The organism is Campylobacter concisus, assembly GCF_003048535.1.
GTDB lineage: Bacteria > Campylobacterota > Campylobacteria > Campylobacterales > Campylobacteraceae > Campylobacter_A > Campylobacter_A concisus_S.
In genome coordinates this window covers 1-50,934 of sequence record NZ_PIRQ01000010.1, presented here as the reverse complement: position 1 = coordinate 50,934, position 50,934 = coordinate 1, and the positions used below count along the sequence as shown (strand labels likewise).

Here is a 50,934-nt window from a genome sequence, read left to right as displayed (position 1 = left end):
GCCCAAAATTTACTAGAACTAAAAATATCAGTAAATTTCTTATTCAAAGTAAGATATTGTAAGATAAGGAAAAGTTTAAGAGTTTTTATATTTTATTTTTGACTATCTTAAATTCTCAAAATAATATTTGTAGTAGCACATCCAAAATACATAATAGGTAGTAATCCAGTGTATAAATATACATAAAATTAATAATATTGAGTGAAAAAGTTAAGACAAACTCAAAATAAGAAATTAAATTAAAAATTCATGGAAATAGCTTAAAGACAAAGTGGTGGCTATATTTTATATAGTTAGGTTCTATTTATATTTAATAGGTAAAAACACAACAGATAAAAAATTAAATTAGCCACTAAATAAATATTTTTCTAAAATATTATTTTGAGAAAATATCTAGCCACATAAAAGTAGCTAGATAAGGAAAAATTTCTAAAAATTTAGATTTTTAAAAGCTCGGCTTCTTTTTCTTTTACAAGAGTATCGATTTTTGCAGTGTAGGTGTCAGTTATTTTTTGAACTTCATCCTGCCCCTTTTTGCTCTCGTCCTCAGTTATAGCTTTATCTTTTTCAAGCTTTTTGACTTCATCATTTGCGTCTTTTCTTACGTTTCTTATACTAACTTTGGCTTTTTCTCCCATTGATTTTGCATGTTTTGCATTTTCTTGGCGTTGCTCGACGGTCATAGGTGGAAAAAATAGCTTGACACTCTCACCATCACTATTTGGATTGACGCCGATATTTGCTGCCTGGATAGCTGAAGAGATCGCTTTTATCATGCTCTTTTCCCAAGGTGTGATGGCGATAGTTGAAGCGTCGCTTGTAAGCACAGTAGCTACTTGGTTGAGCGGAGTTGGCGAGCCGTAATAATCAACCATTACATGATCTACAATATTAATGTTTACCTTGCCCGTTCTAAGCGTTGTAAAATCGCGTTTTAATGAAGCGATTGCCTTCTCGCAGCCCTCTTTTTGTGTTTCATAAATTTTATTTAGCATTGATGTCCTTTATTAGAAGTTTTGTACTTCGTTGATGATCTACTTTTAGTGATATTAAAACTTTGCGTTTGTCGAGCGGTGGATCAAATTTACACTCAAAAACGCCATTTGTCATAGGTACTTTTTTAAAGCCGTCAAAGCCGGTCATGAAAAAGTTACCTTCGCTAGCATTTGTATCGGTTTTGATGATTAGCTTATCGATCGCATTATTTTGTGGATAGCTATCTGGAAATATCCACTGGGCATTTAGGAATTTACTATTAAAAGTTAGTGCTATTTTTGTACCGTTCATTACGGGCGTTCTATAAAGATCGTAAACATCACTCTTGTCTGAAACTGCACCTGAGTTTTGATTTAAAAGTGCTAAAAAACCAAATTCTTTTGCAAGTTTTACGACTCGACTATCGATCTCACCATAAGGTACTGCAAAGAATTTTGGCTTATAACCCATATGTTTTTCAAAGGTCTCTACACCCTTTTGAAAATCCTCTCTTAAGGCCTCATCGCTAAGCTTTGTCATCCTTGGATGAGCGTACGAGTGGTACCCAATCTCGCCATAAGCCTCAAGTTCTTTAATCTGATCAAAGTCCAAATAATCGCCATATTTATTTGCGCTGGCTTCCACATAAAGCATTAGCGCAAATGGATAGTTGTACTCTTTAAATACACTAAGGGCCTTGTCATAGAAACTTTTATAACCATCATCTACAGTGATGACGATCCAGTTATCAGGTATTTTTTCGCCAGCGTTTACAGCATCGACTAACTTTGAAAGTTTAACGACTTCATAGCCATTATTTTTGAAATATTCAAACTGCTCTCTTAAATTTTTAATAGAAATATCAGTGCTTGTATGTCTTGGATCGTCAAAGCGATGATAGACTAAAATATGAGCGTCTGCTAAAGCAAATGTTAGCGTCAAGAATGACGCTAAAAGTGTTTTTATCATTGTTATTTTGCTGGAGTCTGTGGTGCACTAGGAGCTGATGGTACGTCGTTTGACTTTGGTATGACTAGAGATTTACTATCGACGCTATCAACGATAGAGCGTTTTAGATCTTTATTGTAGAAGTATCCAAGTGCAAGTGTATTTAAGATAAATAAAATACCTACGATAAAAGTAAATTTAGCTAAAAATCCAGCTGGTCCTTTTGCTCCAAAAAGACTCTCGTTACTTCCGCTATATGCCCCAAGTCCGATAGATGAGCTTTTTTGAAGTAAAACAGCGATAGTTATGATGACAGCTAGAGCAAACTGTAAGATCAAAAATATTAAACTCACGAAATTTCCTTTAAATTTTTAAAAATAATTGATTGCGATTATACAAGAAAAGATTTAAATTTTTAGTTAAAGTTCTTTTTCAAGCTCATAAAGCTCGTATCTTATGCCTTTAAAAAGCTCGGCTTGTTCTAAATTTATGAGCTTAAAGCACTCTTCAAGCACGCGGGCACTCTCCTGGGCGCGCTTGAAATTTGCAGTGATTATCTCATCTAAATTTTTTCTAGCTTGCTCGCTTTTTGTGCTAGTTTTTAAAACGTCGTTTTGAGAATTTCTAAATTTTAAAAATTCTGTTTGTGGTATCTTTGCTTTGTGGCGGAGGGATTTTATCTTATAGGCGAGCTTGGCGTTATCAAAGACATATCTTTTTATATCTTCAACAACGCGAAGCCCTTCTTTTAGTCTATTTAGATTCGCATCTATTACTCGGTAGATGCGCTCATCTTTAGTCATTTCTATTAAAAATTCCTAAAATTTGTAGTAATGATGTAAATAGATTTACAAAATCAAGATACAAAGCAACTGCGCCTTCAACTGGAGTTTCGTAGTTTCCACGGATAATATTTTGCGTATCAAAAAGTATATATGCGCTAAATAGGATCGATGAAATACTTGCGATTACAAGTTGAAACATTGTGCTTTTAACAAAGATATTGATAATAGCTGCTGCAACGATAACAATTAACGTTATGAACAACATTTTACCCATTGTTGTAAAGTCGCGTTTTGTATTCATTGCAAAGACACTTAACGCACCAAAAGCAACTGTTGTTAGTCCAAATGCTTGAGCTACGATACCAGCTCCACTTGGCATAGCCAAGATCGCTGAAAGTAGCGGAGTTAGCGTAAGACCACTTATGAAAGTAAACGCAAATAGAAGTATTAAATTTAATCCCTCTTTACGTTTAGCTGCCATTAAGCCAAAAAGTAGTACAAACTCGACTATAACAAGTCCCCAAAACAAAAATCTATTTGCTGCAAAAACGCCAGCAATGCTAATACCTACATAAGTGCCAGCTGTTGCTGAAAGTAGTGATGCTGCAAAAAGTTGATAAGTTTGTTTTATAAAAGTGCTTAGTGAGCTTTGAGAATACGCAAGTTCTTCTTGATTTTGTTTTGCGTAATTCCTATCATACAGACTCATTTTATCTCCTTATGAATTTTTGAATGAGTTTAGCCTAAAATAATTAAACAATGAATAAAAAGAATTTTAACAAATTATATTAGTTAAAAATTTATATATTAAAGTATTTTTTAGATTAAATAAAAGTTGCTATAATCGCGTAAAAATATAAAAAATGGAGATAAATTTTTATGGATGACTCGCTACTTGAAGGTGCGGTAAAATTTATGGAAGATGGCTTTTTGGAGCATGAAGAGCTCTTTAAAAGTCTACAAAATAGACAAGACCCACATACCCTTTTTATATCCTGTGTTGATTCAAGAGTAGTACCGAATTTGATAACAAACTGCCTTCCAGGTGAGCTTTTTATGGTACGAAATATTGCAAATATTGTGCCACCTTATAGAGTGAGTGAGGAATTTTTGGCAACGACTTCGGCTATCGAATATGCATTAGAGCTTTTAAATATCAAAAATATCATTATTTGCGGACACTCTGACTGCGGCGGATGTGCAGCGCTTTATATGGATGAAAAAAAGCTCAAAACTACGCCAAATGTTAGAAATTGGATAAAGCTAATAGAGCCGATCAAACGAGAAGTACTTAAATTTACAAGCGACGATCCAGCAAAAATGGCGTGGCTAACTGAGAGATTAAATGTTATAAATTCGATCGAAAATATAATGACTTATCCAAATGTAAAAGAGGAGTATGAAAGAGGAAATCTTCAAATTTATGGCTGGCACTACATTATAGAAGCCGGCGAAATTTTTAGCTACGATTTAAAAGAGGGCACATTCAAACTTTTAGCAGATAAAAGGGGTGAAAATGCGTAAAATTTTAACCATCGTCTTGCTCTCATTTATAATGCTTTTTGGTGCTGAAAATAATAAAACACAAGAAGAAAATATACTAAGTCTAACAAATCAAATTTTAACTTTAAACAACCAAATCCAAATCATAAAAGCACAGCAAAAAGATACAAACTCAACAAAAGCTGATAATTCAAATTTAGCTGGACTTCAAAAGAAAAAAAATGACCTTTTGGAAAAAATTCCACTATATGTTATGCAGATTGAAGTAACTCAAAACGATATTGATAAATTTATTTTGCAAAAAAATAATTTAGAAAAAAAAGTAGCTAGATTAGAGAAGCAATTAAATAAAGATGCTTATGTTCAAAGTGCTATTGAGCTTGAGAAAATGAAGATAGATTATGCTTATTTATCGGCTTTAATTAATCTTGAAGAGATATTTAAAAAAGGTGCTAAAGCAAACTCTATAAAAGAGGTGATAGATAACGGACTTTTAAATTTACAAACAAATTCTTACGTCAGTATAAAAGAGCTAAAAGATTCTCTAAATGAGACTTCAAGCTCTTACGATAACGCATTTGCCGAGCTTGATTTAAAAAAAGAGACTGATGAGGAAATTTTAATCTATCTTAAAAACAATGCCGATCTTCTGAGCTCAAGCATGATCTTATCAGAGCTAAATTTAGTCGATACGGTCGAATATATAAATAAGCTAACTTCTATAAATTCGGCAAAATTTAACGTTGGTAAGATCGTAGTTATAATCGTAGTATTTTTATTTTTTGTCTCACTTACAAGAATTCTTGCCAAACTCACGTACTGGCTTATGTCACTTATTGCCTCTGGTGAAGGTGTAAAGGAGGCAAAGGATCAGATAGTAGATATCGTTAAAAAACCTATCTCTGCACTTCTTATCATTTATGCGCTAAATATTTGTATCGGTGTTGGCTTTTATCCAGTACCAGTGCCACTAACTCTAGCAAATATCTTCTCGATCGTCTATATAGTCGCATTTTCATGGCTTGTTTTAACCATTCTAAATGGTTATGGCATAGTAATAATCGATAAAATCGCTCAAAAGAGCAGACGAAAAGAGGTCGTAAATTTAGTTTTAAAAGTGGTCTATGTAATTGTATTAATAATCGCACTTTTACTAATTCTTCAAAAGCTTGGCTTTGATATATCAGCACTCATAGCCTCCCTTGGTATCGGCGGTCTTGCTGTTGCATTTGCTGCAAAGGACATCATCGCAAACTTCTTTGCTTCTGTTATGATGCTCTTTGATAACTCATTTTCGCAAGGAGATTGGATAGTTTGTGGTGATATAGAGGGCACTGTCGTTGAGGTTGGCTTTAGAAAGACGACTATTAGAAGTTTTGATAATGCTTTAATCTTTGTGCCAAACTCAAAGCTAGCAAGTGATCCTGTTAGAAACTGGAGTAGAAGAAAAGTCGGTAGACGTATTAGAATGCTAATAGGTATTGAATATGGAGCGACAACTGATGAGATTAAAAAATGTGTAGATGACATAAAAACTATGTTGATAAATCATCCAGATATTGCCAAAAGTGAGGATATAACAGCAAAGAAAAAAGGGCTAAAATATAGACAAAGTATAGTTTCGGTTGATGATTATGCTGGATATAAATCAAATTTATTTGTCGTAGTTGATGATTTTGCAGATAGCTCGATAAATATCTTAGTTTATTGTTTTGCAAAGACTATCGTTTGGGGAGAATTTTTAGATGTCAAGCAAGATGTAATGCTAAAGATTATGGATATTTTAAAGCAAAATGGTCTAAATTTCGCATTCCCAAGCCAAAGCTTGTATATTGAAAGTGTCAAAGATAAAATTTAAGGAGAAAACAATGAGTGATGATTTTGACTATGAAGAAGTAGAAGAAGACTACTCTGAATTTAATGACGATGAGGACGATAGTAGCGATAGTTATGACTATAATTACGATGAAAATGACTACAACTACGAAGATAGTGACGAGGACGAGGATAGTTACGACTCTTATTAGAAATACTTAATGAAATTTAATGGAATAAATTTACAGGGAGTTTTGTTTGACACACGATTTTGTAGATCAAAGTAGTTATAAAGCGATCGATGATATCTATAAAACGATATTAGACGTTATGATAGCTGCAAATGCACTATCTTTGTTGCTTTTTATGATCATAGCTACACCACTACTTTTTATGTGCTTATTATTTATAGCAGCTGGAATATTGCTTAGAATAAAATTTGACATAAAATATAGAGTATTAATATCCCTTGCATTTCACCTAAATATCATATTACTTGTTACTATTGTTACTACTATAGGTTGGAATACTGGAATTTGGATAATACTTGTTGGTGTAATTTTTATAAACTACTTCCTAGCGTTTGATTCAAAGAGTCTTACTTATATAATGGCATTTTTAGAATTAATCTTGCTTATACTTCTTTATTTTATTCACAAAGATGAGGCACCGCTGATCCCATCTGCTATACGAGGGGCGATAGTCGTGTGCAGTATTGTTTTTGCTTTTTTTATTGTTTTAAGACTTTCAATGTTTGCAGATATCATCACTTCTAGTGGATATCAGCAAATAAGAAAAGAGACGGAAGAGCTTGAAAAGGACTCAAAGCATGATTTTTTAACGCAGCTTTTAAATAGAAGAACAATAGAAAAAACTTTAAGATTTGAACTAATTGCCAACAAGGAAAGAAGTGGTAATACAAATTTAGTCATAATGCTAGGCGATATTGATAATTTTAAAAAAATAAATGATACATATGGGCATGACTGCGGTGATGAGGTCTTAAAAGATGTAGCCAGTGCTTTAAAGAAATCATTTAGAGGTAAAGACTATGTTTGCCGCTGGGGCGGAGAAGAATTTTTGATAATCTTGCCCGATACAAAGATAGAATTTATCCACGAAGTGAGCAAAAGGCTTAAAAAACAGATAAACAACGCAAAACTTCCAGATAAAACTTCAGTTACTATGACCTTTGGCATGCTAATATGTGCAAATGGTGTTGAGGTGGATTTTGAGGAAGCCATAACTTTAGTAGATAAGCTGCTTTACGAAGGCAAGCAAAATGGCAAAGACCGTATCGAATTAGAAATTTTAAAAAAGGGCTCGGATGCGTAGAATTTCACTCTATACGACCCAAAAACTTATCATATTTTCAATATTATTAACTCACGTCTGTTATTTTTTCATTTTTTTATTTATGAAAGAAGAAATTCTAGCAGTTACGAATATATTTTCAGTAGCAACCTATCTTTTTCTTTTAAGGCTTATTTACGATAGTCCTGAAAATAACAAGATAACAATGGTAATAGTCCAGCTTGAAATTTTATTTCATGCATTGGTTTGTATGCTGACACTTGGATGGGGATATGGATTTGGGTTATTGTTTTTAGCATCGTCATTAATACTGTTTTTTACTTCATTTACCTATAAATTTTTTAACTACATAATAGTTGCAGTGCAAATAATTTTATCCATAGCCTGCTATGTATATTTAGATGGCCAGCCTGTAAAAGATTTTGAAGGCTTTAAAGATCTACTTTTTGTTTTTAACTTAAGTATAGTTTGTGTATTTTCGGTTATTGTTTCGTATCTTTTGGAGAGCTCAAATTTATTTATATTTTTAAGCATCTTAGAGGAAAAAGAGATGGCTGAAAATATCTTAAATCACGATCCATTAACAGGGCTTTTAAACCGCACTTCGATACAGAAAATTTTAAGCCAAAATGATCTTTATAAAAATAGGGACTTTGCTATCGTTATGTGCGATATTGATAACTTTAAAAAAATAAATGACACTTATGGACACGGCGCAGGAGATGCTGTTTTAAGAAGCTTATCAGGCATATTTAAAAACACATTTAGAGATAAAGATAGAGTAGCTAGATTTGGCGGAGAAGAATTTTTAGCAGTCGTCTTGGGCGTAAAAAAAGACGCAGCTGTAAGTATCGTAGAACGTGTTAGAGAGACTTTGAGTAAAAATATAGTTGAGTTTGAAAACATAAAGATCAACGCAACTATGACTTTTGGATTAGTTGCTCATGATGGTACGGGAGAATTTAACTTAGAAAAGATGATAAAACAAGCTGATAATCTACTTTATGTTGGTAAGCGAAGTGGTAAAAATATTGTTATGAGTGCAGATTACGACCCAAAAGTATAAATTTAGAGGCAAGAGCCTCTAAATTTTAATGTCCATACATTATGTTTGGCAACCAAAGAGAAATTTGTGGTATATAAGTAACCAAGATAAGGCCAAAGAACAAAGTAAGTGTCCAAGGCAAGCATGCCATGATGACCTCTTTTAAGTTCATATTTGTAAGACCGCTTGCGACAAATAAATTTAGTCCAACAGGCGGAGTCACCATACCTATCTCCATATTTACAACTAAGATAATGCCAAAATGTATCGGATCTATGCCAAGTTGCGTTGAAATCGGAAGCAATAGTGGCACCATGATCATGATAACGCTTGAAGGCTCCATAAATTGACCCATGATAAAGAGCAGGATATTTACAAATATCAAAAATCCTATCATACCAATATTTGCGTCAAGTATCATCGAAGCGATCGCTTGAGGGATCTGCTCGCTAGTTAGCAAATATGCAAAAACAACGGCGTTTGCGATAATGAAAAATATCATAGCTGTTGTAAGAGCCGAGTCTAGGCAGATGTCCCAAAGATCTTTTATCTTTATATCTCTATAGATAAAAAGTGAGATAAATAGCGCATAGACCGCACTTGCCGCAGCAGCTTCAGTTGGAGTAAAGATTCCTCCATAAATTCCGCCAATGACCACGACAACGATTAAAAGCGCCCAAAATGCTTTGGCAAATTTCTGCACTCTTACTTTAAATGGCTCAGCCTTAGTTGCTTTAAAACCAAGCTTTTTTGCTCCGACATAGGTTTGAACGAGCATAAAGGCTCCAAGCATAAGACCAGGCACAACACCAGCCATAAAGAGCTTGCCGATACTAACCTCAGCAGTTACGCCATAAACTATCATAACAACTGAAGGCGGGATCAAAATTCCAAGCGAGCCGGCCGTTGTTATGCCGCCAACTGCGTACTCTTTTGGATAGCCAGCCTCTTTTATCGCTGCAAACATAATTGAGCCAATAGCTACAACCGTCGCAGGCGAGCTTCCAGAGACCGCTGCAAAGATGATGCAGGCAAATATCGCGCTCATAGGTAAACCACCTGGCAAGTGTCCGACCATAGACTTTGCAAAGTCGATGATACGCCTTGCTGAGCCACCTTTGCTTAGTAAATTTCCAGCCAAGATAAACATCGGGATCGCCATTAACGAAAATTTATTGATACCATCAAAAATTAGCTGTGGGATCGTAGCGATGTCTATGTCTGTAAAAAATATCATCGTCAAAACGGTGCTAGTTCCCAGTGAAACAGCCACAGGCACGCCTATTAGCATTAGCGCAAAAAGTAGGATAAATAAAAATGCTATTGTCATCTTTTTTCTCCTTAATCTTTAACTACGCTACCATGAGCTAGCTCGTGCGCTTCGTTGCTTACGACATTTTCAGCAGGCGTTAGAGCTACTTTTATGGCTTTTTCGGTCGAGCGGTAGCTAGCTGTGACAAAGGCTATTGGAAGCACTATCATAGGTACCCATTGTGGTATGCCAAGGTCTATTATCATCTGCTCGATCTCGTGCAAAATTTTGAGATAATCAATCGAATAAACTGCGATAAATATCAAAAAGACAGTTGTTAAGATATGTGAAAAGAGCAGGCATACTTTCGCGAGCGCTGGTGGAAATTTTTCCACCAAGATAGTTACGCTCACGTGAATGCCCTTGTTAAAGCCGTATGCCGCGGCAAAAAACGCCGACCAGATAAAAAGATAGTTTGATAGCTCACTCGCCCATGACCAGCTTTTATCGAAAAAATATCTAGCCATAACGTTTGCAAAGGCTAGCAATGTTCCACTTGCGAGCCCAACTACTGCGATAGTTTTATTTAGTGAGGCTATCGCTATATCAAGGACATTAAAAAAACTCTTCATTATTTTGTTCCAAGAGTCTTTTCTATGAGGTCTTTACCGATAACATCATAAAATTTAGGATAGATTGACTGCATAACCTTTTGCCATTCTGCCTTTTGTGCGTCATCGATCTTATAAATTTCTAGTTTTTTACTAGCAGCGATATATTTTTCAAGTTCAGCTATGACGTGAGCGTCCTCTTTTGCTGTCTCTTCTCTCTCAAAAGCTGTCGCTTCGCTTAGAGCTTGTTTTACATTTGCTTTTAGATCATCTGGTAGCTTGCTCCAAAATTTATCGCTCATAATGACTAAATAGCCCAAATATCCGTGACTTGAAAGTGTGAGCGAGCTTTGAACTTCGTGAAATTTTGAGTTATAGAAATTTGAAAGCGGGTTTTCAGTCGCATCAACTACGCCTTGTTGAAGTGCAGAGTAAACCTCTGAAAATGGTAAAACTTGTGGGTTGCCACCAACTACTTTAATTTGTTCTTCAAGTACCTTTGAGCTTTGGATTCTAAATTTTTGTCCTTTTGCATCTTCTGGCACAAGAACTGGCTTTTTGCTTGAGCTAAAATGCTTAAATCCAGCATCCCAATAATCAAGCGCCACAAAGCCTTTTTTAGTTACAAGGCCTTTTAGCTCCTCACCGACCTCGCCATCTTGGACCTTATGAAGGTGCTCTGCATCTTTAAAGATGAAAGGCAGGTCAAATAGCTGAAACTGCGGCACAATAGGCGTAAATTTTGAAAAACTTGGAGCTGCCATTTGAACGTTGCCAAGCTTTAACGCACCAAAAACCCTATCATCATCAAGTAGTTGAGCTGATGGGAAAACTTGAACTTTTAGTTTACCGCCACTTAGCTCCTCAGCACGTTTAGCAAAAAAGTCAGCTGCCTTGCCTTTTGGTGTAGAAGCTGCAACAACGTGAGCAAATTTGATCGTATAGACTTTGTCTGCACCAAATGCTAAGCCACTGATGGCACAAGTGAAAAGTAAAGCTTGTAAGAATTTCATCTTTTATCCTTTGTAATGGTTTTGTTAAACGTATTATAAATTTCAAAAATAAAAATTTAGAAATTTTGTTTCGTAAATTCACAGCTATTTATTTTTGTATGTGTATTTTAGTAACAATTATGCTCTTAAAGGCTAATTTATATTTTTGAAAAATTTTTATAGTTTTTTAATAACTAAACTTTTAAAGTATACTTGTTACTTTTTTACACATAAAATTTATTTTATTTTTACATTTAATAAATTTTTGAATCCATTTAAACAAATGCATAGGATATTTTGCTCTAAATTTTTCTTTTCTATAAGTTTAAAAGCCAGCCAAAAAAATGTAAGTTTAGTATTGCTTAAATTTAGCCTATATTTTGCGGCTAAATTTAAAAGGTTTTTGTTTATTAATTTTTTATGGCTATAATACGAAACAACAAATTTTATTATTAAGGAATTATTATGTTTGAACTTAGAAAACTTCCATTTGATGCAAATAGCAATGCAGTAGTTAGCGCAAAAACCTGTGAATACCACTATGGCAAGCATCATGCAACTTACGTAGCAAATTTAAACAATCTTATAAAAGATACAAAACTTGCTAACGCATCTTTTTATGAAATTCTAACAAATAGCGAAGGTGGGCTTTACAATAACGTTGCTCAAGTTTACAACCACGACTTTTACTGGGACTGCATCGCTAAAAAAAGTGAGATGTCAAGCGAGCTAAAAGCTGCAATCGAAGCAAATTTTGCAAATTTTAAAGAGGAGTTTTTAAAAGCAGCCACAACGCTTTTTGGCTCAGGCTGGGCGTGGCTTGTCTTTGATCCAAGCAGCAAAAAGCTAGAGATCGTGCAAACTAGCAATGCAAAAACTCCAGTGAGCGATGGCAAAGTGCCACTTCTAGTCGTTGATGTTTGGGAGCACGCTTACTACATCGACAACTTCAACGCCCGCCCAAAATACCTAGAGACATTTTATGAGAATATAAACTGGGAATTTGTTAGCAAAGCTTACGAGTGGGCACTAAAAGAGGGTCTTGGCTCAGTTGAGTTTTACACAAAAGAGCTTCATAAATAATATCTGGCGGGGCTTTCCCGCCTTTAAATTTCTACTTTTATCTAAATTTTTAAAGTTATCAAATTTATCAGCAAAAATTGCCTTGTTTTAAAAGAAAGTGCAACTTCGAAATGGCTTAAAATTTTGTTTTAGCAAATAATTTCTCTTAAATTTAAAGCCAGCACAGTTCAATTTTGGTTTTCTAAATTTCAAAATCACCGCTAAATTTATAAGCTACAGACACTATCTTGACAGCTTTAAAGTAGTATAAAATATTCGCTTTATTGGTCTGCTCTATTGTAGTTTGGCGGTTTTATGCTTAAATTTAAAGCAACCAAATAAAAACTAGTGTAGGCCATCTTGCCTTTAAATTTATCAGCAAAACTTGATTTGATGTTAAAAAAATGGTGGTGGGGGGCAATTTTTACTGCTTCAAAAATGCTCCGAGCTGTATTAATTAGGCAAGGGTAGCTTAAATTTCAAAGCCATCTTGCCAAATTTACTCAATTTATCTTTTTGAAGTGTATAAATTTATACCATTTTGTAAGCGTTTTAGCCCCTCAAGCACTCTGGCTCTTTGGGTTGCTATATTCATACGTAGGAAAAATCTATCTCCCCTGTAAGCATTGCCATCATTTAGCCAAAGCCCAGCTTTATCACGCAAGAAATTCATAAAGTCGCTCGAATCCTCGCAAAACGCGCTACAATCAAGCCATAAAAGATAAGTCGCATTTGAAGGCAGAAGTTTTACTGGCAAATTTTGCTCTTTTATGAAATTTATAACGATTTTTTTGTTTTCAAAGAGATAATCCCTAAGTTCATCAAGCCATGTTTGACTATCGTTAAATGCCGCTATTGTCGCAGTTATCGCAAAGGCGTTTGCTTCACCTATCTCATCATAATTTACAGCTGCATTTATTCTGGCGCGTATCTGCTCATTTGGCGTGACGATGGCTGAGCTTTGAAGTCCAGCTATATTAAAGGCTTTTGTAGGTGAGACGCATGTGATTGAGTTATTTTTGCACTCTTCGCTAACGCTGATAAATGGCACGTAGCTTAGCCCAGGATCAGTTATATCGCAGTGAATTTCATCGCTGATAACCAAAACATCATGCTTATAGCAAAGCTCGCCTATTTTTTTAAGCGTCTCTTTGTCCCAAATTTTTCCTATTGGGTTGTGAGGATTGCAAAGGAGCATCATAGTTGTTAGTGGTTGAGCTAGCTTTGCCTCAAGGTCTTCAAAATCAATCTCATAAGAGCCATCTTTATAGACAAGGTCATTTGATAAAATTTCACGACCATTATTTTTGATGCAGTTAAAAAATACGTGATATACGGGAGCTTGAACTAAAATTTGATCACCTGGATTGCTAAATCTTCTAATCGCAGTAGAAATCGCTGGTATAACACCAGTACAAAAGCACATCCACTCATTTTCAAAGCTAACATCATGACGCCTCTTCCACCAGCCTTTAATCGCTTCGTTCCACTCTTTTGGAATAAATGAGTAGCCAAAGACGCCATTATCAAGACGCTTTTGTAGGGCATTTAAAATTTCAGGTGCAGCCTTAAAATCCATATCAGCAACCCACATTGGCAAAACATCATTTTTCATTCGCCATTTTGATGAGTTAGTGCCATCTCTGCTAATAAGCGTATCAAAATCGTACTTCATAGCTTTTCCTTAAAATAAAATTTTAAATCAATTATAACCCAAAAGATACTAATATAATTTGAAATTTTCTCTCAATTTAATATTTCAAAAGGAAAAATGATGAAATTAGCTCAGGCTCTCATTTTAAGAGCCGATACACAAAAACGTTTAGAGCAGCTAAAAGGTAGGTTACTCGATAATGCAAAAATGCAAGAAAATGAAAGACCTAGTGAAGATCCAAAACTTCTTTTAAAAGAGCTTGATAGGCTAAGCGATGAGCTATTTAGACTGATCTTGACTATAAATTTAACAAACTCAAGTGCAAAATTTGAAGGCGCGAGTCTAACTGAAATGATCGCTAAAAAAGATACGCTAAGCCAAAAAGCAAGCGTGCTTAGGGATTTTGCCAAAAGCGCAAGCCAAAAGGTCGATCTTTACTCAAATAGCGAGATAAAAATTTTAAGTAGTGTTGATGTGGCCACGCTCCAAAAGCAAATAGACGAGCTATCCAAAGAGATCAGAGAGCTAGATATGAAGCTACAAGAGGCAAACTGGCAAGTTGATCTTGTAGAGTAAAATTTATGGTGAAAATGTAGCTAAAGGCGAGTAAAAAAGAAAAATTTATTAGGCTTGCGGGGAGAGAGCAAAAGCTTAAATTTATCCCAGCAATTTAAAAAATGCATTCTTAAAAATAAATGTTACTACCACTTACTGATTTAGCTACGTTTTGGGTGGGTTTGGGGAAGATTAATCTTTATTATGTAAGATTTCACAAATTTTTAAAAGGAAATTTATGAAACTTGACACCTTGATCGTAAAGGGAATTGAAGCTAAAAATAATCCAAATAAAGCTGTCATTCCGCCTGTTTTTTTAGCAAGTACATTTGTGCAAGATGATCTTGAAAATTTTCAAGAATTTGCATATTCTCGTGGTAGCAACCCAACCAAAAAGGCATTTGATGAAATTTTTGCAAAGGTTGAAGGCAGCAAATATGCATTTAGCTTTGGTTCAGGCATGGCAGCAACAGCGGCGGCACTTAGCCTTATAAAAACAGGGCAAAAGGTCCTACTAAATAGCAATGTCTATGGTGGCACTTATAGATATGTCACGACTGTTTTTGAAAGCCACGGCATAAAGAGCGAATTTATAGACGATCTAAATTTTTTAAGTGAAGATGATATAAGTGACGACGTGGCGGCGATATTCATCGAAACTCCGTCAAATCCTCTCTTAAGAGCGACAGACATCGCTAGAATTTCAAAGATCGCTCACAAAAAGGGCGCTCTAGTCATCGTGGATAACACATTTTTAACGCCTTATTATCAAAGAGTACTTGATCATGGAGCTGATATCGTGGTTTATAGCGCTACAAAATATATCGGCGGACACGCTGACGTGATCGCTGGTATCGTCACGCTAAACGATGATGCTTTGGCTGAGAAGATAAAATTTGCTAAAAACACGCTTGGTGGAATCATCAGCCCGATGGACGCATACTATCTAATACGTGGGCTTAAAACGCTTAGCGTTAGGTTTGATAGACAAACGCAAAATACCCATAAAATAATCAAATTTTTGCAGAATAATGACGCAGTTAGCGTGGTGCATTTTGCCGGCTCATATAGCGAGCAAGAGGCAAAGATACAAGCGGCTCAAGCAAGCGACATCGGCGCGCTCATCTCATTTGAGCTTGATGAAAAATATGATGTAAATAAATTTGTAAAATCGCTAGAAATTTTTGATCTAGCGGTAAGTCTTGGTGGCGTAGAAAGCCTTATTTGCAGGCCTGCAACGATGACGCATGAGGCATATCCAAAAGAGGTGCTAGATAAGATCGGCATAAAGCAAAACTTGCTTCGCCTAGCAATCGGTATCGAAAACGCTGATGATCTAATGGCAGATCTTGATCAAGCATTTAAAAAAGTAAAAAAATAATAAAGGAGACAGATATGGCAACTACAAAATTTAAAGGTAGTGAGGTAAATTTAAGTGGAAATGAGGTCTTTGTTGGCTCTTATGCGCCTGAAGCAAAAGTTGTAGCGCAAGATCTTAGCGAGTTTAGTGTAGGTGGAAATAATGGCGTAGAAGTACTTGTTTGCTTGCCATCACTTGATACTGGCGTTTGCGCAGCAGAGGCTCGTAAATTTAACGAAAAAGTAGCTGGCAAACACGGCGTAAAACTTAGCATCATCTCAAATGATTTGCCATTTGCGATGGGTAGATTTTGCACGACTGAAGGCATAGCAAATTTACATGTTGGAAGTGACTTTAGATACGGAGAATTTGCTAAAAACTATGGCGTTTTAATGAGCGATGGCCCACTAAAAGGACTACTTGCAAGAGCGGTATTTGTCATCAATGATGGCGTAATAATTCACAAACAAATCGTCCCTGAAGTGACAGAAGAGCCAAACTACGATGCTGTATTTGATGCTATTAAAAGTAGCGGTAGTTGTGGTTGTGGCTGCCATTAAAAAAAGGCGTTATCTAAGCATCTATTTGATGCTTAGATAATTAATCTTAGTCAAATAGAGATTTTTCAAAAGATTTTACTACAAAGCTTTTTCTATGAAGGCTTGAATAGCCAAACTTAGTAATGGCATCTAAATGTGCCTTTGTGCCGTATCCTTTGTGCCCAGCAAAGCCGTACTTTGAGTAAATTTTATCCCAGCCTTTCATCAAACTATCACGACTAACCTTTGCTAATATGCTAGCAGCGCTTACCCCAGCGACTTTGCTATCAGCTTTTATCATCGTTGTGATACCAACGCCATAGTCTAAATTTCCATCATAAATGATCTCAAAACCCTCAAAGTGCGCCTTAAAAATTTTGAGCGCTCGTCTTAAGCACTCACTTAGCCCAAGTTCGTCTATTTGTGTATTTGAGAAGTAGATGATGAGAAAATTTGAGCTTTTTATGATCTCTTTAAAAAGCTCCTCACGCTTTTTTGCAGTTAGTTTTTTGGAGTCGTTTAGACCTGAAATTTCTTTATTTAGCACACAGGCTGCTACGCTTAAAGGCCCAGCTAAAGCCCCACGTCCAGCCTCATCTATGCCACAAATTTTTGCCATTAAAGTCCGATTTCATCGCTAAAGTAAGGTCTTAGCTCATCAAGTGGCACGCTAATTTGCTCCTCATTTAAAAAGGTAAGCCCAAGCGGCGAAAGTACAAAATTTTCGCTAACGCCTGCTGTTGCGAGGATTGCTTTTAGATGAGGGTCGTTCATATCTTTAAAAATCTGCTTTAACTTTAGTTTTTTGTTGGTTTTAAGTAAGACGACATCGCAGCTAGTTTTATTATTTTTATAGGTGCAGATGCTTTTTATTTTGTCATTTATATAGTAGATGTTATCTAGGCTCTCAAATTGGTTATTTGGCCATTTTTTACGCTCACTTTTTAGGTCATAAAGTGTCGAGAGTAATTTATTTTTATTTTTTTTAGCCGATTCTTTGGCAAATATGTCGTTAATTATAGCTTCGTATCTCGTGCCATTTGCTTCAGTCATTTGGATGCCAATATTTAGCATTTCATACTCTTTTTCTTTTTTGATAGTCGCATTATAGGCTTTGTTTTTAACGATTATTTTGCCCTTTAGCTCGCCATTTTCATTTTTAACGTCTAAATTTATCTTATCAGATACAGCATTTAGCGATGAAATTTCACTGATATTTTGCTCAAGATTACCTTTTTCGTAGTCATATTTTGTACCATCAAAAAAGATATGTCCGCTTATCTTGGCTGGCACTTTAAAGCTCTTGCTCTGCTTAAAATTTTCAAATTCATCTTTAAAATAGTTCATATAAACTTCAAATTTTATACCATTTGCCTCGCCAATAAATTTATAAAATTTTGCCCAGTTTTCGTGATTTATCTCATAGCCAAATAGGCTTACTATAAGTATAAAAATCCCAATAAATGCTCTCATGTCCGTCCTTCATAGTTTTTTTGATTATAGCTTCTTTACTTTAAGCTTTTAAAACAATAATCAAATAAAGGTTTAAATTTATAAACCTAGACTCCACCTAGAAAATGGTAAAATTTCGCATTTTATGCCCTCAAAGCTAAGCTCAGTTTGGTTTGCGACGCTGATTATCTGAAGCTTACTTACACCCAGTTCTTTTAAGCTTGCGTGGAGTTTTTTAAATTTTAAAAAGATGATCTCTGGCGCAGAAAACGGCACACAGATGATTGCGATCTTCCTTTTATTAAGGAAGAAATCAATCTCTTTTGTGTAGTAAATTTCATCTTTAAATTTAAGCAACTCACAAAAAACTACATTTGCAAAGACAGCCAAAAAGTCCTTTTTTAGATACAAAGCGTTACGAAGTGCAAAATTTGTAAAGTAGAGCTTTTTGCTCGTGCTGCTCTCATCTAAATTTGGTACTAATTCTATAAAGCTATTTTCATTAAGGCTGGCTACTGTGTTATAGACACTATCTTTTGAGATTTTCATATGCTCTTTTAGATTTTTATAGATACCAAAAGTACTAAGCACATCGTGACATTTTGGAGCACATTCTTTTAAAATCGTAATGCTTTGCTCGCTTAAATTTGCTTTTAATAGCTGCTGCAAGTGTGCTGTGACCTCGCTGGAGTCTAAAAAGGCACTTGCTATCTCGTTGCCGTGAGCCAAAAAGTAGCTAAAAAGCAGGTCTTGGTCCAAATTTTTTTTAAAAAATAGTATAAATTCCTCGTAGTCGAGATAGTTTAAATTTATACGAGCAAAGCCGTCAATCGTGAGTGAAAATTCCTTGCTTGTAAGGATGATATTTTCAAGTGTTGCGCCCTTTAAAAAGCCTAAATTTGCAAGGTCAGCAGCTTGTAAATTTTCAACTGCAAGAACCTTTATCTGGGCATTTTTTTCTAAAAATTCTTTCAAATTTGCTAAAAGCAAGGCTCTGTCTATCCTTAGATCATCTAAATTTACATAAAGCCTCTCCTCGCTTTTATAATGGCTCAAGAACTCATAAACAAGGGCTGTTTTGCCACTTGAAATGGCGCCTATTATAAGCGTCTTTGGCGAGATGATTTCGTATTTTCTGGGGATAAATTTACTTGATTTAAGCGGCTGATTGTAATAAAGCTCTAATTGGTTCATTTTCTCCCCTTTGTAAGATGTATATGTAAATTTTTGTTATACCGTCAATTCCCCCCCCCCTTATTATAAGCGCGATCTCATCGCTTGTTAGTTCATAAAGCTCAAAAACAAGTTTGTCTATTTTTTCGTCACTTGCCTTGATTTTGTCGTTTAGCGCATCGATATTTTCTTTGGCTTCTAGCTTTTCATCAAGAGTTAAAGTAGGCATATGCTTCTCGTAAAGCTTGATCTTTTCATTGGCTTTTAAAATTTCATCGACCAAATTTATTATCTCGTTTGCTAAATTTTCATTTTGTGACGCGATTTGTGGGATAGGCAAAATTTCTAAGCGATTTGTTGTTATTTCGCCTTCAAGTCCACCTCCAGCATAGAAAAAGTTGAAAATTTTATAAACAGCTGTTGAATTTAAAAAGGCTAATAAAAATTTTAGATTTTCGCCAGTTATGCAATATGCAGTATTGTTTGGAATATTATTATTTGTATCGTAAGCAAATTTCGGACTTTGCACAATTTTTGCACATAAAATTTTCTCTTTTTCGAATTCCTCAAGATATGCGCAGTTTCGCAGATTATAAGGAGTGGCTCCTTTATCAGAACGATTGGAAAGTTTCGGCTCAAATTTATCAAGATATAGTTTTAGCTTAGGAAAATTATCTATATTGATGCGAGGCTCGGTGCCATATCCATTATGGATATTTATGAGCCACAGTCCAGCCCACTCATAGTCATAACGCTTTATATCTTGACCTCGTAAGATCGGCCTAATGAGCTTTTGCGTCCACTCTCTTTCTTCTCCAGTGCAGTTATTTAAAATTTTATTACGGGTGTCACTATCAATAATAAATACTTCATTTAGTCCTGTTTTGATACCAGAATGAATTTTTATGCCCCAATTTTTTAATGGCTCTGCAACTTTTTCGATTTTACTTTTTAGCTCAAATTTACTTTTATCTAAAAAGGTGAAATTTGTTTCGTTTAGCGTGGATTGTGGTATTTGGATAAATTTTTGCATTTTTAAATTTATGGTGCTTGAAGCTAGGAAATTAAATTTTGAATTTTCACCTGCTCTTATTTTTTTAAAAATAGTAATCGCACTATCTACACTTGCGTCTTCAAAAACTTTAACCCCAGTAAAATCAATAATGTGTGTTATTTGTGTATTTTCTAATATAAATTTACGTAAATTTTCACCATAGCTGGCACGGAAAAATTTGTTTGAACATATAAAACCTAAAACCCCATTTTCTTTTAGATGTGTAATGCCAAGCTCATAAAAATAGACAAACAAATCAGCCGTGCCACTATAAACTTTATATTCTTGTAAGGCAGGCTTTTGCTCTTTTATCGCCTCTTGTCTGACATAGGGAGGATTGCCGATAACGACATCAAATTTAAAGTCAAAAGGAAATTCTAAAAGCGAGTTTGCTGCTACTAAATTTTTACTAAGATCTGTCAAAACTCGTCCCTTTACAGCTGTGCGGAGCCAAAGAGATAGCCTAGCGATCTCGACCGCATCGGCATTTATATCTACGCCGTAAAGGTTGTTTTCTAAAATGGTGCTTTCTATATCGTAAAGTCCCAAGCCCTCGCCCTCATATACTTTGCGGTAAGTGTCTAATGCGCCATGCTCGGCAATTAGAAATTCTAAAGCTTGGTTTAAAAATGCACCAGAGCCGCAAGCTGGATCAAGTATCTTAAGGGATAAGAGCCACTCGCGGTAAGCATAAATTTTGTCTTTGATCTCACTTTCTGCTTTGGTTAATTTTTTTGGGTTTTTTGGTGCTAATAGCTCATTTAGATCAAGCCCTAGCTCATCTTTTTTAGCTTTACAAAGCATGCCAAGTGAATTTTCAACTATAAATTCTGTTATAAACTCTGGTGTATAAAATATGCCATCTTTTTTACGTTTGCTCTGTTTGGCATCAAATTCATTACCATTTATTTGCGCATTTAGCTCTTCAAGGTCGTTTAGTGAGCTTTCAAAGATATGTCCTAGGATATTTACACCGATGTCGCTTAAAAAGTCATAGTCACTTAAAAACTGCGCTTCAAGCACGCTATCGTCTATCTTTAGTGAATTAAGCTCAGTATCTGTGGCAAAAAGACCGCCATTATAGCGTTTGATATCAAGACGCTCACTGCCTTCATCAATGGCTTTAAAGTAAATTTTGTAAAAGTCATAAAAACTAAGCTCGGTAACTTGGTTTTGAAATTTATCTTTTATCTCGGCTATCGTGCGAAGTCTTAGTAGTCCGCGGTCTTCGGCAAATAGTATGAAAACAAACCTGTCGCATAGTTTTTGAGTCAGGCTTAAAAGCCTATTTTTATCAATGCTGGCATTGTTTTTGCAAATATTTTTAAAAAGAGCAAGTCTAAAAGCACTAAAGTCTTTATAAAATTTGTTTGAAATTTCACGCTCGTGAGTGGCAAATTTCTCTTTTAGTTTTAGCGGCAGATCCGTGCTAATACTCTCAAAGCTAAGCAGCAAATGAAGTCTTTTAAACTCATCAAAGCTTGATGTAAAAAGGTCAAATTTTTCAAATGTTGTTTTATTGCCGATGTAAAAGCGTAGTTCGTTAAAATTTGAAACAACGACATATTTGGCATTGTCGTGTGAGACAAAATAGCGAAAAGCTTGATCTATTGGGCTAAGCTCGCGGTTGTATGGAGTTTTATCAAGATGCTGTGTAGTCTGATCTTTTAGCTCGATCACGCATCTAACTTCGCCATTTATCAGTATCGCCCCGTCTGCCTTTTTGCCGTCAGTTTCGTTCTTTTTCTCGCGCTCAAGATTGAAATTTGTAGGATTAGTAGTGTCTAAAGTGTAGCCAAGGCAGTTTTCAAAGATATCTTTTAGAAACTGCGTTTGAAATTTCTCTTCTTTGAAATTCTTAATGTCGCTAGCTTTTGCCTGATACATTTGCAAATTTATATAACGCTTTTTAAGCTTCTCCTCATCTTGATCTTGGGTTAGTAAGAATTTTGGATTAAAGATCGGCATCTTTTCTCTTTAAAATTTTAATTTCTTGGAATCTTATCTTTTTAAATTTTATATCTTCCTTATTAAAAGGAAATAATTAATCAAAATTCATCAAAAAACAACGTTTTTCTTGACAACTATAATAGCTTTTTTGTAAAATCGCGTTCTCTTTACGAAAAGACAAGCGTCTTTGCTCGTACGATCGCTTGATCCTATGCGAGTTATTTTGATGTAAAGAGGTCGCGAGTTTGCGACAAGTTCTTTTTAAAGGAAAACACATGGAAAGAATCAGGTTAAAGCTAAAAGCTTACGACCATAGAGTTCTAGACCGCACTGTTGCAGCAATCGTAGAAGCTGTCAAACGAACAGGTGCCGACGTTCGTGGCCCGGTACCAATGCCTACAAAGATCAAACGCTATACAGTCTTAAAATCTCCACACATCAACAAAGACTCACGTGAGCAGTTTGAGATGAGAATACACGCTCGTATGCTTGACATCGTAGCTGCTACTCCAGAAACTGTAGATAGCCTAACAAAACTCGACCTAGCTCCAGAAGTTAATGTCGAAGTTCGTGCGATGAAATAAGCGGACAAAAGGATAAGAGTATGGAATATATTGTAGAAAAAATAGGCATGAGTAGAACGATTGCCACGAAGAGTACGCCAGTTACACTACTTAAGCTAGTTGAGGCTAAAGTATGTGAGATCGACGAAAACAAACGTGCTATCGTAGCGTATGCCCACACTAAAGCAAACAACAAAGCTATCGCTGGTCAGCAAAAGAAATACAATCTGACTGCAGAATTTAACAAATTTGCTACGCTTGAAGTAGCTAATAGCGAAGTTGGAAACCTAGACTTTACACCATTAAATGAGGCTAAAATTTTAAAAGTTAGCTTTAACTCAAAAGGTAGAGGCTACCAAGGTGTGGTAAAAAGACATGGTTTCGGTGGTGGTCCAAAAAGCCACGGCTCACGTTTCCACAGACGCCACGGTTCAATTGGTAACTGCGAATGGCCAGGTCGTGTTCAACCAGGTATGAAAATGGCAGGACACATGGGCAATGAGAAAGTTACTGTTAAAAACGAGCTAATAAGCTTTGACGCTCAAAATGGCATCGTAGTTGTAAAAGGTTGCGTTCCTGGTCACAATGGTGCAATGGGTAAAATAAGGATTGTAAAATGAGTAAAATTCACGTATTAAACGATAAATTTGAAAATTCAGGCGAGTTAGAGCTTCCTGCAAGCTACGCTGAAGTAAATCCGCATAACCTATATCTTTATGTAAAATCTTACCTTGCTGGTATAAGAGCAAATTCGGCTCATACTAAAAGCCGTGCTTTTGTAAGCGGTGGTGGTAAAAAACCATGGAGACAAAAAGGACGTGGTGGTGCAAGAGCGGGTTCAACTAGAACTAACGTTTGGGTAGGCGGTGCAGTTGCATTTGGTCCAACAAACGAGAAAAACTATTTTCAAAAAGTCAATAAAAAACAAAAAAGACTAGCTCTTGAGTACGCTTTGGCAGTAAAAGCACAAGATGGTAAAATTTTCGCAGTAGATAGCATCTCAATCGAGTCTGGAAAGACAAAAGATGCAGCTAATATCATCAAAAATTTAAAAGTAAAAGACGCGCTTATCGTTAAAGATTTACTAGACGATAAAACACTACTTGCTTTTAGAAATTTAGCAAACTGCTATGTAGTAGATGCAAATGAGGTAAATGCTTATCTTGTCTCTACATTTAGTTCGGTTATTATTGAAAAAGCTGCACTAAAAACTATAACAAAAGAGGGCTAAAATGGCGGATATAACTGATATCAAAACAATTATTTATACAGAAAAAACTCTAGGCCTTCAAGAACAAGGCGTTGTTGTTATCCAAACTTCACCAAGAGTTACAAAAAACAGCTTAAAAGCGGTTTTACAAGAGTATTTTGGAGTAACGCCTGTTCGCGTAAATTCACTTAGAATTAGCGGCAAAGTTAAGCGTTTTAGAGGAAGAGCAGGTCAGCGTGACGAGATAAAGAAATTCTACGTTAAGTTACCTGAAGGCGTAAGCCTAGAAAATACGGAGGCGTAAGATGGCTATAAAATCATATAAACCATATACACCTAGTCGCAGATATATCACTGGACTAAGCTCTGAAGATATAACAGCCAAGCCAAGCGTTAGAAGCTTGCTTATTAAACTACCTGCATCTGGCGGTAGAAATAACAATGGTCGTATAACTTCAAGACATAAAGAGGCAGGTGCAAAAAAACTTTATCGTATCATCGACTTTAAACGTCGTAAATTTGGTATAGAAGGTAAGGTTGAAGCGATCGAGTACGATCCAAACAGAAACTGCCGTATCGCTCTTATAGCTTACAAAGATGGTGAAAAGCGCTATATCATTAGACCAAATGGCCTAAATGTCGGTGACGTTATCGCATCTATCGATGAGGGCTCACTAGATATTAAACCAGGCAACGCTATGAAACTAAGATTTATCCCAGTTGGTACTATCGTTCATAACGTAGAGCTAAAACCTGGTAAAGGCGCTCAGATAGCTCGTTCAGCTGGCGGTTATGCTCAGCTAATGGGTAAAGAAGAGAAGTATGTTATCTTAAGAATGCCAAGTGGCGAGATGAGACAAGTACTAGCTGAGTGTATGGCAAGTATCGGTGTAGTTGGCAACGAAGATTGGGCCAACATCACTATCGGTAAGGCCGGACGTAATCGCCACCGCGGTATCCGCCCACAAACACGTGGTTCTGCTATGAACCCAGTTGATCACCCACACGGTGGTGGTGAAGGTAAGAAAAATTCAGGCCGTCACCCAGTTACTCCATGGGGTAAACCAACTAAAGGTGCTAAGACTCGCCGTAAAAAAGCTAGCGATAAGCTTATAATTTCAAGAAGGAAAGGAAAATAGAGATGGCAAGATCACTCAAAAAAGGTCCTTTCGTAGATGATCATGTAATGAAAAAAGTTATTGCCGCAAAAAATGCAAACGATAACAAACCAATCAAGACTTGGTCAAGACGTAGCACGATTGTACCTGAAATGATTGGACTAACATTTAACGTTCATAATGGCAAGAGCTTTATTCCTGTATATGTTACAGAAAATCATATAGGCTATAAACTTGGCGAATTTGCTCCAACACGCACATTTAAGGGTCACAAAGGCTCAGTGCAAAAGAAAATCGGCAAGTAAGGGGAGATGATATGAGTAGAGCAATTATAAAATTCGTAAGACTTTCTCCTACAAAAGCAAGACTTATAGCAAGAGAAGTTCAAGGCATGAATGCCGAGCTAGCACTTGCAAGCTTGCAATTTATGCCAAATCGTGGTGCTAAATTTATAGCAAACGCTATTAGCTCAGCAGTAGCAAATGGCGGATTTGAGCCAGAAGAGGTTGTAGTAACTAGTTGCCGCGTTGACGCTGGTCCTGTATTAAAGAGATTTAGACCAAGAGCAAGAGGAACAGCGAGCAAAATTCGCAAACCTACTTCTCATGTAATGGTAGAAGTATCTAAACCTGAAAAGAAGGAAGCATAATATGGGACAAAAAGTAAATCCAATAGGTCTTAGACTAGGAATTAACCGCAACTGGGAATCTAGATGGTTTCCAACCAAACAAAGTCTTCCTGAAAATATCGGTGAAGATTACAAAATTCGTGCATTTTTAAAGAAAAAACTTTACTATGCAGGAATTAGCCAAATTCTAATCGAAAGAACGGCTAAAAAACTTCGTGTAACCGTAGTTGCAGCTCGTCCTGGCATCATCATTGGCAAAAAAGGTCAAGATGTTGAAAACCTAAAGAACGAAGTTAGTAAACTTATCGGTAAAGAAGTAAATGTAAATATCAAAGAAGAAAGAAAAGCTCAAGCTTCAGCTCAACTTGCTGCTGAAAACGTAGCTATGCAACTTGAAAAGCGTGTCGCATTTAGACGTGCTATGAAAAAAGTTATCCAAGGCGCTCAAAAATCAGGCGCTAAAGGTATCAAAATTTCAGTTGCTGGTCGTTTAGGTGGCGCTGAGATGGCAAGAACCGAGTGGTATCTAGAAGGTCGCGTTCCGCTTCATACTCTTAGAGCGAAGATCGATTACGGTGTAGCTGAGGCTCATACAACTTATGGAAACATAGGTATTAAAGTATGGATTTTTAAAGGTGAGGTTCTTCAAAAAGGTGTTCAACCCGAGAAAACTGAAGAAGAGACACCTAAGAAAACACGTAGAGCAAGAAGAGGTAAATAATTATGTTGATGCCTAAAAGAACGAAATTTCGTAAGCAAATGAAAGGTCGCAACCGTGGTTATGCGACTCGTGGAGCATCTTTAGCAACTGGCGAATTTGCACTTAAGGCTGTTGAAGCTGGTAGAATAAATTCACGCCAAATAGAAGCTGCTCGTCAAGCTCTAACTCGTCACGTAAAGAGACAGGCTAAAATTTGGATTAGGGTTTTCCCTGATAAGCCACTTACTAAAAAGCCTCTACAAACTCGTATGGGTAAAGGTAAGGCTGGAGTTGAAGAGTGGGTTATGAATATCAAACCTGGTCGTATAATATTTGAAATGGCTGGTGTTAGCGAAGAGCTAGCTCGTGAAGCTCTAACTTTGGCTTTACACAAACTTCCTTTCAAATCAAAATTTGTAACGCGAGAGAGTGAAAATGAAATATACTGAGTTAAAAGATAAGAGCGTTGCAGAATTAAACGCGTTGCTAAAAGAGAAAAAGGTGCTTTTATTTACTTTAAGACAAAAGCTAAAAACTATGCAGTTAAGCAACCCTAATGAGATTAGTGCTGTTCGCAAAGAGATAGCTCAGATCAACACTGCAATTAGTGCAACAAGACAAGGGGCGTAAAATGGCATTAAAAAGAGAAATTCAAGGTGTTGTTTTACAAAAAGCTGGAGATAAAACAGCTACTATTTTGGTAGAAAGACGCGTTATGCACCCAAGATACCATAAATTTGTAAAACGCTTTAAAAAATATTTAGTTCATGATGAGAAAAATGAGACAAGAGCAGGCGATACAGTTGTTGCGGTTGAGTGCAGACCACTTTCAGCTCGCAAGAATTTTCGCTTAAAAGCTGTATTGGCAAAGGGAGTTGAGTAATGATTCAAAGTTTTACAAGACTTGCAGTTGCTGATAATAGTGGTGCAAAAGAGTTAATGTGTATAAAAGTTCTTGGCGGCAGCAAAAGAAGATACGCTACACTTGGCGATATCATAGTTTGCTCTGTTAAAAAAGCTCTTCCAAATGGTAAGATCAAAAAAGGACAGGTTGTAAAAGCTGTTGTTGTAAGAACTAAAAAAGAGGTTCAAAGAGATAATGGTTCGCTAATCCGCTTTGACGAGAACGCAGCTGTTATACTTGATAGCAAAAAAGAGCCAGTCGGCACTCGTATTTTTGGACCAGTTGGACGTGAAGTTAGATATGCTAACTTTATGAAGATTGTTTCGCTAGCTCCGGAGGTTTTATAATGGCTAATGTAAAATTTAAAGTCAAAAAAGGCGATACTGTTAAGATCATCGCTGGTGACGATAAAGGCAAAACTGGTAAAATTTTAGCAGTTCTTGCAAAAAAAGGTCAGGTTATAGTTGAGGGATGCAAAATAGCTAAAAAAGCTATCAAACCAAGCGAAAAAACTCCAAATGGTGGTCACGTAAATAAAGAGATGCCAATTGACATATCAAATGTCGCGAAAGTTGAAGGATAAGAGATATGAGTAGATTAAAAGATAAATTTAACGAAACTATCAAGCCAGCTCTCGTAAAAGAATTTGACATCAAAAATCCAATGCTTATCCCTGCACTCGAGAAAATTGTGATCAGTGTAGGCGCTGGAGACTCTGCTAAAGATCAGAAAGTGCTTCAAAATATGGCTGATACCATTTCACTTATCGCTGGACAAAAAGCAGTTATCACTGATGCTAAAAAATCAGTTGCTGGCTTTAAAGTTCGCGAGGGTTTCCCTGTTGGTATCAAAGTAACTTTGAGAAAAGAGCAAATGTATGCTTTCTTAGATAAGCTAATCAGCGTTGCTCTTCCAAGAGTTAAAGACTTCCGTGGTCTTCCAAAAAATGGTTTTGACGGACGTGGAAACTATAACTTCGGTCTTAGTGAGCAGCTAATGTTTCCAGAGGTTGAGTATGATAAAATTTTACGAACTCATGGTATGAATATTACGATTGCTACTACGGCTAAAAATGATAAAGAGGCATTCAAATTGCTAGAGCTATTTGGTGTGCCGTTTGCAAAAGGAAAGTAAAATGGCAAAGAAATCAATGATAGCAAAAGCTGCACGCAAGCCAAAATTTGCGGTTCGCGGCTATACTAGATGCCAAATTTGCGGTCGCCCGCACTCTGTTTATAAAGATTTTGGAATTTGCCGTGTTTGCCTAAGAAAAATGGCTAACGAAGGCCTAATACCTGGTCTTAAAAAAGCAAGTTGGTAAGGAAGAGAAATGTTAAACGATTTAATATCAGATGGATTAACACGCATTAGAAATGCAAGTATGAGAAAGCTTGAAACTGCGAAATTGCTTCATTCTAAGGTTGTTGAGGCTACTCTTTCTATCCTTGCAGCAAAAGGCTATGTAGAGAGCTACAACGTTATCGAAGAAGGTAACAAGAAATTTATAAACGTAGTTTTAAAGTATGATGAGTACGGTAGAAGCGTTATAAACGAGCTTAAAAGGGTTTCAAAACCTGGTCGCCGTGTTTATCAAGGGAAAGACGACATTAAGCGTTTTAAAAATGGTTACGGAACAGTTATTGTTAGCACAAGCAAAGGCGTTATGAGCGGCATTGAAGCAAGTAAAGCTGGCGTTGGCGGCGAAGTTCTTTGCACGGTTTGGTAATAAACTGCATTAAAAACGCTATTTTAGCCCTATGAAGGTAAGGTTAAATTTTTAGCTTGGTAAAATTTTAGATTTTGCCAAAGCTAAATTTAGAAATTCAAATGAAGGTTTCGTCAAATCTGACGATAAAATTTACGGCATTGTGGTGTTTATTCGTAAATGTAGGAACACCCTAGACAAGTAAAGGAAAAAAATGTCACGTATTGGAAAACAGCCTATCGCTATCCCAAGTGGTGTAGACGTTAGCGTTGAAAATAATGTCCTAAAATTTAAAAAGGGCAATCATATAAAAGAGCTTGACACAAAAGGTCATGTTGATGTCAAGGTAGAAAATGGTCATATAGTTTTTGCTCCAAAGGGCGAAGATCGCCAAAGTAGAGCTTACTGGGGAACATATAGAGCACTTGCTAATAATATCGTAACTGGTATCACTGCGGGATTTACTCGCCAGCTTGAGATCAACGGCGTTGGTTATAAAGCAGCTGCAAAAGGTAAAATTTTAGAGCTTTCTCTTGGTTTTTCACACCTTATCAACTATGAGCTACCAGCAGGCGTTGAAGCTAGTGTTGAGAAAAACGTTATTACTATCAAAGGCGATGACAAACAAGTAGTAGGTCAAGTGGCTGCTCAAGTTAGAGGATTTAGACCACCTGAGCCATATAAAGGTAAGGGCGTTAAATATCTAGAAGAACGTATCATCCGCAAAGCGGGCAAGACATCTAAGAAGTAAGGAGCGGTAAATGACAGCAAAAGTACTAAAAAGAAAAATCGCTCTTAGAATTAAGAGAAAAAGAAGAATCAGAGGTAAAATTTCTGGTGTTGCATCTTGCCCAAGAGTTTCTATTTTCAAATCAAACAGAACTCTTTATGTTCAAGCGATTGATGACGTTACAGCTACTACACTAGCTGCGGTTGATGGCAGAAAGATAGGCATAAAAGCAAATAAAGAAGGTGCGGTCACTTTAGCTAAAGAATTTGCTAAGGCTTTAAAAGCTAAGAAGATAGATGTTGCAGTTTTTGATAGAAATGGTTATTTGTATCATGGCGTTATCGCAGCATTTGCTGAAGCTTTAAGAGAAAATGGCATCAAGCTATAACCCAAAGGAAAATCGATGGAAAAATATAATAGAGAAGAATTTGAAGAAGTAATCGTCGATATCGGTCGGGTTACAAAGGTTGTTAAAGGTGGTCGTAGATTTAGATTTACAGCTTTAGTTGTTGTTGGTAATAGAAATGGCCTAGTTGGTTTTGGATATGGCAAAGCTAAAGAGGTGCCAGATGCGATGAGAAAAGCGATTGACGACGCATTTAAAAATATTATCCACGTTAAGATCAAAGGCACAACTATCCCTCATGATGTAGAGGTAAAATATAACGCAAGTAGAATGCTACTTCGCCCAGCTAGCGAGGGTACTGGTGTTATCGCTGGTGGTAGTGCACGTCCTATTATCGAGCTTGCAGGTATTAAGGATATCCTTACTAAATCACTTGGCTCAAACAACTCAGCAAACGTCGTTCGTGCTACTATAAAAGCACTTAGTTTGCTAAAAAGTTAAGAGAAAGGAGTTAAGATGGCATTAGAAAAATTAACACCTGCTGCAGGTTCAACTCATGCAACTAAAAGAATAGGTCGTGGTCAAGGTAGCGGCAATGGCAAAACTGCTGGCAAAGGTAATAAAGGTCAAAGAGCAAGAAAAGGCTACAATGAGAAAAGAGGTTTTGAGGGCGGACAGCAACCACTTCAAAGACGTCTTCCAAAAGTAGGTTTTACTTCTAAATTTGAAAAACCTTATGTTATTAATGTTGAGAAAATTGCAGCTATAAAAGAGCTTGCTGAAATTTCAATAGCAACAATAGCTAGCGTTCATAAAATTTCAAAGAGCGTTACTAAGATAAAACTAATCGGTGCAAGTGCAAAAGTTCTTGCTTCTAAGATCAAAGACGAGAACGTTAGCGTTAGCGGAACAAAATAATGGATAAAACACTGACCAACAAGATTTTAATCACGTTGGCATTTTTGTTCGCATACAGGATACTGGCTTATGTGCCAGTTCCTGGTGTTAATGTCGACGTAATTAAAGAATTTTTTAATTCAAACAATAGCAATGCCTTGGGCCTATTTAATATGTTTAGTGGTAAGGCTGCTGAGCGTTTAAGTATTATCTCTTTAGGTATCATGCCTTACATTACAGCTTCGATCATTATGGAGCTTTTAGCAGCAACATTTCCAAAATTAGGTCAGATGAAAAAAGAGCGTGACGGTATGCAAAAATATATGCAAATCATACGTTATGCAACCATCGTTATTACTCTTGTACAATCAATCGGTGTTTCTATCGGACTTCAAAGCTTAAGCGGTCGTGGCGGCGAGCAAGCTATCATGATAGATATGAATTTATTTATCGCGATCTCTGCTGTGTCTATGCTAACTGGAACTATGCTACTTATGTGGATAGGTGAGCAGATCACGCAGCGCGGTATAGGCAATGGTATAAGTCTTATCATCTTTGCAGGCATCGTCTCTGGCATACCTAGTGCTATCGGCGGAACTGTAAATTTGGTAAATACTTCTGAGATGAATTTCCTAACAGTCATCGCTATCTTGGTGATCATTTTAGCGACCATTGGCGCTATTATCTTTGTCGAGATGGGCGAAAGACGTATCCCTATTTCTTACTCAAGAAAAGTGATAATGGAAAATCAAAACAAGCGTATAATGAACTATATACCGATCAAAGTAAATTTAAGTGGCGTTATCCCACCGATATTTGCTAGTGCGATTTTGATGTTTCCAAGCACTATTTTGCAGGCTAGTACAAATCCAGTAATCCAGGCCATCAACGATTTTTTAAGTCCAAATGGCTATATGTTTAATGTTTTAACATTTTTATTTATTATCTTCTTTGCGTTTTTCTACGCATCTATCGTGTTTAATACAAAAGATATAAGTGAAAATTTGAAAAAACAAGGCGGGTTTATCCCTGGTGTTAGACCAGGCGAAAGTACTGCTAGCTATCTAAACGAAGTAGCTGGCAGATTAACTTTAGGTGGAGCTTTATACTTAGGTATTATTTCAACACTACCTTGGGTACTTGTCAAGACTATGGGCGTACCATTTTATTTTGGTGGTACATCAGTGCTTATCGTGGTTTCAGTAGCACTTGATACGATGAGGCGTATAGAAGCCCAGTCTTATACAAACAAATACCAAACTCTAAGTGCAGTAGGTCTATAAAATGGCTATCACGCTAAAAAGACCAGCTGAGATAGAGAAAATGAGAGCGGCGAATAAGATCGTCGCTCGAACACTTGATCATGTTTCTACGATCATAAAACCTGGAATTTCACTTCTTGAGATAGATAAAATTTGCGAAGATATGATAAGAGCTGCTGGAGCAAAACCTGCCTTTAAAGGGCTTTACGGCTTTCCAAATGCAGCTTGCATAAGCGTCAATGAAGTGGTGATCCACGGAATTCCAAACGAATACAAACTAAAAGAGGGCGATATCGTTAGTGTTGATATTGGCTCAAATTTAGATGGTTATTTTGGTGATTCGGCTAGGACTTTTGGAGTTGGTAAAATTTCAAAAGAAGACGAGGCTTTGATCGCTTGCTCAAAAGACGCGCTATATTTTGCAATTGATTTTATAAGAGCTGGTATGCATTTTAAAGAGATCAGCTATGAGCTTGAGAAATTTATACTAGGTCGAGGCTATGTGCCTTTGCGCGGATATTGCGGCCATGGCATAGGTAAAAGGCCACACGAAGAGCCAGAAATTCCAAATTATATTGAGGGAAACAACCCAAAAGCTGGCCCAAAGATAAAAGAGGGAATGGTTTTTTGTATAGAGCCGATGATATGCCAAAAAGACGGCACGCCAGTTTTGGGGAGCGATAACTGGAAAGTAACCTCAAAAGATGGTTTGAGAACTAGCCATTATGAGCATTGTATGGCGATAGTTAATGGCAAAGCTAAAATTTTAAGCCAAGCGTAAAATTTATAGCAAAAATTTAAAGAAAGGAGAGTTTGTGGCAAAAGACGATGTCATTGAGATTGATGGAAATGTTGTTGAAGCACTGCCAAATGCAACTTTTAAAGTTGAGCTTGACAACAAACATATAATTTTATGTCATATCGCCGGAAAAATGAGAATGCATTATATAAAGATAATGCCTGGCGACCGCGTAAAAGTAGAACTTACGCCATATAGCCTAGACAAGGGCAGGATTACTTATAGATATAAGTAAATTTGATTTTGTGGCAAATATGCTAAGTAAATTTAAAGCTGGTTTTGGATAAAATCCAAGCTTTGCGAAAAGCTGTATGAAGAATTATTTTCAAAGTTCCCCACTTATTTTGAAAATGGTTGGTTTAAATTCTTTCTTTAGACCTGATGCAGCCCCTAAAAAAGTGGAATAAATTTTTAGGAGACTAAAATGAAAGTTCGTCCTTCTGTAAAGAAGATGTGTGACAAATGTAAAATTGTCAAACGTAGTGGCATAATTCGTGTTATCTGCGAAAATCCAAAACATAAACAAAGACAAGGATAAGGCATGGCACGTATTGCAGGTGTAGATTTACCAAACAAAAAGAGAATAGAGTATGGTTTGACTTATATATATGGTATAGGTCTTTACAAATCTCGTCAAATTCTTGACGCAGCTGGAATTTCTTATGACAAGAGAGTCTATGAGCTTAGTGAAGATGAAGCAGCAGCTATCCGTAAAGAAATTCAAGAGCATCACGTCGTTGAGGGTGACTTGAGAAAACAAGTTGCTATGGATATCAAAGCTCTTATGGATCTTGGAAGTTATAGAGGTCTTCGCCATAGAAAGGGTCTTCCTGTTCGTGGTCAAAAGACTAAAACTAATGCTAGAACCAGAAAAGGCAGACGTAAAACTGTCGGTGCAGCTACTAAGTAAGGCAAGGGTTAAAGGATAATAAATGGCGAAAAGAAAAATTGTTAAGAAAAAAGTAGCTAGAAAAAGTATAGCCAAAGGTATCGTTTATATCAGTGCAACATTTAACAATACTATGGTAACTGTAACTGATGAAATGGGAAATGCTATTGCATGGAGTAGTGCAGGTGGCTTAGGCTTTAAAGGTAGTAAAAAATCAACTCCTTATGCAGCTCAACAGGCAGTTGAAGATGCTCTAAATAAAGCAAAAGAGCATGGTATAAAAGAAGTTGGTGTTAAGGTTCAAGGTCCAGGTAGCGGACGTGAAACGGCTGTTAAAAGTGTAGGAACTGTTGAAGGAATCAAAGTATCTTTCTTTAAAGACATTACACCTTTACCACACAATGGTTGTAGACCGCCAAAACGCCGCCGCGTATAATTAGAGAAAAATAGGAGAAATTATTATGGCTAGATATACAGGACCTGTTGAAAAATTAGAAAGACGTCTTGGTGTGTCTCTTGTGTTAAAGGGCGAAAGAAGACTTGCTGGTAAAAGTGCTTTTGAAAAAAGACCTTATGCACCAGGACAACATGGACAAAGAAGAGCAAAAATAAGCGAATATGGCTTACAACTTCGCGAGAAACAAAAAGCTAAATTTATGTACGGTGTTTCAGAGAAACAATTTAGAAGATTATTTCAAGAAGCAGCACGCCGCGAAGGTAATACCGGTGCTCTTTTGGTTCAACTATTAGAGCAAAGATTAGATAATGTTGTTTATAGAATGGGCTTTGCAACAACTCGTCGTTTTGCTCGCCAGCTAGTAACTCATGGACATATTTTAGTAAATGGTAAAAGAGTAGATATACCATCTTATAGAGTTGAGCCAGGTGCAAAAGTAGAGATTGTTGAAAAATCTAAGAACAATCCACAAATTGTTCGTGCAATAGATCTTACAGCACAAACCGGTATTGTTGCTTGGGTAGATGTTGAAAAAGAGAAAAAATTTGGAATTTTCACTAGAAATCCAGAAAGAGAAGAGGTTATCATTCCTGTTGAGGAAAGATTTATAGTAGAGCTTTATTCAAAATAATAGAGGGTATAAAGATGAGAAAGATTACTACATCAGCTTATATGCCAACTGAAATTGAAGTTAAAAGTATTAGCGAAAATGTTGCTAATATTACAGCATATCCTTTTGAGGCGGGTTATGCTGTTACTTTGGCTCACCCATTGCGTCGTCTTCTTTACACAAGTACGGTAGGTTTTGCTCCTATTGGTGTAAAGATAAAAGGCGTTAGCCACGAATTTGACAGTATGCGTGGTATGCTAGAAGACGTAGCTTTTTTTATTATAAATTTGAAAAAAATCAGATTTAAATTAAAAAGCATTAGCGAGCGCGAAGTTATAGAGTATAGCTTTAAAGGGCCAAAAGAGATAACTGGGGCTGATCTAAATAATGATCTAGTTGAGATCGTTAACCCAGACGCATACCTTGCTACAATAAATGAAGATGCTGAGTTAAATTTTTCAGTTATCATTCAAAAAGGTATCGGATATGTTCCTAGTGAAGAGATTAGAGAAGAGATCGAAGACGACTATATCGCACTTGATGCTTTTTTTACACCTGTTAAAAAGGCAGTTTACGATATACAAAATGTCTTGGTTGAGGATGATCCAGACTATGAAAAGATTGTATTTACTATAACAACTGATGGTCAAGTTAGTCCGATAGAGGCTTTTAAAAATTGTTTAGAAGCCATGTATCAACAAATGTCAGTATTTAAAGGAATTTTAGATATTGATGTTAGTACTCCAGTTGCTAGCTCAAGTGCAGGTGGCGAGTTTTCAAAGCTACTTTCTAGCGTAGAAGATCTAAATTTAAGTGCTAGAAGTTTCAACTGCCTTGACAAAGCTGATATTAGATTTATCGGCGAGCTTGCATTAATGGACGAAAATGAGCTTAAAGAGCTTAAAAATTTAGGTAAAAAATCTCTTGAAGAGATTAAAGCGGTTATGGAAGAGATAGGCTATCCAGTTGGTGCCGATGTGTTAAAAGATAGCAAAGAGCAACTAAGAAAGAAAATAACCGAGCTTAAAGCACAAATGAGTGTAAAAGAATAAAAGGACAATAGATGAGACATAAACACGGATATCGCAAACTTGGTAGAACGTCATCTCATAGATCTGCATTGCTTAAAAATTTGGCGATAGCTATTATCAAAAGCGAAAAGATAGAGACGACTTTACCAAAAGCAAAAGAGCTTAGAAGCTATGTTGAGAAGCTAATTACAAGAGCCAGAAAAGGTGACTCTAACGCTCACAGAGCAGTATTTGCTTCTTTACAAGATAAAGAAACAACAAATAAATTAGTTACTGAAGTAGCTCCAAAATTTAAAGAGCGCAATGGCGGCTATACAAGAATCATCAAGACTCGTGTTCGCAGAGGCGACGCAGCAGAGATGGCTTATATAGAGCTAGTAGCTGAATAATTATTAGAGAGCTTCGGCTCTCTTTTTTTAATTTCTTGAATATAAAATTCTCTTACCTTTAAAATAAAATCCTTCTTTCAAAAGCTTTCTAAAGTATAAATTTCTTTAATTATTTATCAAATTTTATTAACCAAAAAATCATAAATTTAATAGTTAAAAGTTGTAAATCCTTTAATCTAAAATCATATATTTTAAATTTTTACCTTTGAACTCTATGCTAAAATTTTATTTTATTAAGACGATATTTGTTTCAGGCATCTAATAAATTTCAAAGGGTTTGAGATGATAGGTAGTGTAAATGGTGTTGGGACAAATTTTTATATTGGCTCGCAAAGTAGTAGAGCACAAGAACTTGATACTAATAATACTAAATCCAATATAGACAAAAATTCTTTAAATAATTTATCTAGCGGTTTGGTTGACGAGCAAAAAAGTCATACCGATACTAGAGGTGAGCCAATAAATTTAAATGAAACAAATACGATAAAATTTCAAAAAAATAGCGAAAATCTAACATTTGTTAGCAATTTCTCACTCTCAGGCATGGCTGCTAATGGCAAGATAAGCATCTGGGGTAAGCTCATGGGTTACGACAAACAAGTCAGCCAAGATGAGATAAATGATCTCAAAAATTTTATCAACCAGACCAAAGCACTTGGTTTTGGCAGAGCTCACGAAGAGATCATAGGATATTATCCAACAGATGTTGATCTCTTTGCAAAAGAATACACATCAAAACTTGATGGCAACACACTTCTTGGGCTTGGTCACAAGAGCCATGTGGAAGGGTTTGAGATACTTGATAAGGACCTAAGCATAGATGAGTTTAAAGATAAGTGGATTGATTATGCGCTTAGGCAGTATCTTGGAGAAAGAGTCGGTGTGGAGAGCATTACGATAGGCAAAAAGGCTATCTCCATGCTAACGAGCACTAATAAGCCACCAATTGAGTACCAGACGCTACAAAATATAAATTTCACTGACGAAGAGAGCAGACAGAGATTTCTTACGCTTATGAAAGCTGGCATGAAGAGCGGGGCGGATTTTAAAGAGGTGGTAGAGGGCGTACTCTCGCTTTATAATGTGCAAAATACGGACAAACTTGATGGCAACAAAGTCTATGCTTCAGTGATCGGACGAAGCGAGAAACTGGCTACTTACGATATCAACAAAGATGAGAAATTTGCCTATCTTAAGGAGCTAATGCAGCTTGAGAAAAACGGAGTTGATATACTAAAACTAATGGAAAAAGTGGAGCAAAAACAGAAATTAGATATAAAAGTATAGGTTAAGTTTAGTTTTTTGTACGACCCTTCTTTTGTGATTTTAGTCATAAGAGGCTCTTTTTACTTGGTTTAAATTTTTAAATGATAGAATCTTGATTTCTATTATTAAAATTACGGAGAACTCGTGAGAAAGCTACTTTGGCTAAATCCCGTTGTAAAAAATATGTATGACCTCTCTGCGTTAAAAGAGCTCTTGCAAAATAAGGGCTTTAACATAGTAGAGTGCGAAAAAGATCATGTTAGCGATATCAAAAATTCATATAAAAATTTATGCTCTAAGGGCATGGTTTTAGACAGTCGCTGTCCGAGAGCTGTAAATTTTATAAGATCAAATTTTAAAGAATTTTCAAACAATATTTCAAACTTAAATCCCATTTTAATAGAAAGCGCCATTGAACTTAGCTCGAAGCTAAAAGAAGATGAGTGGCTTTATATAACAACGCCTTGTGATGACTTGGCTGAGCTTGGAAATTCTTTAAAATTAGAGCGAACTACATTTTTAACATGGAAAAAATTTAAAGAGCTAAACGATATAAATTTACAAACAAGCAAAATAGAATCAAGCCCGATTCCTCCTGGTTTTTTTGAAAATTTAGGCATAAAAACACTAAGCTTATGCAGCAAAGAAAAGATACAAAACGCATTTTCATATAAATTTAGCGAGCTTAAAAACTATCAGATCATTGAGCTTTTATACTGCGAAAACGGCTGTCACAATGGAGATGGGCTATGATAGAAATTTTTAAAAAGAGCGTTTTGATCCTAGTGATCTTTGTCCTCTGGCAGGTCGTTTGTGAGCTAGAAATTTTCACGCCCTATATCTTGCCAAGTCCTATTACGACACTTAAAACGATGTTTGACATGAGCTTAAGTGGCGAGTTAATAACGCATGTGATGATTAGCTTTAAGCGTATATTTGTTGGCTATATTTTGGCTTTTGTTTTGGCATTTGCTTTTGGCGGAGTGGCAGCGCTATTTCCAAAAGCTAGTATTTATTACGAGTGGATACTAGAGTTTTTTAGAAATGTTCCACCACTTAGCCTTATTGCTATTTTGGTGCTTTGGTTTGGTATAAACGAAACTCCAAAAATTATTATTATCATCTTAGCATCGTTTTTTCCAATGTTTTTAAGTATTTCAAAAGGGCTAACTAGCTGCGATGTGAAGCTTATTGAGGTTGGTAAAATTTTTTGTTTTAGTAAATTTGAAATTTTTTACAAAATCATCCTAAAAAATGCCATAAAAGATATTTTTGTAGGTATGCGCATAGGTTTTGGCTACGCTATGCGAGCGATTGTGGGAGCGGAGATGATCGCAGCTTCCAGCGGGCTAGGCTATCTCATACTAGATGCGGAGGAGCTTTCGCGCGCAGATAGGATATTTGTTGGCATTTTTACGATAGGAATTTGTGGCGTACTCATAGATAGGATATTTTTATTTTTGATATCTAAATTTAGCCTTTTACGAAGTGAAAAATGATAGAAATTTTAAATTTATCCAAGCATTTTTTTATTAATGACAAGCGTATCGACGTTTTAAAAGAGCTAAATTTAACTATAAAAAAAGATAAGATCACTGTAATACTTGGCAGAAGTGGTTGCGGTAAAACTACGCTTTTAAGGCTTATTGCTGGACTTGATGGCGTAAGTCTAGGTGAGATAAATTTTAAAGAGCAAGCAAAGATCGGCTTTGTATTTCAAGAGCCTAGGCTCATGCCTTTTTTAAATGTCTATGAAAATATCGTATTTGTGCTTAAAAAGTATGAGATAGACGAGGTAAAGATAAATAGGCTCATATCGATGATAGGGCTTAGCGACTTTAAATTTGCCGCTGTTTCGCAGCTATCTGGCGGTATGAGTTCGCGCGTTTCTCTTGCAAGAGTGCTTGCATATGAAGCAAATTTGATCCTTATGGATGAGCCATTTGCGGCGCTTGATGCTTTTACGAGAGCCAGCATGCAGGCTGAAATTTTAAAGCTCCAAGCCGGCAAAACCATCATTTTTGTCACTCATAATGTCGATGAAGCTCTATATTTAGCAGATGAGATAATTTTGCTTGAAAAAGGCGGGATGAAATCAAGCGATGATCTATCAAATCTAGCTAAGCCAAGAGATTTGCTTTGCGATGAATTAATAAATTTAAAGCGTAAAATTTTGAGCGAAATTTAGCATTTTATAAAATGATAATTAAAACCAAAACGTAGTAAAAAGTTATATAATTTGGAAAATTTTTAAAGGAGCGAATATGAGAAAGTTTTTTAAGATTTTGTGTGTAGCCTCTTTGCTTTGTCTAGTCGCAAACGCAAGTGAGCTAGATAAGATCGGTATGACCTATGTCAAATCGCCGCTAAACGTCCCATCGATCGTCGATAAATTTAAAGGCTTTTATGCTAAATCTTTTGGCATGCCAGTCGAGTACTCTGAGATAACATCAGGTGCAAAGCAGACTCAAGCTCTAGCTTCAAACTCACTTCAGTTTTTAAATTGTGTTGGCGGAACTTCGGTCATACTTGCAGCAGCAAATAAAGCTGACATAAAGATCATAAGTGCCTATTCAAGAGCACCTGAAGCTTTTGCGATATTTGCTAAGGATAAAGGTATAAAAACCGCTAAAGACTTAAAAGGTAAAAAAATAGCAGGCCCAAAAGGTACGATCTTAAACGAGCTTTTGGTTAGATATCTTGCTCTTGGCGGACTTAGTATAAATGACGTAGAGTTCATCTCTATGGGCATCCCAGCTGCACAAGCTGCACTTGAAAATGGTAGCGTCGATGCAGCACTTCTTGCTGGACCAGCTGCTTATAATGCTAAAAAATCAGGACTTAGTGTCGTAACAACAGGCAAGGGCGTCATCACTCCAGTCATCGTCACTGCCACAAGCGGAGAATTTTACAAAAAGCATAAAGATCTAGTTGAAAAATTTAAAAAGGCTCAAGATGAAATTTTGGCTTTCATGAAAGCAAATGAGGAAGAGGCATTAAAATTTACAGCTGAAGAGACCGGGCTTAGCATAGAGGCGGTAAAGAGTATGTATCCGCAGTATGACTTTAGTCCAAAGATCACGCCTGAAGATATAAAAGCACTTGAAGCTACGCAAGAATTTATGCTTGAGAGCAAGATGATCGAGCAAAAAGTAGATATAAAATCACTTCTAATAGATTAAACAAAAAGGGCGAAATTTGCCCTTTTATCCTAAAACTTATAATCAAAAATTTACTAAATTTTAGCTCAAATATTTAATAATCAAAACTGACTAGGCGTGCTAGAATGGTTTAAACTACAAAGCAGAATTGGCACTAAGCAAAAATATAGCCATTATTTTTTGCATTTTTATTTTGCTATAATAGCCCAAAAATTTAATAGGAAAAGATATGATCCCATTTAGCGATGAAGAACTTTTAAAACCAGTCAGTGCGAGTTTGCAAAAGGTATTACCGATGCTTGAAAATGATGGCGGTGGCATGGAGCTACTCGGCATAAAAAACGGCAAAATTTATGTAAGACTTATAGGGCATTGTCATGGATGTGCGGCTAGCACAACTACACTAAAATATGGACTCGAAAGACAACTTCGTATGGATATTCACCCAGAGCTTGAGGTCGTAAATATCCCGATCGGCGAGGAATTTGACATTGATAGATTATAAAAAAATAGGCATTAAATACTTTAAACGCTCAAAATTTAAAGAAGCGATCTTTTACTTCTCTCTAGCTTACGAAAAGACACAGGATAAAAATTTACTATTTTTGATACAAATTTGCTCCCTTGGCGAGAAAAATGCAGAGGAAGCAAAACTTTTATTTGACTATTTTATGGATAAACTAAGAGCTGGCGAAGACGATGAAGGAATGGATGAAATTTTAAAAATTTTAGAATCAAGATTGGCTAGCGATGAGTATTTTGAAGAGCAAGACGCGATCAGCTACGAGGACTTTAAAAAGGCTGTTTATAAGGACGGGAGCTTCAAAAAAGTCTTTGAAAATATCATGTTCTCAACCAAGGTAATGATCTCAAACAAAGATGATTTTTTAGAATTTTTGGGAAATTTGATAAAAAATGACTTCATAGAAATGAGTATAAACTATCTTGAGAGTGCGGCGGTGATGTTTGGTGGCGATGAGCGCATAGATCAGCTTTTTAAAGAGATACAAAAAAGACAAAACGATGAAAATATCAGTAGAAAATAGCTTCATAACAGATGACTCAAACGAGTGCGAAGAGGGCTCGTTTTTTGTACAAACTGCTGCAAATGCAAAATTTGCAGAGGCGGCGGTAAAAAATGGTGCAAAGATAATCAGCCTTGAAGAGTGCAAAAAGCTTTTAAAAATCGATGAAAACTTAAAGATAGTTGGCATCACAGGCACAAATGGCAAGACCACAACGGCTGCTGCTATCTATGAGACTTTACGAAATTTAGGCAAAAAATGCGGCCTAAGTGGCACAAGAGGGGCATTTGTAGAGGGCAAGCAGATAGACGATAAGGCGCTTACGACGAGTGCTATTTTAAAGACCCTTTCTTACCTTAAAGCAGCTAGTGAGCAAGGCTGCGAGTACTTTGTGATGGAGGTTAGCTCGCACGCGATCGCTCAAAAGCGCATAGAGAGCTTAAAATTTGCTCTAAAAATTTTTACAAACCTAACTCAAGACCATCTCGACTACCACAAGAGCATGGAGGAGTACGCTAGGGTAAAGTCGAGCTTTTTTGATGATGATTGCATGAAGCTTATAAATGCTGATGATAATGGCATTAAATTTAACCCAAAAAACGCTTATACGTATTCGCTTAAAAAACCAGCCAGCTTTGCGCCGATAGTTTATGGGTTAAAGGACGGCATAGACGCAGTTATCAAGACGCCAAATGGCGATGTGGAGATAGACTCAAGCTTGCAAGGTGAGTTTAATCTTTATAATCTAATCGCCGCACTTGGCGCTGTTTGCTTGCTAGAGCGTCCAGACGCGACCGCGCTTTCAAAGGCGATAAGCAAATTTAAAGGGGTTAGTGGCAGAATGGAAGTGGTTAGCACCGATCCGCTAGTCATCGTGGATTTTGCCCATACGCCTGATGGCATAGAAAAGGTGCTAAACTCGCTTAGACATCTAAATTTGATCGCAGTCTTTGGTGCAGGCGGCGATAGAGATAGGACAAAGCGCCCAAAAATGGGAGCGATTGCCCAAAAATACGCAAGAATTTGTATCGTCACAAGCGACAATCCAAGAAGCGAAGAGCCAGAGAGCATAATCGATGAAATTTGCGCTGGTATGAGTCAAAATGAAAATTTGATACGAAACGCCAACCGCAAAGAGGCGATCGCGCTAGCCATTAGCAAGCTAGAGCCTGGCTGGGCGCTTGTCATACTTGGCAAAGGTGACGAGCCACATCAGGAGATAAAGGGCGTCAAGCACCCATTTAGCGACAAAGAAGTAGTAAAAGAGCTTTTAAAGAGGTAAAAATGAATATAGAAATTTTAGCTAGTAAGATCCACAGAGCCGTCGTAACGGACGCAAATTTAAACTATGTTGGCTCGATCAGCATCGGCGAGGAGCTTATAAAGGCTGCAAATTTGATAGAAAATCAAAAGGTTGAAATTTTAGATGTAAATAATGGCGAGAGATTTGCCACATACGTGATAAAGGGCAAAAAGGGTGAAATTTGCCTAAACGGCGCAGCTGCTAGAAAGGTCTGCGTTGGCGACGTGGTTATCATCGTGGCGTATGCTAGTATGAAATTTAAAAAGGCTAAGAAATTTAAGCCAACCATCGTGCACGTAAATAACAAAAACGAGATCGTAAAGGAGTAGGCGATGTTTGAGGGATTTGACTTTTCAAAGATGGGGCAGATGCTTGAAGATGTGCAAAAGCAAGCCAAGCAGATGGAAGAAGAGAGCAAAAATAAAGAATTTGGCGCAAAAAGCGGCGGCGGGCTAGTTAGCGTTAGAGCAAACGGCAGTGGTGAGATACTTGATATCAGCATAGATGATAGCTTGCTTGAAGATAAAGAGAGTATGCAAATTTTGCTAATAAGCGCCGTAAATGACGTGCTAAAATCAGTTGAGGCCGATAAGAAAAACACCGCTTCAAGGATGCTTGGCGGCCTTGCTTCGATGGGGATAAAATGAGACTAAAATATAAATTTGCCCTTGCTTTTTTGCTATCAGCGCTTTGCCTAAATGCCGATCCTAGGCCTACGCAAGAGGACTTTAACGCCTGCTTTGAAAAGAACAAAAACTCAATCGTCTCAGTAAATAAACACTTTGGCGTGGCTATCACTAAAAATTTGATCGCAGTGCCAAAAAGCGAGGGAGCTCCGCTTGGCGAATATGTCAAATTTGACCCATATTTGCAGCTCTTTTTGGTCCGCTCTAGCAAGGAGCTAAGCCCTGTCGTGATGGCTGATGAGACCAACGAGGAGCGCATAAAAAAGAGCACTTGGGTTGGAATTTTAAATGACGCAAACAACACCGTCATGGGTCACATCAAGTCTTTAGGGCAAAATTTAGGCGACTTTGACACACTAAGCTTCGAGTATAACGCAACTGGCGAGATAAACACGCCTTGTTGCAAGATGATAGGCATAGCTGTTGGAGCTGATAAATTTATACCAAACCGCTATCTAAAGCACTTTGTATCTTACGATGACGTCTACTACGGCGATATCGGCGTGAAGTTCTTGCAAAAAGAGGATAAATTCTTTGTGGGTCTTGTTGATCCTTTGGGCCGCGGCAAGATGATGATGGTTGATGATGAGCTTGTTACGATAAATGGCATAAAACCAAAGAGTCTAAGAGAGCTAAATGAGATGGTGCTTTTTGCTCCAAAGGGCGCAAAACTAGACATTATCGTGAAGCGTGACAGAGAGCAGCTACTCTTTCAAGTGCCAGTAAGCGGGGATGTGAAATTTAACCAAAGCTTAGAAATAAACGCCCCTTCAAGCCTTGATCTGCCAAATTTAAACGTCATGCCAAAGTCGCCTGAGAGCTTGCTTGATGATAAAATTTTGGTGGATTATGGTATCACGGTCGATAAAAATTTAGTCGTTACTAAGGTCGAGCCAAAGTCAAATGCCGACATCTTTGGCATAAAGATCGGCGATAAAATTTTAGGCTACAACAAAGAGAGTGTGAGTAGCCGCGAGGAGCTTTTAGAAAATATAAGCGACCTGCAAAATTTCGTGCTTTTATTTAGTAGAAATGACTTTCAGTTCTTTGCAAGAGTGCCAAAATGAGCCTACTTGGGGACTTCGTAAAATTTCTAAATGCAAATTTGCCAAAGGCGCCTAGCTTTCATCCTTACTACGAGGAGGCGCTTGGTGTTATGCTAAAGGCTGGAGGCAAGCACTTTAGGGCGCTTTTGCTTCTTGGCGTGGTGGAGAGCGTGGATAAAAGCCTCACGCAAAAGGCCATGAGAGTGGCTTTGGGGCTTGAGATGATGCATACATACTCGCTCATCCACGATGATCTGCCTTTGATGGATAACGCAAGCCTAAGACGTGGCACGCCAACACTTCATGTGACATACGACGAAACGACTGCGATACTTGCAGGAGATGCGCTAAATACGCATGCTTTTTATGAAATTTCACGCGCTGATCTGAGTGCTAAAACACGTATAAAATGCGTGGAAATTTTAAGCGAGAATGCTGGCGTTAGCGGCATGGTGCTGGGTCAGGCGCTGGATTGTTTTTTTGAAAATACAAACAAAGAGGACATCAAAAGAGCAAAGGCTAAATTTGGCCTATCTGGCAAGATGCTAAGCCTTGATGAGCTAGTCTTTTTGCACATCCACAAAACCGCAAAGCTGATCGCTGCTAGCCTAAAAATGGGTGCTGTGATAGTAAATTTAAGCGAAACAGAGTGCGAAAAAATTTATGATATCGGCCTAAAGCTCGGCCTTGCTTTTCAGATACAAGATGACATCATAGATCTTACAAGCGACGAGGCGGCCGCTGGAAAGCCTGTGCATAACGACCTAGCGAAAAACTCATTTACAAATTTACTTGGTCTATCTGGTGCAAAAAAGAAAAAAGATGAGCTAATTTGCGAGATAGAAGAGGCACTAAATCAGATAGACTCTGGCATAGCAAAGATGATCTTGGAGCTTACGGATAAACACCTTAGATAAAAGCTAGAAATTTCTAGCTTTTTACTGCTAAAAATTTAAAAAATTTATATCACTATTTAGATATTTTGGACAAAAATACAAGGCAAGTTTTAATCACTTTTTTGTATAATCTGACGCAATAAAAGGAGATCATATGCTAAAAAAACAAGCCGATACTATAAGATTTTTGTGCGCTGATATGGTGCAAAACGCCAACAGCGGACACCCAGGTGCGCCTATGGGTCTAGCTGATATTATGGTGGTTTTAAGCAACTTTTTAAAACACAATCCAAAAAATCCAAAATGGCTAAACAGAGATAGGTTAGTTTTTAGCGGTGGTCACGCATCAAGTTTGGTTTATAGCTTCTTGCACTTAAGCGGCTACGATTTAAGCCTTGATGAGCTTAAAAATTTTCGCCAACTTGGCTCAAATACTCCAGGACACCCAGAAATTCACACTCCAGGCGTTGAGGTGGCCACTGGCCCACTTGGCCAAGGCGTGGCAAATGCAGTCGGTCTAGCCATGGCAGAAAAATACGCTGCAAACGTGCTAAACGAGCCAGACAATAAAATAATCGATCATAAAATTTACTGCCTTTGCGGCGACGGCGACCTAGAAGAGGGCATAAGCTACGAGGCATGTTCGGTAGCCGGAAATTTAAGACTAGATAACCTTGTGCTCATCTACGACTCAAACAACATCACGATCGAGGGCGACACAGCGATCGCATTTAGCGAGGATGTCAAAGCCAGGTTTGAGGCGCAGGGCTGGGAGGTCGCACGTATCGACGGACACGACTATGACCAGATCGAATTTGCACTAGAGCAGGCAAACGAGAAAGAGTCGCCATATCTCATCATCGCAAACACACGCATAGCACGTGGTGCAATGGAGCTTGAGGGCTCACACCACAGCCACGGCGCCCCACTTGGCGAAGAGATCATCAAAAAGGCAAAGGCTGCAGCTGGTTTTGATCCTGAGAAGAAATTTGCCATTGATGAGGACGTGCTTTTAAGATTTAGAGGTGCAGTTGAAAAGGGCGATTTAGAAGAGGCGATGTGGAACAAAAAGGTTGAGGCGCTAAGCATTGAAGGCAAAAATTTACTAAACTCGCTTCTTAATCCAGACTTTAGTAAGATCGAATTTCCAGACTTTAGCGACAAAAAGCTAGCCACAAGAGATACAAACCATGTCATTTTAAATGAGATAGCTAAAAAACTACCTGGCTTTATCGGCGGTAGCGCTGACTTAGCTCCTTCAAATAAGACTGAGCTAAAGGGTATGGGCGACTTTCCAAATGGCAAAAATATCCACTACGGCATCAGAGAACACGCCATGGCAGCTATCAACAACGGTATCTCAAGATACGGCCTTTTCTTGCCATTTTCAGCAACATTTTTTATTTTCAGCGACTATCTAAAACCAAGTGCGAGGATAGCAGCGCTCATGGGTATCAAGCACTTTTTTGTCTTCACGCACGATAGCATCGGCGTTGGCGAAGATGGTCCGACGCACCAGCCGATCGAGCAGCTTAGCACATTTAGATCGATGCCAAATTTCTACACTTTCCGCCCAGCTGATGGCAACGAAAATGCAGCTAGCTGGAAAGTGGCTCTAAATTTAAACGCTCCAAGTGCCTTTGTGCTTAGCCGTCAAGGGCTTGAGCCACTTGCAAAAGGCGAATTTGGCGAGGTTAGTAACGGCGCATATCTTTTAAGCTCGGCAAAAGATGCAAAGATAACATTTATAGCAAGCGGTAGCGAGGTCTCACTCTGTGTAAAGGCAGCTGAAATTCTTAGCCAACAAGGCATTGGCGCAAACATCGTGTCAGCTCCTTGTTTTGACCTACTTTGCGAGCAGCCAGATGAGTATGTGGCTAAAATTTTAGATAAAAATACAACCATCATCGCAGTTGAAGCTGCAACCGGCTATGAGTGGTATAAATTTGCTGACGCAGTTTATGGTATGAATAGCTTTGGCGCTAGTGGCAAGGCGAACGAGCTATTTGATCACTTTGGATTTACTCCGCAAAAACTTGCAAATTTTGCTAGCGAACTTATATAAATTTAATCTTGGGGAGTAAAATCCCCAACTGCAATCTAAAATCAAAAAAGGCATTTTATGGAAATTTCTCACGTTATCGTTTTGGCCTTGGTGCAAGGTATAAGCGAATTTTTGCCGATATCTAGCTCGGCTCATCTTATCTTGGTGCCAAAGCTACTTGGCTGGCCAGATCAAGGTCTTGCTTTTGATGTGGCAGTGCACGTTGGTACGTTAAGTGCGATACTTTTTTATTTTAAAGATACTATTTTTAAGCTACTTCGTGACTTTTTTGCCTCGATCGCACAACGAAAGATGGTAGGCGATAGCTTGCTTGTCTGGTGTGTGGGCTTTGCCACCATTCCAGTGGGAATTTTTGGACTTTTGTTTAACAATATTATCGAAGAATACGCAAGAAGCGGCGTTGTGATCGCTATTACTACGATCATCTTTGGCATCGCACTTTACTTTGCTGATCTTCGCTCAACAAACAAAAGCGAATACGAAATGACCATAAAATTTGCACTTATTATCGGCCTTGCTCAAGCTGTGGCGCTCATCCCTGGCGTCTCAAGATCAGGTATAACGATGACGGCAGCCTTATTTTTAGGTTTTAGCCACAAGGGAAGTGCGAATTTCTCATTTTTGATGTCGATCCCAGTCATCATCTTAGCCGGCGGACTTGAGAGCATCAAGCTCATAAAAGATCCAAATGCGCTTCCTTGGAGTGACATCGCCCTTGGCGTTATCATAAGTGCTGTTAGTGCTTATCTTTGCGTTAAGCTATTTATGGGGATCATCTCAAGGATCAGGATGCTGCCTTTTGTCATCTACCGCTTGATTTTGGGAGCATTTTTGCTTTATCTATTTTTGTGATTTTGAAGCTTTAAAAAGTAAAAGCCAAGTGTGGAGAAATTTTCACACTTGGTAAGAATATATATTGCGAATATCTTTCAGGAAAAATTTCAAGATAGGCTTAGTAATTTAATCCTCTTTTTTATCTTTTTTAATAACATTTAACAGATCTTTTGCAGCTTGGTAAGCCCTATCTCCAAATTTCTTGGCTTCTGATTTGATGTCTATTTGTTTGATGTCTTCAAATTTTTCATTAGCTTTTTTCTCAAGATTAGCGATCTCTTGTTTGATCTCTTCGATTTTATCGTTTGTATCAAAATTTAGCTTTAGCTTTTTACTCTTGTCATTTAGCTCTTGTTTTAGGGCTTCAAATTTATTATTTGCCTCACTCATAAGCTTTGCCATGCCGTTTGACTTTAGCTCTTCTATCCTTGAAATAATCTGCTCTCTTGCTTGATCGCTAATGCGTTTAAATTTTGCTAGGTTTGTATCTAGCTCGCTATTTATCACATTTTCGATTTCATTTCTTGCTACACCTTCAAATTCCTTTTCAAGCTCCCTAAGCAAGGATATAAATTCTTCATCAATATTTTTTAAATTTAGTAGTTGTGAGTTTAGCCTAAGCTCGTCTGGAGCAAATTTCGCCTCATCTTTTAGCTTTTCTATGGCTCTTAAAATGCCATCTCTTGTACCACTTATCGCTCCACTTATCAACTCTTTTGCAAAGATATGACCCTCGTCTGCTAAATTTGCTGCTGCTATGATGATATTTTTTGAAATTTCAAGTATCCGCTCTTTGCTAAACTCTCCTCCAATTATCGCAACATAGGTCATATTTTTAGCTATCGCACCAGCTGTTTCCTCGACATCTTTTGCACCTTCAAGAGTTGTCAAAAATGCAATCTGAGCGCTCTCTTTTAAGATACCAAGAAGCCTTGTTTCTCTAATGATCGCATTATTTAAAAGCTCTAAAATTTCCTCTTTTTCACTAAAATTTCTATCTTTTATGACCTCTTCAGCTGCTTCAAATGAAATTTTGAGCCTATTTTTTATCTCTTCACGTTTTGCTTCTATTGCACGGTTTAGCTCATCTTTTTTATCAAGTAGCTCGTAAAGCGCCTTTTCTTCAGTGCCGACAATGGCCTGATTTATTCCCTCCATGGCACTTTTTAGATTTTTTGCGTTTATGAGATCTTCTTTGTTCATTTTGTCATAAAGCCCATTCATTTTAGCCTTTAAAATTTCTGGCAAAGCATTTATATCTTTGTTTGCAGCATCTTGAAAGAAGTTATTGCAAAGAGCTTTTATACTTATTAATAAGCCATCGCTACTTTTATAATCATGTAAATTTTGTTCTAAATTATTCATATCTTTTACCTTATAAAACGTATTTTGCTTCGTGTTTTAGTGCTGAAAATATCTCTAGCCTCTCTTCTTCGCTCAAAACTAGTACGGCTAAGTCATAGCTTGCGTACTTTTTATCTTTGCTAAATTTTGAAAAAACTAGCTTAAATTCTCTATCTTTTACTATCTCTTTTACCTTTTCTTCTACATTGACATCTGCATCAAATATTATTTTGTATTCCCAATGCGTTGGGTAATCAATTTTTGCTTTTTTGTTATTTAGATCGCATATACTCGCCACTTTTTCCTCCTGTTTTACTCTCTAATACAATATTGCTTATTTCCATGCTTTTATCTATAGCTTTTACCATATCATAAATCGTTAAAAGCCCCACGCTAACGCCAGTTAATGCCTCCATCTCAACGCCTGTTTTGCCCTCTATTTTTACACTCACATAAAGCTTAAAAGCGCAAATTTCAGGCAGCTCCTCGATATCACAATCCACACCTAAAATAGCTAGTGGATGGCACATCGGGATTAGCTCACTTGTCTTTTTTGCTCCCATTATCGCAGCAACGACGGCCGTTTGGATGACTGGGCCTTTTTTACCAGTATTTTCTTTTATCGCTTTAAAGGCCTCTTTGCTCATTTTGATGATCCCGCTAGCAGTTGCTACTCTTTTTGTAGGATCTTTTGGGCTCACATCGACCATTTTTGGACGATCTTTTTCATCTAAATGCGTTAGCATTATCTCTCCTTTTTTTGGCGGATTATAGCCTATTTAAACAAATTTAAATTACCAATGGCTTTAAGCTAAAAATATACTAAATGCATAAATTTTTGGCTTTTACTTAAATGCTAAAGATTTCTCATTACTTAATATAATTATTTAATTTAAATAATTTTATTAAGAAATAATTCAAATTTAAATTTTTATGCAAATTAGTACTAAAAATAAGCGATTCAATAGATAATAAATTTTATTAAAGTCATATTAGTATTGATTAAATCATAATGTCTATATAATGTAAAT

Annotated in this window: 68 protein-coding genes; 52 read left to right on the top strand and 16 right to left on the bottom strand. The window is 37.0% G+C overall.

Going from position 1 to position 50,934, the window contains the following annotated elements; genetic code table 11:
- Positions 1-437: 437 nt before the first annotated feature.
- The 5 genes from frr to CVS93_RS09095 all read right to left on the bottom strand — a co-directional run bounded on the left by frr (position 438) and on the right by CVS93_RS09095 (position 3,417).
- Positions 438-995, bottom strand: coding sequence for a ribosome recycling factor (gene frr / locus CVS93_RS09115; RefSeq protein ID WP_072595202.1), 558 nt, complete (start codon positions 993-995; stop codon positions 438-440).
- Positions 985-1,944 carry a polysaccharide deacetylase family protein gene (locus CVS93_RS09110; protein WP_107687381.1) on the bottom strand — a complete coding sequence of 320 codons (960 nt, stop codon included), beginning with the start codon at positions 1,942-1,944 and terminating at the stop codon, positions 985-987. The genes frr and CVS93_RS09110 overlap by 11 nt, the downstream gene beginning before the upstream one ends.
- 2 nt (positions 1,945-1,946) lie before the next feature.
- Complete coding sequence (gene secG / locus CVS93_RS09105; RefSeq protein WP_021091090.1) at positions 1,947-2,276, bottom strand: preprotein translocase subunit SecG; 330 nt, start codon at positions 2,274-2,276, stop codon at positions 1,947-1,949.
- A gap of 66 nt (positions 2,277-2,342) precedes the next feature.
- Positions 2,343-2,726 (bottom strand): thiamine-phosphate pyrophosphorylase, encoded by a 384-nt coding sequence (locus tag CVS93_RS09100; RefSeq protein ID WP_103629387.1) that lies wholly within the window; start codon positions 2,724-2,726, stop codon positions 2,343-2,345.
- On the bottom strand, positions 2,719-3,417 hold the full coding sequence (locus tag CVS93_RS09095; protein ID WP_107687380.1) for a Bax inhibitor-1/YccA family protein: 699 nt from the start codon (positions 3,415-3,417) through the stop codon (positions 2,719-2,721). Before CVS93_RS09095 ends, CVS93_RS09100 begins: the two co-directional genes overlap by 8 nt.
- Before the next feature lie 170 nt (positions 3,418-3,587).
- Here CVS93_RS09095 and CVS93_RS09090 point away from each other — a divergent pair, with 170 nt between their 5' ends.
- From CVS93_RS09090 to CVS93_RS09075, 5 genes are read left to right on the top strand one after another with little or no spacing between them, the layout of a single operon-like run.
- The gene (locus CVS93_RS09090) at positions 3,588-4,232 is read left to right on the top strand and encodes a carbonic anhydrase (protein WP_107687379.1); all 645 of its coding nucleotides are present in this window, start codon (positions 3,588-3,590) and stop codon (positions 4,230-4,232) included.
- Positions 4,225-6,069, top strand: coding sequence for a mechanosensitive ion channel domain-containing protein (locus CVS93_RS09085; protein ID WP_107687378.1), 1,845 nt, complete (start codon positions 4,225-4,227; stop codon positions 6,067-6,069). Before CVS93_RS09090 ends, CVS93_RS09085 begins: the two co-directional genes overlap by 8 nt.
- 10 nt (positions 6,070-6,079) lie before the next feature.
- A complete protein-coding gene (locus CVS93_RS09875) occupies positions 6,080-6,238 on the top strand; it encodes a hypothetical protein (protein WP_021091126.1) in 159 nt (52 codons plus the stop codon).
- A gap of 46 nt (positions 6,239-6,284) precedes the next feature.
- Complete coding sequence (locus CVS93_RS09080; RefSeq protein WP_234400127.1) at positions 6,285-7,361, top strand: GGDEF domain-containing protein; 1,077 nt, start codon at positions 6,285-6,287, stop codon at positions 7,359-7,361.
- Positions 7,354-8,406, top strand: a complete 1,053-nt coding sequence (locus CVS93_RS09075) for a GGDEF domain-containing protein (RefSeq protein WP_107687377.1) — start codon at positions 7,354-7,356, stop codon at positions 8,404-8,406. Before CVS93_RS09080 ends, CVS93_RS09075 begins: the two co-directional genes overlap by 8 nt.
- A gap of 25 nt (positions 8,407-8,431) precedes the next feature.
- Here the strand turns inward: CVS93_RS09075 and CVS93_RS09070 are convergent, their stop codons facing one another.
- Genes CVS93_RS09070 through CVS93_RS09060 form a run of 3 tightly spaced genes read right to left on the bottom strand, consistent with a single transcriptional unit; the run spans position 8,432 to position 11,261 of the window.
- Positions 8,432-9,715, bottom strand: a complete 1,284-nt coding sequence (locus CVS93_RS09070) for a TRAP transporter large permease (RefSeq protein ID WP_021091123.1) — start codon at positions 9,713-9,715, stop codon at positions 8,432-8,434.
- A gap of 11 nt (positions 9,716-9,726) precedes the next feature.
- Positions 9,727-10,269 (bottom strand): TRAP transporter small permease, encoded by a 543-nt coding sequence (locus tag CVS93_RS09065; protein WP_107687376.1) that lies wholly within the window; start codon positions 10,267-10,269, stop codon positions 9,727-9,729.
- On the bottom strand, positions 10,269-11,261 hold the full coding sequence (locus tag CVS93_RS09060) for a DctP family TRAP transporter solute-binding subunit (protein ID WP_107687375.1): 993 nt from the start codon (positions 11,259-11,261) through the stop codon (positions 10,269-10,271). The genes CVS93_RS09065 and CVS93_RS09060 overlap by 1 nt, the downstream gene beginning before the upstream one ends.
- A gap of 444 nt (positions 11,262-11,705) precedes the next feature.
- On the opposite strand from CVS93_RS09060, the gene sodB reads away from it, so the two are divergent.
- The gene (gene sodB, locus CVS93_RS09050) at positions 11,706-12,323 is read left to right on the top strand and encodes a superoxide dismutase [Fe] (RefSeq protein ID WP_107687373.1); all 618 of its coding nucleotides are present in this window, start codon (positions 11,706-11,708) and stop codon (positions 12,321-12,323) included.
- Positions 12,324-12,810: 487 nt separating this feature from the next.
- Here the strand turns inward: sodB and CVS93_RS09045 are convergent, their stop codons facing one another.
- A complete protein-coding gene (locus CVS93_RS09045) occupies positions 12,811-13,977 on the bottom strand; it encodes a MalY/PatB family protein (RefSeq protein ID WP_107687372.1) in 1,167 nt (388 codons plus the stop codon).
- A 99-nt stretch (positions 13,978-14,076) separates the two neighbouring features.
- On the opposite strand from CVS93_RS09045, the gene CVS93_RS09040 reads away from it, so the two are divergent.
- From CVS93_RS09040 to tpx, 3 genes are all read left to right on the top strand, one after another.
- Positions 14,077-14,532, top strand: coding sequence for a DIP1984 family protein (locus CVS93_RS09040; protein WP_107687371.1), 456 nt, complete (start codon positions 14,077-14,079; stop codon positions 14,530-14,532).
- 217 nt (positions 14,533-14,749) lie between these two features.
- A complete protein-coding gene (locus CVS93_RS09035; RefSeq protein ID WP_107687370.1) occupies positions 14,750-15,892 on the top strand; it encodes a trans-sulfuration enzyme family protein in 1,143 nt (380 codons plus the stop codon).
- Between the two features lie 14 nt (positions 15,893-15,906).
- Positions 15,907-16,431: a thiol peroxidase gene (gene tpx / locus CVS93_RS09030; RefSeq protein ID WP_084109897.1), complete on the top strand. Its 525-nt coding sequence runs from the start codon at positions 15,907-15,909 to the stop codon at positions 16,429-16,431.
- 46 nt (positions 16,432-16,477) lie between these two features.
- Here the strand turns inward: tpx and CVS93_RS09025 are convergent, their stop codons facing one another.
- The 4 genes from CVS93_RS09025 to CVS93_RS09010 form a co-directional block, all read right to left on the bottom strand.
- Positions 16,478-17,029, bottom strand: coding sequence for a ribonuclease HII (locus CVS93_RS09025; RefSeq protein WP_107687369.1), 552 nt, complete (start codon positions 17,027-17,029; stop codon positions 16,478-16,480).
- Positions 17,029-17,883: an S-adenosylmethionine tRNA ribosyltransferase gene (locus tag CVS93_RS09020; RefSeq protein WP_107687368.1), complete on the bottom strand. Its 855-nt coding sequence runs from the start codon at positions 17,881-17,883 to the stop codon at positions 17,029-17,031. The genes CVS93_RS09025 and CVS93_RS09020 overlap by 1 nt, the downstream gene beginning before the upstream one ends.
- A 78-nt stretch (positions 17,884-17,961) precedes the next feature.
- Complete coding sequence (locus tag CVS93_RS09015) at positions 17,962-19,056, bottom strand: ATP-binding protein (RefSeq protein ID WP_107687367.1); 1,095 nt, start codon at positions 19,054-19,056, stop codon at positions 17,962-17,964.
- A complete protein-coding gene (locus CVS93_RS09010) occupies positions 19,019-22,057 on the bottom strand; it encodes an Eco57I restriction-modification methylase domain-containing protein (RefSeq protein WP_107687366.1) in 3,039 nt (1,012 codons plus the stop codon). The genes CVS93_RS09015 and CVS93_RS09010 overlap by 38 nt, the downstream gene beginning before the upstream one ends.
- Before the next feature lie 257 nt (positions 22,058-22,314).
- Between CVS93_RS09010 and rpsJ the strand changes: the two genes are divergently transcribed.
- The 43 genes from rpsJ (at position 22,315) to CVS93_RS08795 (ending at position 48,577) form a co-directional block, all read left to right on the top strand.
- Positions 22,315-22,623 carry a 30S ribosomal protein S10 gene (rpsJ, locus tag CVS93_RS09005; protein ID WP_009295257.1) on the top strand — a complete coding sequence of 103 codons (309 nt, stop codon included), beginning with the start codon at positions 22,315-22,317 and terminating at the stop codon, positions 22,621-22,623.
- 20 nt (positions 22,624-22,643) lie between these two features.
- Positions 22,644-23,222 carry a 50S ribosomal protein L3 gene (rplC, locus tag CVS93_RS09000; RefSeq protein ID WP_002941563.1) on the top strand — a complete coding sequence of 193 codons (579 nt, stop codon included), beginning with the start codon at positions 22,644-22,646 and terminating at the stop codon, positions 23,220-23,222.
- Positions 23,219-23,833 carry a 50S ribosomal protein L4 gene (rplD, locus tag CVS93_RS08995; protein ID WP_012140561.1) on the top strand — a complete coding sequence of 205 codons (615 nt, stop codon included), beginning with the start codon at positions 23,219-23,221 and terminating at the stop codon, positions 23,831-23,833. The genes rplC and rplD overlap by 4 nt, the downstream gene beginning before the upstream one ends.
- 1 nt (position 23,834) lies before the next feature.
- On the top strand, positions 23,835-24,116 hold the full coding sequence (locus tag CVS93_RS08990; protein ID WP_002941535.1) for a 50S ribosomal protein L23: 282 nt from the start codon (positions 23,835-23,837) through the stop codon (positions 24,114-24,116).
- 1 nt (position 24,117) lies between these two features.
- A complete protein-coding gene (gene rplB, locus CVS93_RS08985) occupies positions 24,118-24,951 on the top strand; it encodes a 50S ribosomal protein L2 (protein WP_107687365.1) in 834 nt (277 codons plus the stop codon).
- 2 nt (positions 24,952-24,953) lie between these two features.
- Positions 24,954-25,235 carry a 30S ribosomal protein S19 gene (rpsS, locus tag CVS93_RS08980; RefSeq protein ID WP_002941639.1) on the top strand — a complete coding sequence of 94 codons (282 nt, stop codon included), beginning with the start codon at positions 24,954-24,956 and terminating at the stop codon, positions 25,233-25,235.
- Positions 25,236-25,246: 11 nt separating this feature from the next.
- Entirely contained in the window at positions 25,247-25,579 is a 333-nt protein-coding gene (gene rplV, locus CVS93_RS08975) for a 50S ribosomal protein L22 (RefSeq protein WP_002941544.1), read from the top strand.
- A gap of 1 nt (position 25,580) precedes the next feature.
- Positions 25,581-26,279 carry a 30S ribosomal protein S3 gene (rpsC, locus tag CVS93_RS08970; RefSeq protein WP_107687364.1) on the top strand — a complete coding sequence of 233 codons (699 nt, stop codon included), beginning with the start codon at positions 25,581-25,583 and terminating at the stop codon, positions 26,277-26,279.
- A 2-nt stretch (positions 26,280-26,281) separates the two neighbouring features.
- Complete coding sequence (gene rplP / locus CVS93_RS08965; RefSeq protein WP_021091116.1) at positions 26,282-26,707, top strand: 50S ribosomal protein L16; 426 nt, start codon at positions 26,282-26,284, stop codon at positions 26,705-26,707.
- Positions 26,694-26,888, top strand: coding sequence for a 50S ribosomal protein L29 (gene rpmC, locus CVS93_RS08960; RefSeq protein WP_002941625.1), 195 nt, complete (start codon positions 26,694-26,696; stop codon positions 26,886-26,888). The genes rplP and rpmC overlap by 14 nt, the downstream gene beginning before the upstream one ends.
- A 1-nt stretch (position 26,889) precedes the next feature.
- Positions 26,890-27,141, top strand: coding sequence for a 30S ribosomal protein S17 (gene rpsQ / locus CVS93_RS08955; RefSeq protein WP_002941511.1), 252 nt, complete (start codon positions 26,890-26,892; stop codon positions 27,139-27,141).
- Positions 27,141-27,509, top strand: a complete 369-nt coding sequence (gene rplN / locus CVS93_RS08950; RefSeq protein WP_021091075.1) for a 50S ribosomal protein L14 — start codon at positions 27,141-27,143, stop codon at positions 27,507-27,509. The genes rpsQ and rplN overlap by 1 nt, the downstream gene beginning before the upstream one ends.
- The gene (rplX, locus tag CVS93_RS08945; RefSeq protein ID WP_002941666.1) at positions 27,509-27,745 is read left to right on the top strand and encodes a 50S ribosomal protein L24; all 237 of its coding nucleotides are present in this window, start codon (positions 27,509-27,511) and stop codon (positions 27,743-27,745) included. Before rplN ends, rplX begins: the two co-directional genes overlap by 1 nt.
- A 5-nt stretch (positions 27,746-27,750) precedes the next feature.
- Complete coding sequence (gene rplE / locus CVS93_RS08940) at positions 27,751-28,296, top strand: 50S ribosomal protein L5 (protein ID WP_002941643.1); 546 nt, start codon at positions 27,751-27,753, stop codon at positions 28,294-28,296.
- Position 28,297: 1 nt separating this feature from the next.
- Positions 28,298-28,483: a type Z 30S ribosomal protein S14 gene (locus CVS93_RS08935; protein ID WP_002941532.1), complete on the top strand. Its 186-nt coding sequence runs from the start codon at positions 28,298-28,300 to the stop codon at positions 28,481-28,483.
- Between the two features lie 9 nt (positions 28,484-28,492).
- The gene (gene rpsH / locus CVS93_RS08930) at positions 28,493-28,888 is read left to right on the top strand and encodes a 30S ribosomal protein S8 (RefSeq protein ID WP_021091129.1); all 396 of its coding nucleotides are present in this window, start codon (positions 28,493-28,495) and stop codon (positions 28,886-28,888) included.
- A 193-nt stretch (positions 28,889-29,081) separates the two neighbouring features.
- Entirely contained in the window at positions 29,082-29,618 is a 537-nt protein-coding gene (rplF, locus tag CVS93_RS08925) for a 50S ribosomal protein L6 (RefSeq protein WP_054197279.1), read from the top strand.
- Between the two features lie 10 nt (positions 29,619-29,628).
- On the top strand, positions 29,629-29,985 hold the full coding sequence (gene rplR, locus CVS93_RS08920) for a 50S ribosomal protein L18 (RefSeq protein WP_085658472.1): 357 nt from the start codon (positions 29,629-29,631) through the stop codon (positions 29,983-29,985).
- A gap of 15 nt (positions 29,986-30,000) precedes the next feature.
- Positions 30,001-30,444: a 30S ribosomal protein S5 gene (gene rpsE / locus CVS93_RS08915; RefSeq protein ID WP_002941646.1), complete on the top strand. Its 444-nt coding sequence runs from the start codon at positions 30,001-30,003 to the stop codon at positions 30,442-30,444.
- Positions 30,445-30,459: 15 nt separating this feature from the next.
- Entirely contained in the window at positions 30,460-30,861 is a 402-nt protein-coding gene (gene rplO / locus CVS93_RS08910; RefSeq protein ID WP_107687363.1) for a 50S ribosomal protein L15, read from the top strand.
- On the top strand, positions 30,861-32,123 hold the full coding sequence (gene secY / locus CVS93_RS08905) for a preprotein translocase subunit SecY (RefSeq protein ID WP_009295263.1): 1,263 nt from the start codon (positions 30,861-30,863) through the stop codon (positions 32,121-32,123). Before rplO ends, secY begins: the two co-directional genes overlap by 1 nt.
- A 1-nt stretch (position 32,124) precedes the next feature.
- Positions 32,125-32,883 carry a type I methionyl aminopeptidase gene (gene map / locus CVS93_RS08900; protein WP_107687362.1) on the top strand — a complete coding sequence of 253 codons (759 nt, stop codon included), beginning with the start codon at positions 32,125-32,127 and terminating at the stop codon, positions 32,881-32,883.
- A gap of 34 nt (positions 32,884-32,917) precedes the next feature.
- Positions 32,918-33,136, top strand: coding sequence for a translation initiation factor IF-1 (gene infA, locus CVS93_RS08895; protein ID WP_002848031.1), 219 nt, complete (start codon positions 32,918-32,920; stop codon positions 33,134-33,136).
- A 189-nt stretch (positions 33,137-33,325) separates the two neighbouring features.
- A complete protein-coding gene (gene rpmJ, locus CVS93_RS08890; RefSeq protein WP_002941545.1) occupies positions 33,326-33,439 on the top strand; it encodes a 50S ribosomal protein L36 in 114 nt (37 codons plus the stop codon).
- Positions 33,440-33,442: 3 nt separating this feature from the next.
- Positions 33,443-33,811: a 30S ribosomal protein S13 gene (gene rpsM / locus CVS93_RS08885; protein WP_012140556.1), complete on the top strand. Its 369-nt coding sequence runs from the start codon at positions 33,443-33,445 to the stop codon at positions 33,809-33,811.
- Positions 33,812-33,833: 22 nt separating this feature from the next.
- On the top strand, positions 33,834-34,226 hold the full coding sequence (gene rpsK / locus CVS93_RS08880) for a 30S ribosomal protein S11 (RefSeq protein ID WP_107687361.1): 393 nt from the start codon (positions 33,834-33,836) through the stop codon (positions 34,224-34,226).
- 25 nt (positions 34,227-34,251) lie between these two features.
- Positions 34,252-34,878: a 30S ribosomal protein S4 gene (rpsD, locus tag CVS93_RS08875; protein WP_107687360.1), complete on the top strand. Its 627-nt coding sequence runs from the start codon at positions 34,252-34,254 to the stop codon at positions 34,876-34,878.
- 14 nt (positions 34,879-34,892) lie between these two features.
- The gene (locus tag CVS93_RS08870; protein WP_107687359.1) at positions 34,893-35,909 is read left to right on the top strand and encodes a DNA-directed RNA polymerase subunit alpha; all 1,017 of its coding nucleotides are present in this window, start codon (positions 34,893-34,895) and stop codon (positions 35,907-35,909) included.
- 11 nt (positions 35,910-35,920) lie between these two features.
- Positions 35,921-36,277: a 50S ribosomal protein L17 gene (gene rplQ / locus CVS93_RS08865; RefSeq protein ID WP_002941584.1), complete on the top strand. Its 357-nt coding sequence runs from the start codon at positions 35,921-35,923 to the stop codon at positions 36,275-36,277.
- A 282-nt stretch (positions 36,278-36,559) separates the two neighbouring features.
- Positions 36,560-37,564: a hypothetical protein gene (locus CVS93_RS08860; protein ID WP_103580101.1), complete on the top strand. Its 1,005-nt coding sequence runs from the start codon at positions 36,560-36,562 to the stop codon at positions 37,562-37,564.
- A 123-nt stretch (positions 37,565-37,687) separates the two neighbouring features.
- A complete protein-coding gene (locus tag CVS93_RS08855; RefSeq protein WP_103580100.1) occupies positions 37,688-38,296 on the top strand; it encodes a hypothetical protein in 609 nt (202 codons plus the stop codon).
- Positions 38,293-39,042 carry an ABC transporter permease gene (locus CVS93_RS08850; RefSeq protein ID WP_103580099.1) on the top strand — a complete coding sequence of 250 codons (750 nt, stop codon included), beginning with the start codon at positions 38,293-38,295 and terminating at the stop codon, positions 39,040-39,042. The genes CVS93_RS08855 and CVS93_RS08850 overlap by 4 nt, the downstream gene beginning before the upstream one ends.
- Positions 39,039-39,731 carry an ABC transporter ATP-binding protein gene (locus tag CVS93_RS08845; RefSeq protein ID WP_107687358.1) on the top strand — a complete coding sequence of 231 codons (693 nt, stop codon included), beginning with the start codon at positions 39,039-39,041 and terminating at the stop codon, positions 39,729-39,731. The genes CVS93_RS08850 and CVS93_RS08845 overlap by 4 nt, the downstream gene beginning before the upstream one ends.
- A gap of 76 nt (positions 39,732-39,807) precedes the next feature.
- Complete coding sequence (locus CVS93_RS08840; protein ID WP_107687357.1) at positions 39,808-40,725, top strand: NrtA/SsuA/CpmA family ABC transporter substrate-binding protein; 918 nt, start codon at positions 39,808-39,810, stop codon at positions 40,723-40,725.
- 208 nt (positions 40,726-40,933) lie between these two features.
- A complete protein-coding gene (locus tag CVS93_RS08835; RefSeq protein WP_107687356.1) occupies positions 40,934-41,209 on the top strand; it encodes a NifU family protein in 276 nt (91 codons plus the stop codon).
- On the top strand, positions 41,196-41,750 hold the full coding sequence (locus CVS93_RS08830; protein WP_107687355.1) for a histidine kinase: 555 nt from the start codon (positions 41,196-41,198) through the stop codon (positions 41,748-41,750). Before CVS93_RS08835 ends, CVS93_RS08830 begins: the two co-directional genes overlap by 14 nt.
- The gene (locus tag CVS93_RS08825; protein WP_107687354.1) at positions 41,728-43,011 is read left to right on the top strand and encodes a UDP-N-acetylmuramoyl-L-alanyl-D-glutamate--2,6-diaminopimelate ligase; all 1,284 of its coding nucleotides are present in this window, start codon (positions 41,728-41,730) and stop codon (positions 43,009-43,011) included. The genes CVS93_RS08830 and CVS93_RS08825 overlap by 23 nt, the downstream gene beginning before the upstream one ends.
- A gap of 2 nt (positions 43,012-43,013) precedes the next feature.
- Entirely contained in the window at positions 43,014-43,361 is a 348-nt protein-coding gene (gene panD, locus CVS93_RS08820; protein ID WP_107687353.1) for an aspartate 1-decarboxylase, read from the top strand.
- Positions 43,362-43,364: 3 nt separating this feature from the next.
- Entirely contained in the window at positions 43,365-43,679 is a 315-nt protein-coding gene (locus tag CVS93_RS08815) for a YbaB/EbfC family nucleoid-associated protein (RefSeq protein WP_002941513.1), read from the top strand.
- Positions 43,676-44,785 carry a PDZ domain-containing protein gene (locus CVS93_RS08810; RefSeq protein WP_107687352.1) on the top strand — a complete coding sequence of 370 codons (1,110 nt, stop codon included), beginning with the start codon at positions 43,676-43,678 and terminating at the stop codon, positions 44,783-44,785. The genes CVS93_RS08815 and CVS93_RS08810 overlap by 4 nt, the downstream gene beginning before the upstream one ends.
- Positions 44,782-45,681: a polyprenyl synthetase family protein gene (locus tag CVS93_RS08805; protein ID WP_107687351.1), complete on the top strand. Its 900-nt coding sequence runs from the start codon at positions 44,782-44,784 to the stop codon at positions 45,679-45,681. Before CVS93_RS08810 ends, CVS93_RS08805 begins: the two co-directional genes overlap by 4 nt.
- Before the next feature lie 133 nt (positions 45,682-45,814).
- The gene (gene tkt / locus CVS93_RS08800; protein WP_107687350.1) at positions 45,815-47,725 is read left to right on the top strand and encodes a transketolase; all 1,911 of its coding nucleotides are present in this window, start codon (positions 45,815-45,817) and stop codon (positions 47,723-47,725) included.
- 57 nt (positions 47,726-47,782) lie between these two features.
- Positions 47,783-48,577: an undecaprenyl-diphosphate phosphatase gene (locus CVS93_RS08795; protein WP_107687349.1), complete on the top strand. Its 795-nt coding sequence runs from the start codon at positions 47,783-47,785 to the stop codon at positions 48,575-48,577.
- Between the two features lie 108 nt (positions 48,578-48,685).
- On the opposite strand, the gene CVS93_RS08790 is transcribed toward CVS93_RS08795, so the two are convergent.
- The 3 genes from CVS93_RS08790 to moaC are packed head-to-tail and all read right to left on the bottom strand — an operon-like array spanning position 48,686 to position 50,652.
- A complete protein-coding gene (locus CVS93_RS08790) occupies positions 48,686-49,924 on the bottom strand; it encodes a hypothetical protein (RefSeq protein WP_107687348.1) in 1,239 nt (412 codons plus the stop codon).
- A gap of 10 nt (positions 49,925-49,934) precedes the next feature.
- Positions 49,935-50,201: a DUF493 domain-containing protein gene (locus CVS93_RS08785; protein ID WP_021091143.1), complete on the bottom strand. Its 267-nt coding sequence runs from the start codon at positions 50,199-50,201 to the stop codon at positions 49,935-49,937.
- On the bottom strand, positions 50,176-50,652 hold the full coding sequence (gene moaC, locus CVS93_RS08780) for a cyclic pyranopterin monophosphate synthase MoaC (protein ID WP_180996951.1): 477 nt from the start codon (positions 50,650-50,652) through the stop codon (positions 50,176-50,178). Before moaC ends, CVS93_RS08785 begins: the two co-directional genes overlap by 26 nt.
- Positions 50,653-50,934 lie beyond the last annotated feature (282 nt).

Excerpts from the sequence above, each read along its gene's own strand:
- rplC (WP_002941563.1), top strand. The coding sequence starts at position 22,644 with ATGGAATATATTGTAGAAAAAATAGGCATGAGTAGAACGATTGCCACG.
- rpsS (WP_002941639.1), top strand. The coding sequence starts at position 24,954 with ATGGCAAGATCACTCAAAAAAGGTCCTTTCGTAGATGATCATGTAATG.
- CVS93_RS08790 (WP_107687348.1), bottom strand. The coding sequence starts at position 49,924 with ATGAATAATTTAGAACAAAATTTACATGATTATAAAAGTAGCGATGGC.
- CVS93_RS08815 (WP_002941513.1), top strand. The coding sequence starts at position 43,365 with ATGTTTGAGGGATTTGACTTTTCAAAGATGGGGCAGATGCTTGAAGAT.
- rplV (WP_002941544.1), top strand. The coding sequence starts at position 25,247 with ATGAGTAGAGCAATTATAAAATTCGTAAGACTTTCTCCTACAAAAGCA.
- rpmC (WP_002941625.1), top strand. The coding sequence starts at position 26,694 with ATGAAATATACTGAGTTAAAAGATAAGAGCGTTGCAGAATTAAACGCG.
- CVS93_RS08850 (WP_103580099.1), top strand. The coding sequence starts at position 38,293 with ATGATAGAAATTTTTAAAAAGAGCGTTTTGATCCTAGTGATCTTTGTC.
- CVS93_RS08845 (WP_107687358.1), top strand. The coding sequence starts at position 39,039 with ATGATAGAAATTTTAAATTTATCCAAGCATTTTTTTATTAATGACAAG.
- rplO (WP_107687363.1), top strand. The coding sequence starts at position 30,460 with ATGGCATTAGAAAAATTAACACCTGCTGCAGGTTCAACTCATGCAACT.
- rpsQ (WP_002941511.1), top strand. The coding sequence starts at position 26,890 with ATGGCATTAAAAAGAGAAATTCAAGGTGTTGTTTTACAAAAAGCTGGA.
- panD (WP_107687353.1), top strand. The coding sequence starts at position 43,014 with ATGAATATAGAAATTTTAGCTAGTAAGATCCACAGAGCCGTCGTAACG.
- rplP (WP_021091116.1), top strand. The coding sequence starts at position 26,282 with ATGTTGATGCCTAAAAGAACGAAATTTCGTAAGCAAATGAAAGGTCGC.
- rpsH (WP_021091129.1), top strand. The coding sequence starts at position 28,493 with ATGTTAAACGATTTAATATCAGATGGATTAACACGCATTAGAAATGCA.
- secY (WP_009295263.1), top strand. The coding sequence starts at position 30,861 with ATGGATAAAACACTGACCAACAAGATTTTAATCACGTTGGCATTTTTG.
- rpsE (WP_002941646.1), top strand. The coding sequence starts at position 30,001 with ATGGAAAAATATAATAGAGAAGAATTTGAAGAAGTAATCGTCGATATC.
- tpx (WP_084109897.1), top strand. The coding sequence starts at position 15,907 with ATGGCAACTACAAAATTTAAAGGTAGTGAGGTAAATTTAAGTGGAAAT.
- CVS93_RS08840 (WP_107687357.1), top strand. The coding sequence starts at position 39,808 with ATGAGAAAGTTTTTTAAGATTTTGTGTGTAGCCTCTTTGCTTTGTCTA.
- rpmJ (WP_002941545.1), top strand. The coding sequence starts at position 33,326 with ATGAAAGTTCGTCCTTCTGTAAAGAAGATGTGTGACAAATGTAAAATT.
- CVS93_RS08810 (WP_107687352.1), top strand. The coding sequence starts at position 43,676 with ATGAGACTAAAATATAAATTTGCCCTTGCTTTTTTGCTATCAGCGCTT.
- CVS93_RS09010 (WP_107687366.1), bottom strand. The coding sequence starts at position 22,057 with ATGCCGATCTTTAATCCAAAATTCTTACTAACCCAAGATCAAGATGAG.
- CVS93_RS09040 (WP_107687371.1), top strand. The coding sequence starts at position 14,077 with ATGAAATTAGCTCAGGCTCTCATTTTAAGAGCCGATACACAAAAACGT.
- frr (WP_072595202.1), bottom strand. The coding sequence starts at position 995 with ATGCTAAATAAAATTTATGAAACACAAAAAGAGGGCTGCGAGAAGGCA.
- CVS93_RS09020 (WP_107687368.1), bottom strand. The coding sequence starts at position 17,883 with ATGAGAGCATTTATTGGGATTTTTATACTTATAGTAAGCCTATTTGGC.
- rpsC (WP_107687364.1), top strand. The coding sequence starts at position 25,581 with ATGGGACAAAAAGTAAATCCAATAGGTCTTAGACTAGGAATTAACCGC.
- rplR (WP_085658472.1), top strand. The coding sequence starts at position 29,629 with ATGACAGCAAAAGTACTAAAAAGAAAAATCGCTCTTAGAATTAAGAGA.
- tkt (WP_107687350.1), top strand. The coding sequence starts at position 45,815 with ATGCTAAAAAAACAAGCCGATACTATAAGATTTTTGTGCGCTGATATG.
- rplE (WP_002941643.1), top strand. The coding sequence starts at position 27,751 with ATGAGTAGATTAAAAGATAAATTTAACGAAACTATCAAGCCAGCTCTC.
- rplQ (WP_002941584.1), top strand. The coding sequence starts at position 35,921 with ATGAGACATAAACACGGATATCGCAAACTTGGTAGAACGTCATCTCAT.
- CVS93_RS09075 (WP_107687377.1), top strand. The coding sequence starts at position 7,354 with ATGCGTAGAATTTCACTCTATACGACCCAAAAACTTATCATATTTTCA.
- rplF (WP_054197279.1), top strand. The coding sequence starts at position 29,082 with ATGTCACGTATTGGAAAACAGCCTATCGCTATCCCAAGTGGTGTAGAC.
- CVS93_RS09035 (WP_107687370.1), top strand. The coding sequence starts at position 14,750 with ATGAAACTTGACACCTTGATCGTAAAGGGAATTGAAGCTAAAAATAAT.
- CVS93_RS09090 (WP_107687379.1), top strand. The coding sequence starts at position 3,588 with ATGGATGACTCGCTACTTGAAGGTGCGGTAAAATTTATGGAAGATGGC.
- rplD (WP_012140561.1), top strand. The coding sequence starts at position 23,219 with ATGAGTAAAATTCACGTATTAAACGATAAATTTGAAAATTCAGGCGAG.
- CVS93_RS09100 (WP_103629387.1), bottom strand. The coding sequence starts at position 2,726 with ATGACTAAAGATGAGCGCATCTACCGAGTAATAGATGCGAATCTAAAT.
- rpsJ (WP_009295257.1), top strand. The coding sequence starts at position 22,315 with ATGGAAAGAATCAGGTTAAAGCTAAAAGCTTACGACCATAGAGTTCTA.
- CVS93_RS08835 (WP_107687356.1), top strand. The coding sequence starts at position 40,934 with ATGATCCCATTTAGCGATGAAGAACTTTTAAAACCAGTCAGTGCGAGT.
- rplB (WP_107687365.1), top strand. The coding sequence starts at position 24,118 with ATGGCTATAAAATCATATAAACCATATACACCTAGTCGCAGATATATC.
- rpsD (WP_107687360.1), top strand. The coding sequence starts at position 34,252 with ATGGCTAGATATACAGGACCTGTTGAAAAATTAGAAAGACGTCTTGGT.
- CVS93_RS08990 (WP_002941535.1), top strand. The coding sequence starts at position 23,835 with ATGGCGGATATAACTGATATCAAAACAATTATTTATACAGAAAAAACT.
- rplN (WP_021091075.1), top strand. The coding sequence starts at position 27,141 with ATGATTCAAAGTTTTACAAGACTTGCAGTTGCTGATAATAGTGGTGCA.
- CVS93_RS08825 (WP_107687354.1), top strand. The coding sequence starts at position 41,728 with ATGAAAATATCAGTAGAAAATAGCTTCATAACAGATGACTCAAACGAG.
- CVS93_RS09110 (WP_107687381.1), bottom strand. The coding sequence starts at position 1,944 with ATGATAAAAACACTTTTAGCGTCATTCTTGACGCTAACATTTGCTTTA.
- CVS93_RS08795 (WP_107687349.1), top strand. The coding sequence starts at position 47,783 with ATGGAAATTTCTCACGTTATCGTTTTGGCCTTGGTGCAAGGTATAAGC.
- CVS93_RS09095 (WP_107687380.1), bottom strand. The coding sequence starts at position 3,417 with ATGAGTCTGTATGATAGGAATTACGCAAAACAAAATCAAGAAGAACTT.
- CVS93_RS08860 (WP_103580101.1), top strand. The coding sequence starts at position 36,560 with ATGATAGGTAGTGTAAATGGTGTTGGGACAAATTTTTATATTGGCTCG.
- CVS93_RS09015 (WP_107687367.1), bottom strand. The coding sequence starts at position 19,056 with ATGAACCAATTAGAGCTTTATTACAATCAGCCGCTTAAATCAAGTAAA.
- CVS93_RS09085 (WP_107687378.1), top strand. The coding sequence starts at position 4,225 with ATGCGTAAAATTTTAACCATCGTCTTGCTCTCATTTATAATGCTTTTT.
- CVS93_RS09025 (WP_107687369.1), bottom strand. The coding sequence starts at position 17,029 with ATGGCAAAAATTTGTGGCATAGATGAGGCTGGACGTGGGGCTTTAGCT.
- rplX (WP_002941666.1), top strand. The coding sequence starts at position 27,509 with ATGGCTAATGTAAAATTTAAAGTCAAAAAAGGCGATACTGTTAAGATC.
- CVS93_RS09070 (WP_021091123.1), bottom strand. The coding sequence starts at position 9,715 with ATGACAATAGCATTTTTATTTATCCTACTTTTTGCGCTAATGCTAATA.
- CVS93_RS08805 (WP_107687351.1), top strand. The coding sequence starts at position 44,782 with ATGAGCCTACTTGGGGACTTCGTAAAATTTCTAAATGCAAATTTGCCA.
- CVS93_RS08870 (WP_107687359.1), top strand. The coding sequence starts at position 34,893 with ATGAGAAAGATTACTACATCAGCTTATATGCCAACTGAAATTGAAGTT.
- CVS93_RS09875 (WP_021091126.1), top strand. The coding sequence starts at position 6,080 with ATGAGTGATGATTTTGACTATGAAGAAGTAGAAGAAGACTACTCTGAA.
- CVS93_RS08935 (WP_002941532.1), top strand. The coding sequence starts at position 28,298 with ATGGCAAAGAAATCAATGATAGCAAAAGCTGCACGCAAGCCAAAATTT.
- rpsK (WP_107687361.1), top strand. The coding sequence starts at position 33,834 with ATGGCGAAAAGAAAAATTGTTAAGAAAAAAGTAGCTAGAAAAAGTATA.
- CVS93_RS09060 (WP_107687375.1), bottom strand. The coding sequence starts at position 11,261 with ATGAAATTCTTACAAGCTTTACTTTTCACTTGTGCCATCAGTGGCTTA.
- map (WP_107687362.1), top strand. The coding sequence starts at position 32,125 with ATGGCTATCACGCTAAAAAGACCAGCTGAGATAGAGAAAATGAGAGCG.
- CVS93_RS09065 (WP_107687376.1), bottom strand. The coding sequence starts at position 10,269 with ATGAAGAGTTTTTTTAATGTCCTTGATATAGCGATAGCCTCACTAAAT.
- rpsM (WP_012140556.1), top strand. The coding sequence starts at position 33,443 with ATGGCACGTATTGCAGGTGTAGATTTACCAAACAAAAAGAGAATAGAG.
- CVS93_RS09045 (WP_107687372.1), bottom strand. The coding sequence starts at position 13,977 with ATGAAGTACGATTTTGATACGCTTATTAGCAGAGATGGCACTAACTCA.
- sodB (WP_107687373.1), top strand. The coding sequence starts at position 11,706 with ATGTTTGAACTTAGAAAACTTCCATTTGATGCAAATAGCAATGCAGTA.